The organism is Rhodococcus sp. NPDC056516 (genome assembly GCF_042794655.1).
Classification (GTDB): domain Bacteria; phylum Actinomycetota; class Actinomycetes; order Mycobacteriales; family Mycobacteriaceae; genus Rhodococcus_F.
Genome location: NZ_JBHTTG010000002.1, coordinates 458,436 through 513,518, shown reverse-complemented (window position 1 = coordinate 513,518; position 55,083 = coordinate 458,436). Strand labels below are relative to the sequence as shown.

Annotated in this window: 55 protein-coding genes (2 of these 55 running past the window's edge); 24 read left to right on the top strand and 31 right to left on the bottom strand. The window is 63.0% G+C overall.

What is annotated here, in order from left to right; all coding sequences use genetic code 11:
* Positions 1-68: the 3' end of a hypothetical protein gene (locus tag ACFQ6Y_RS07420; protein WP_378545462.1), read on the top strand. It extends 631 nt beyond the left edge of the window; 68 of the gene's 699 nt are visible here — the last part of the coding sequence; its start codon lies off the left edge, out of view; it ends in the stop codon at positions 66-68.
* On the opposite strand, the gene ACFQ6Y_RS07415 is transcribed toward ACFQ6Y_RS07420, so the two are convergent.
* The 3 genes from ACFQ6Y_RS07415 to ACFQ6Y_RS07405 form a co-directional block, all read right to left on the bottom strand.
* Complete coding sequence (locus tag ACFQ6Y_RS07415) at positions 54-734, bottom strand: PhzF family phenazine biosynthesis protein (RefSeq protein ID WP_378630631.1); 681 nt, start codon at positions 732-734, stop codon at positions 54-56. The genes ACFQ6Y_RS07420 and ACFQ6Y_RS07415 overlap by 15 nt on opposite strands.
* 79 nt (positions 735-813) lie before the next feature.
* Positions 814-1,353, bottom strand: a complete 540-nt coding sequence (locus ACFQ6Y_RS07410; protein ID WP_003942122.1) for a carboxymuconolactone decarboxylase family protein — start codon at positions 1,351-1,353, stop codon at positions 814-816.
* Between the two features lie 2 nt (positions 1,354-1,355).
* The gene (locus ACFQ6Y_RS07405; protein ID WP_003942119.1) at positions 1,356-1,943 is read right to left on the bottom strand and encodes a peroxiredoxin; all 588 of its coding nucleotides are present in this window, start codon (positions 1,941-1,943) and stop codon (positions 1,356-1,358) included.
* Between the two features lie 228 nt (positions 1,944-2,171).
* On the opposite strand from ACFQ6Y_RS07405, the gene ACFQ6Y_RS07400 reads away from it, so the two are divergent.
* The gene (locus ACFQ6Y_RS07400) at positions 2,172-3,131 is read left to right on the top strand and encodes a hydrogen peroxide-inducible genes activator (RefSeq protein WP_378445800.1); all 960 of its coding nucleotides are present in this window, start codon (positions 2,172-2,174) and stop codon (positions 3,129-3,131) included.
* Between the two features lie 49 nt (positions 3,132-3,180).
* Here ACFQ6Y_RS07400 and ACFQ6Y_RS07395 read toward each other — a convergent pair whose 3' ends face one another.
* Complete coding sequence (locus ACFQ6Y_RS07395) at positions 3,181-4,023, bottom strand: NAD-dependent epimerase/dehydratase family protein (protein ID WP_378630629.1); 843 nt, start codon at positions 4,021-4,023, stop codon at positions 3,181-3,183.
* An 86-nt stretch (positions 4,024-4,109) separates the two neighbouring features.
* Here ACFQ6Y_RS07395 and ACFQ6Y_RS07390 point away from each other — a divergent pair, with 86 nt between their 5' ends.
* On the top strand, positions 4,110-4,754 hold the full coding sequence (locus tag ACFQ6Y_RS07390; protein ID WP_378446112.1) for a ScbR family autoregulator-binding transcription factor: 645 nt from the start codon (positions 4,110-4,112) through the stop codon (positions 4,752-4,754).
* Between the two features lie 56 nt (positions 4,755-4,810).
* Here ACFQ6Y_RS07390 and ACFQ6Y_RS07385 read toward each other — a convergent pair whose 3' ends face one another.
* From ACFQ6Y_RS07385 to ACFQ6Y_RS07355, 7 genes are all read right to left on the bottom strand, one after another.
* Positions 4,811-5,695, bottom strand: a complete 885-nt coding sequence (locus tag ACFQ6Y_RS07385; RefSeq protein WP_378630627.1) for a ScbA/BarX family gamma-butyrolactone biosynthesis protein — start codon at positions 5,693-5,695, stop codon at positions 4,811-4,813.
* A 181-nt stretch (positions 5,696-5,876) separates the two neighbouring features.
* Complete coding sequence (locus ACFQ6Y_RS07380) at positions 5,877-6,536, bottom strand: response regulator transcription factor (protein WP_378630625.1); 660 nt, start codon at positions 6,534-6,536, stop codon at positions 5,877-5,879.
* A gap of 273 nt (positions 6,537-6,809) precedes the next feature.
* Positions 6,810-8,195 carry an FAD-binding oxidoreductase gene (locus ACFQ6Y_RS07375; protein WP_378630623.1) on the bottom strand — a complete coding sequence of 462 codons (1,386 nt, stop codon included), beginning with the start codon at positions 8,193-8,195 and terminating at the stop codon, positions 6,810-6,812.
* 77 nt (positions 8,196-8,272) lie between these two features.
* Positions 8,273-8,917, bottom strand: a complete 645-nt coding sequence (locus ACFQ6Y_RS07370) for a hypothetical protein (RefSeq protein ID WP_378630621.1) — start codon at positions 8,915-8,917, stop codon at positions 8,273-8,275.
* A gap of 163 nt (positions 8,918-9,080) precedes the next feature.
* A complete protein-coding gene (locus tag ACFQ6Y_RS07365; protein ID WP_378630619.1) occupies positions 9,081-11,441 on the bottom strand; it encodes a hypothetical protein in 2,361 nt (786 codons plus the stop codon).
* Complete coding sequence (locus ACFQ6Y_RS07360; protein WP_378533395.1) at positions 11,438-11,746, bottom strand: hypothetical protein; 309 nt, start codon at positions 11,744-11,746, stop codon at positions 11,438-11,440. The genes ACFQ6Y_RS07365 and ACFQ6Y_RS07360 overlap by 4 nt, the downstream gene beginning before the upstream one ends.
* A gap of 120 nt (positions 11,747-11,866) precedes the next feature.
* A complete protein-coding gene (locus ACFQ6Y_RS07355) occupies positions 11,867-12,715 on the bottom strand; it encodes a LysR substrate-binding domain-containing protein (protein ID WP_378630617.1) in 849 nt (282 codons plus the stop codon).
* Between the two features lie 56 nt (positions 12,716-12,771).
* On the opposite strand from ACFQ6Y_RS07355, the gene ACFQ6Y_RS07350 reads away from it, so the two are divergent.
* Positions 12,772-13,179, top strand: a complete 408-nt coding sequence (locus ACFQ6Y_RS07350) for a DUF5997 family protein (RefSeq protein WP_317553060.1) — start codon at positions 12,772-12,774, stop codon at positions 13,177-13,179.
* A gap of 52 nt (positions 13,180-13,231) precedes the next feature.
* On the opposite strand, the gene ACFQ6Y_RS07345 is transcribed toward ACFQ6Y_RS07350, so the two are convergent.
* The 3 genes from ACFQ6Y_RS07345 to ACFQ6Y_RS07335 all read right to left on the bottom strand — a co-directional run bounded on the left by ACFQ6Y_RS07345 (position 13,232) and on the right by ACFQ6Y_RS07335 (position 17,941).
* Complete coding sequence (locus ACFQ6Y_RS07345; RefSeq protein ID WP_124569740.1) at positions 13,232-15,736, bottom strand: RNA helicase; 2,505 nt, start codon at positions 15,734-15,736, stop codon at positions 13,232-13,234.
* Positions 15,737-15,762: 26 nt separating this feature from the next.
* Entirely contained in the window at positions 15,763-16,800 is a 1,038-nt protein-coding gene (locus tag ACFQ6Y_RS07340; RefSeq protein ID WP_019748230.1) for an alpha/beta fold hydrolase, read from the bottom strand.
* Positions 16,801-16,981: 181 nt separating this feature from the next.
* Positions 16,982-17,941 carry a proteasome assembly chaperone family protein gene (locus ACFQ6Y_RS07335; protein ID WP_378445810.1) on the bottom strand — a complete coding sequence of 320 codons (960 nt, stop codon included), beginning with the start codon at positions 17,939-17,941 and terminating at the stop codon, positions 16,982-16,984.
* 361 nt (positions 17,942-18,302) lie between these two features.
* On the opposite strand from ACFQ6Y_RS07335, the gene ACFQ6Y_RS07330 reads away from it, so the two are divergent.
* On the top strand, positions 18,303-19,058 hold the full coding sequence (locus ACFQ6Y_RS07330) for a sensor domain-containing protein (RefSeq protein WP_378630614.1): 756 nt from the start codon (positions 18,303-18,305) through the stop codon (positions 19,056-19,058).
* Positions 19,059-19,213: 155 nt separating this feature from the next.
* The gene (locus tag ACFQ6Y_RS07325; protein ID WP_378630612.1) at positions 19,214-20,344 is read left to right on the top strand and encodes a DUF4192 domain-containing protein; all 1,131 of its coding nucleotides are present in this window, start codon (positions 19,214-19,216) and stop codon (positions 20,342-20,344) included.
* On the opposite strand, the gene galE is transcribed toward ACFQ6Y_RS07325, so the two are convergent.
* Positions 20,341-21,330 (bottom strand): UDP-glucose 4-epimerase GalE, encoded by a 990-nt coding sequence (gene galE / locus ACFQ6Y_RS07320; protein ID WP_378630610.1) that lies wholly within the window; start codon positions 21,328-21,330, stop codon positions 20,341-20,343. The two genes, ACFQ6Y_RS07325 and galE, sit on opposite strands and share 4 nt — an antisense overlap.
* Positions 21,331-21,341: 11 nt before the next feature.
* Positions 21,342-22,028 carry a metal-dependent transcriptional regulator gene (locus ACFQ6Y_RS07315; RefSeq protein ID WP_003942150.1) on the bottom strand — a complete coding sequence of 229 codons (687 nt, stop codon included), beginning with the start codon at positions 22,026-22,028 and terminating at the stop codon, positions 21,342-21,344.
* Between the two features lie 176 nt (positions 22,029-22,204).
* Here ACFQ6Y_RS07315 and ACFQ6Y_RS07310 point away from each other — a divergent pair, with 176 nt between their 5' ends.
* Positions 22,205-23,476: an acetoin utilization protein AcuC gene (locus ACFQ6Y_RS07310; protein WP_378630608.1), complete on the top strand. Its 1,272-nt coding sequence runs from the start codon at positions 22,205-22,207 to the stop codon at positions 23,474-23,476.
* Positions 23,469-26,180: a GNAT family N-acetyltransferase gene (locus tag ACFQ6Y_RS07305; protein WP_378630606.1), complete on the top strand. Its 2,712-nt coding sequence runs from the start codon at positions 23,469-23,471 to the stop codon at positions 26,178-26,180. The genes ACFQ6Y_RS07310 and ACFQ6Y_RS07305 overlap by 8 nt, the downstream gene beginning before the upstream one ends.
* Before the next feature lie 140 nt (positions 26,181-26,320).
* On the opposite strand, the gene ACFQ6Y_RS07300 is transcribed toward ACFQ6Y_RS07305, so the two are convergent.
* From ACFQ6Y_RS07300 to ACFQ6Y_RS07290, 3 genes are all read right to left on the bottom strand, one after another.
* The gene (locus ACFQ6Y_RS07300) at positions 26,321-27,292 is read right to left on the bottom strand and encodes a sigma-70 family RNA polymerase sigma factor (protein WP_003942639.1); all 972 of its coding nucleotides are present in this window, start codon (positions 27,290-27,292) and stop codon (positions 26,321-26,323) included.
* A gap of 159 nt (positions 27,293-27,451) precedes the next feature.
* Positions 27,452-28,951 carry a methyltransferase gene (locus ACFQ6Y_RS07295; protein WP_378630604.1) on the bottom strand — a complete coding sequence of 500 codons (1,500 nt, stop codon included), beginning with the start codon at positions 28,949-28,951 and terminating at the stop codon, positions 27,452-27,454.
* A 26-nt stretch (positions 28,952-28,977) separates the two neighbouring features.
* The gene (locus tag ACFQ6Y_RS07290) at positions 28,978-29,337 is read right to left on the bottom strand and encodes a DUF3099 domain-containing protein (protein ID WP_019748237.1); all 360 of its coding nucleotides are present in this window, start codon (positions 29,335-29,337) and stop codon (positions 28,978-28,980) included.
* A gap of 83 nt (positions 29,338-29,420) precedes the next feature.
* On the opposite strand from ACFQ6Y_RS07290, the gene ACFQ6Y_RS07285 reads away from it, so the two are divergent.
* Complete coding sequence (locus ACFQ6Y_RS07285; protein ID WP_003942602.1) at positions 29,421-29,657, top strand: DUF3039 domain-containing protein; 237 nt, start codon at positions 29,421-29,423, stop codon at positions 29,655-29,657.
* Here the strand turns inward: ACFQ6Y_RS07285 and ACFQ6Y_RS07280 are convergent.
* The gene (locus tag ACFQ6Y_RS07280; RefSeq protein WP_378630602.1) at positions 29,630-30,892 is read right to left on the bottom strand and encodes a YhjD/YihY/BrkB family envelope integrity protein; all 1,263 of its coding nucleotides are present in this window, start codon (positions 30,890-30,892) and stop codon (positions 29,630-29,632) included. The two genes, ACFQ6Y_RS07285 and ACFQ6Y_RS07280, sit on opposite strands and share 28 nt — an antisense overlap.
* A 256-nt stretch (positions 30,893-31,148) precedes the next feature.
* On the opposite strand from ACFQ6Y_RS07280, the gene ACFQ6Y_RS07275 reads away from it, so the two are divergent.
* Entirely contained in the window at positions 31,149-32,927 is a 1,779-nt protein-coding gene (locus ACFQ6Y_RS07275) for a DEAD/DEAH box helicase (RefSeq protein WP_378630600.1), read from the top strand.
* Positions 32,928-33,035: 108 nt separating this feature from the next.
* On the opposite strand, the gene ACFQ6Y_RS07270 is transcribed toward ACFQ6Y_RS07275, so the two are convergent.
* On the bottom strand, positions 33,036-33,227 hold the full coding sequence (locus ACFQ6Y_RS07270; RefSeq protein ID WP_003942643.1) for a hypothetical protein: 192 nt from the start codon (positions 33,225-33,227) through the stop codon (positions 33,036-33,038).
* A 234-nt stretch (positions 33,228-33,461) separates the two neighbouring features.
* On the opposite strand from ACFQ6Y_RS07270, the gene ACFQ6Y_RS07265 reads away from it, so the two are divergent.
* The 4 genes from ACFQ6Y_RS07265 (at position 33,462) to ACFQ6Y_RS07250 (ending at position 36,419) form a co-directional block, all read left to right on the top strand.
* Positions 33,462-33,839, top strand: coding sequence for a DUF952 domain-containing protein (locus ACFQ6Y_RS07265; RefSeq protein WP_378630598.1), 378 nt, complete (start codon positions 33,462-33,464; stop codon positions 33,837-33,839).
* A gap of 86 nt (positions 33,840-33,925) precedes the next feature.
* The gene (locus ACFQ6Y_RS07260; RefSeq protein WP_021344116.1) at positions 33,926-34,408 is read left to right on the top strand and encodes a cation:proton antiporter regulatory subunit; all 483 of its coding nucleotides are present in this window, start codon (positions 33,926-33,928) and stop codon (positions 34,406-34,408) included.
* A gap of 7 nt (positions 34,409-34,415) precedes the next feature.
* On the top strand, positions 34,416-35,588 hold the full coding sequence (locus ACFQ6Y_RS07255; protein WP_378445818.1) for a cation:proton antiporter: 1,173 nt from the start codon (positions 34,416-34,418) through the stop codon (positions 35,586-35,588).
* Positions 35,589-35,609: 21 nt separating this feature from the next.
* A complete protein-coding gene (locus tag ACFQ6Y_RS07250; protein ID WP_378630596.1) occupies positions 35,610-36,419 on the top strand; it encodes a tyrosine-protein phosphatase in 810 nt (269 codons plus the stop codon).
* Positions 36,420-36,487: 68 nt separating this feature from the next.
* Here the strand turns inward: ACFQ6Y_RS07250 and ACFQ6Y_RS07245 are convergent, their stop codons facing one another.
* A complete protein-coding gene (locus ACFQ6Y_RS07245) occupies positions 36,488-37,912 on the bottom strand; it encodes an RNA polymerase sigma factor (RefSeq protein ID WP_370333980.1) in 1,425 nt (474 codons plus the stop codon).
* A 112-nt stretch (positions 37,913-38,024) separates the two neighbouring features.
* The gene (gene ppgK / locus ACFQ6Y_RS07240) at positions 38,025-38,792 is read right to left on the bottom strand and encodes a polyphosphate--glucose phosphotransferase (protein ID WP_378630594.1); all 768 of its coding nucleotides are present in this window, start codon (positions 38,790-38,792) and stop codon (positions 38,025-38,027) included.
* Positions 38,793-38,962: 170 nt separating this feature from the next.
* Between ppgK and ACFQ6Y_RS07235 the strand changes: the two genes are divergently transcribed.
* Complete coding sequence (locus tag ACFQ6Y_RS07235; RefSeq protein WP_378630592.1) at positions 38,963-39,841, top strand: inositol monophosphatase family protein; 879 nt, start codon at positions 38,963-38,965, stop codon at positions 39,839-39,841.
* Between the two features lie 17 nt (positions 39,842-39,858).
* Here ACFQ6Y_RS07235 and cei read toward each other — a convergent pair whose 3' ends face one another.
* Complete coding sequence (gene cei, locus ACFQ6Y_RS07230) at positions 39,859-40,542, bottom strand: envelope integrity protein Cei (protein ID WP_378445822.1); 684 nt, start codon at positions 40,540-40,542, stop codon at positions 39,859-39,861.
* A gap of 533 nt (positions 40,543-41,075) precedes the next feature.
* Between cei and ACFQ6Y_RS07225 the strand changes: the two genes are divergently transcribed.
* The gene (locus tag ACFQ6Y_RS07225) at positions 41,076-41,378 is read left to right on the top strand and encodes a DUF4193 domain-containing protein (RefSeq protein WP_003942593.1); all 303 of its coding nucleotides are present in this window, start codon (positions 41,076-41,078) and stop codon (positions 41,376-41,378) included.
* Positions 41,379-41,458: 80 nt separating this feature from the next.
* Here the strand turns inward: ACFQ6Y_RS07225 and ACFQ6Y_RS07220 are convergent, their stop codons facing one another.
* The gene (locus ACFQ6Y_RS07220; protein WP_075833062.1) at positions 41,459-41,956 is read right to left on the bottom strand and encodes a DUF3093 domain-containing protein; all 498 of its coding nucleotides are present in this window, start codon (positions 41,954-41,956) and stop codon (positions 41,459-41,461) included.
* 41 nt (positions 41,957-41,997) lie between these two features.
* Between ACFQ6Y_RS07220 and dut the strand changes: the two genes are divergently transcribed.
* Positions 41,998-42,492 (top strand): dUTP diphosphatase, encoded by a 495-nt coding sequence (dut, locus tag ACFQ6Y_RS07215; protein ID WP_378630590.1) that lies wholly within the window; start codon positions 41,998-42,000, stop codon positions 42,490-42,492.
* A 3-nt stretch (positions 42,493-42,495) separates the two neighbouring features.
* Positions 42,496-43,332: a DUF3710 domain-containing protein gene (locus tag ACFQ6Y_RS07210; RefSeq protein WP_378630588.1), complete on the top strand. Its 837-nt coding sequence runs from the start codon at positions 42,496-42,498 to the stop codon at positions 43,330-43,332.
* Between the two features lie 21 nt (positions 43,333-43,353).
* Here ACFQ6Y_RS07210 and ACFQ6Y_RS07205 read toward each other — a convergent pair whose 3' ends face one another.
* Positions 43,354-44,079 carry an alpha/beta hydrolase gene (locus ACFQ6Y_RS07205; protein ID WP_378630586.1) on the bottom strand — a complete coding sequence of 242 codons (726 nt, stop codon included), beginning with the start codon at positions 44,077-44,079 and terminating at the stop codon, positions 43,354-43,356.
* A 138-nt stretch (positions 44,080-44,217) separates the two neighbouring features.
* Between ACFQ6Y_RS07205 and ACFQ6Y_RS07200 the strand changes: the two genes are divergently transcribed.
* On the top strand, positions 44,218-44,592 hold the full coding sequence (locus ACFQ6Y_RS07200; RefSeq protein ID WP_003942613.1) for an OB-fold nucleic acid binding domain-containing protein: 375 nt from the start codon (positions 44,218-44,220) through the stop codon (positions 44,590-44,592).
* Between the two features lie 52 nt (positions 44,593-44,644).
* Positions 44,645-45,358 carry a DUF3159 domain-containing protein gene (locus ACFQ6Y_RS07195; RefSeq protein ID WP_378533358.1) on the top strand — a complete coding sequence of 238 codons (714 nt, stop codon included), beginning with the start codon at positions 44,645-44,647 and terminating at the stop codon, positions 45,356-45,358.
* Here the strand turns inward: ACFQ6Y_RS07195 and ACFQ6Y_RS07190 are convergent.
* The 3 genes from ACFQ6Y_RS07190 to ACFQ6Y_RS07180 all read right to left on the bottom strand — a co-directional run bounded on the left by ACFQ6Y_RS07190 (position 45,351) and on the right by ACFQ6Y_RS07180 (position 47,089).
* On the bottom strand, positions 45,351-45,644 hold the full coding sequence (locus tag ACFQ6Y_RS07190) for a GNAT family N-acetyltransferase (RefSeq protein WP_378630584.1): 294 nt from the start codon (positions 45,642-45,644) through the stop codon (positions 45,351-45,353). The two genes, ACFQ6Y_RS07195 and ACFQ6Y_RS07190, sit on opposite strands and share 8 nt — an antisense overlap.
* A gap of 30 nt (positions 45,645-45,674) precedes the next feature.
* Entirely contained in the window at positions 45,675-46,337 is a 663-nt protein-coding gene (locus tag ACFQ6Y_RS07185; protein ID WP_003942632.1) for a TrkA family potassium uptake protein, read from the bottom strand.
* Between the two features lie 86 nt (positions 46,338-46,423).
* Positions 46,424-47,089: a TrkA family potassium uptake protein gene (locus ACFQ6Y_RS07180; RefSeq protein WP_283304515.1), complete on the bottom strand. Its 666-nt coding sequence runs from the start codon at positions 47,087-47,089 to the stop codon at positions 46,424-46,426.
* A 171-nt stretch (positions 47,090-47,260) separates the two neighbouring features.
* On the opposite strand from ACFQ6Y_RS07180, the gene ACFQ6Y_RS07175 reads away from it, so the two are divergent.
* The 4 genes from ACFQ6Y_RS07175 (at position 47,261) to ACFQ6Y_RS07160 (ending at position 52,883) form a co-directional block, all read left to right on the top strand.
* Positions 47,261-49,255 (top strand): APC family permease, encoded by a 1,995-nt coding sequence (locus ACFQ6Y_RS07175; protein ID WP_378630582.1) that lies wholly within the window; start codon positions 47,261-47,263, stop codon positions 49,253-49,255.
* A 65-nt stretch (positions 49,256-49,320) separates the two neighbouring features.
* On the top strand, positions 49,321-50,589 hold the full coding sequence (locus ACFQ6Y_RS07170) for a class I SAM-dependent RNA methyltransferase (RefSeq protein ID WP_378630579.1): 1,269 nt from the start codon (positions 49,321-49,323) through the stop codon (positions 50,587-50,589).
* Between the two features lie 153 nt (positions 50,590-50,742).
* On the top strand, positions 50,743-51,231 hold the full coding sequence (locus ACFQ6Y_RS07165) for a MarR family winged helix-turn-helix transcriptional regulator (RefSeq protein ID WP_378533350.1): 489 nt from the start codon (positions 50,743-50,745) through the stop codon (positions 51,229-51,231).
* Between the two features lie 5 nt (positions 51,232-51,236).
* Complete coding sequence (locus tag ACFQ6Y_RS07160) at positions 51,237-52,883, top strand: MDR family MFS transporter (RefSeq protein ID WP_378630576.1); 1,647 nt, start codon at positions 51,237-51,239, stop codon at positions 52,881-52,883.
* A 50-nt stretch (positions 52,884-52,933) separates the two neighbouring features.
* Here ACFQ6Y_RS07160 and ACFQ6Y_RS07155 read toward each other — a convergent pair whose 3' ends face one another.
* Entirely contained in the window at positions 52,934-53,599 is a 666-nt protein-coding gene (locus ACFQ6Y_RS07155; protein WP_378630573.1) for an SIMPL domain-containing protein, read from the bottom strand.
* 9 nt (positions 53,600-53,608) lie between these two features.
* Positions 53,609-55,083, bottom strand: the 3' portion of a protein-coding gene (glsA, locus tag ACFQ6Y_RS07150) for a glutaminase A (RefSeq protein ID WP_378630570.1). Its footprint extends 352 nt past the window's final position; the window shows 1,475 of its 1,827 coding nt (coding positions 353-1,827); its start codon lies off the right edge, out of view; its stop codon occupies positions 53,609-53,611.

Here is a 55,083-nt window from a genome sequence, read left to right as displayed (position 1 = left end):
CGGTGTCGCTCAGCGCAGGCGATCTCGAAGCCGGACGTAATCCGGCCGGGTACTCACAAGGTTCGTGACGGCTCGGCAACCACACGTCCGCCGACTTCGAGCCACCCTTCCGGGGAGAACGTGGTGTGCAGTACCGATCCGCGTCCCTGGGTGATGAGGAGCGATTTCCTCAGTCGGTCCGTGATGCGCAACGCTGCCGATCCGGTTGCCTCGTCCTCGGCGATTCCCATCACGGGTGCGAACATACGTGCGCGGATCGCAGCTTCGAGCTTGTCCTGCCAGGCCCACAGATACGAATGATCCGCCTCGTAGTCAGACGGATCGGCGCCGATGACCTCGTCGACCGTGTCCATCGGGTAGATCGCGAATTCCGGTGCCCATTCGGCACGGGCGCGTACCCACGTGAGAGCGCCGGATTGGCGGACGTCGACCCTGCCGGCTGGAACGTCGAGGGCGCTCACGCGACGGCCCTGCTCGCTCAGCCACCACGTCGCACCGACGGTGGGGTGCCCGGCGAAGGGGAGTTCTGCTGCCGGAGTGAAGATCTGAGCCCGGGCACGCGAGGCGCCGTCTTCCGGGACGTCGATGAAGATGGTCTCGCTGTAGTCGAGTTCCTTCGCAACGGCTTGTCGATCCGATTCTGCAACCGTGGATGCGTCGACGATTCCCAGCGGATTGCCGTGCTTGCCGTTTTCGTCCGCGAAGACCCGGACCACACTCACCTCGATACCCATCGGTCCACCCTAGCGCGCGAAAAGCCCTCCCCACCGTCACGGTGGGGAGGGCTCGTCGAACTGCAGTCAGGTACGAGGATCAGACCTGTGCGGCAGAGAGGATTTCGTTGGCTTCGACAGCCTGTGCGACGCCCGCGACGATGGAACCGGCGCGGATTGCTTCGAAGATGACCTCGCGGTCGACACCTTCCTGGCGGAGGGTGTTCTCGTGAGCTTCGAGGCAGTGGTTGCAGCCGTTGATCGCGGACACTGCAAGCGACCACAATTCGAAGTCGGCCTTGTCGACGCCCGGGTTGCCGATGATGTTCATCCGCAGGCCGGCACGAAGATCGTCGTACTTACCGTCGAGGTAGCCCTTGGTGCGGTAGAAGACGTTGTTCATGCCCATGATCGACGCTGCGCCGAGAGCGGCGTTGTACGCCTCTGCCGACAGGTTGTCGGCAGCCTCGGATGCAATCTCCTTGAGCGTGGACGCAGACTTGGTGGCTGCGGCCGTTGCGAGGAGTGTTCCCCACAACTGCTGCTCGTTCAGGACCGTCGTGCGCGCAATGGAACTCAGGTTGAGCTTGAGGTCCTTCGCGTACTCGGGAAGCGAGTTCTTGAGGTTCTCGACGCTCATACTCAGACGCTCGCAGTCAGGAGCTCGCCGGCGTTGATGGTCGGGTCGCCCTTCTTCCAGTTGCATGCGCACAGCTCGTCGCTCTGGAGAGCGTCGAGGACGCGGAGAACCTCGTCGACGTTACGGCCGACGGAACCGGCTGTGACGGAGACGAACTGGATCTCGTTGTTGGGGTCGACGATGAACGTCGCGCGGTCTGCAACGCCGTCAGCGTTGAGGACGCCGGTGGCCTCGGCAAGCTCGCGCTTGAGGTCCGAGAGCATCGGGAAGGGGAGGGTCTTGAGCTCCTCGTGCTGTGCGCGCCACTGGAAGTGCACGAACTCGTTGTCGACGGAAGCGCCGAGGACCTGAGCGTCACGGTCTGCGAACTCTTCGTTGAGCTTGCCGAATGCAGCAATCTCGGTGGGGCACACGAAGGTGAAGTCCTTGGGCCAGAAGAAGACGATGCGCCACTTGCCTGCGTAGTCGTCACTGGTGACGGTGGTGAAGTAGTCATCGGGCTGCTGGGCATCGACCTTGGACAGGTCGCCGCCGATGACAGCCGTGAGGTTGTAAGCGGGGAACTGGTCGCCGATTGTGAGCAGAGCCATGTGTCTCATTCTCCTACGTGTCTCGTGAACAGGAATTTCTTCGCACACGATCTGGCTGTTCGGATTGTGACGGCCGAACGTGCTGGATCGAGAGGGTTTGTCACCGTCAGCGGGTCGGACGGTTTCGACTGAAATGTCGAGGTTGTGACCGGCGCTTTTTGGTATGAGTCCATTCTGCATCAAACCGTTCAAAAGGTAAAGGTGATGGGTGGCACTACACTGATAGGCATGTCTGATCAGACTTATCAACCTTCCTTGTCACAGCTGCGTGCCTTTGTGTCGGTGGCGGAGTATCGGCACTTCGGTACTGCCGCAGCACGTTCCGGTGTGAGCCAACCCACACTGTCGCAGGCGCTGGCGGCTCTCGAGGCGGGGTTGGGAGTCAAACTGATCGAGCGCAGTACCCGACGCGTGCTCGTGACCGCGGACGGCCAGCGCCTACTCGGTCAGGCCAAGCAGATTCTCGAAGCTGCCGATGGATTTGTCGCGAGCGCCGCCGGCTCCGGCGACTCTCTGACCGGTCCGCTACGCATCGGGCTGATCCCCACCGTTGCGCCCTACATCCTTCCGGGGTTGCTGCCCGAGCTACGCGAGAAGTTGCCGTCGTTGGCGCCGCAAATAGTCGAGGATCAAACGGCGCGCTTGCTTGATGCACTGCGATCGGGAGCGCTCGATGTCGCTGTGTTGGCGTTACCCGCCGGAACACCCGGCCTGGTGGAAGTTCCTGTGTACGAAGAGGATTTTGTGATGGTCGTGCCGAACGATCATTCCTTGGCCGGACGCGTCGATCTCACGGCGGACGTGCTCGACGCGCTGCCGTTGCTCTTGCTCGACGACGGCCACTGCCTGCGTGATCAGACGTTGGATCTGTGCCGTTCCGTGGACGCTCATCCTCTTGCCGGTGACACGCGGGCGACCTCCCTCGCAACGGTCGTGCAGTGTGTGGCCGGGGGACTCGGGGTGACTTTGGTCCCGGAATCTGCTGTTGCAGTGGAGGTTCGACGCGGGGATTTGTCGACGGCGCGCTTCGCGTCGCCGGCTCCAGGTCGCACGATCGGCGTCGTGTTCCGCTCTTCGAGTGGTCGAGCAGAGGGATTCCGCCAGCTGGCTGAGCTGGTGAAATCTGTTGCGCCGGGTAAGAAGTGCCTCGATCGCACCGCGATTGTCGCCGGGGCAGATTCTGTTTGATCCAGTCGGATCGACATTTTCCAGGTTGGGCTCCGGAGACGCCGCAGGATCAATACAGTCTCGACCGGAACCAGTGATCGAGGCTGATCATGTCTATCTGGTGCATGTCGAGACCCAGCTGGGCAGCTGCGTTCACTGCGTCGGCGCGGGGGATAGAGTTCTGAGGCAGAGTCCAGTTGGTCTCCCGCGCATGGTGCTCGAGAACGTCGATGACTGTCCGTGGGGCAGGTTCGTTGACGTGAAGTGTTGAGCCGTAGCGAAATTGCTGTTCTGTCGACAGTGCGTGGATAGATCGCGCGAGTAGGTCTACGTCGACTACTGACAGGACCGCATTACCGTCGTCGATGATCGAGTCGAGTCGAGAGACAATTCGCGTCAGAGTCGGCAGAAACCATCTGTCACCGGTTCCGTACACAAGATGGGGCCGGATGACCAGGCCTCCGGCGTCGCGTACGAACTTCTCGGCGAGAGCGCGCGTGCGACTGGCAGGTGAGTGTGGTTTGAGAGGTGCGCCGTCGACCGGCAAGTCTCGAAAGGGGCCTGGCCCGTAGACGGCCGCGGTGCTGACGTAGAGCAGCCGTTCGACGCCGACGGCGGCGGAGACCGACGCAACCTTCCGTATGCCGTGTTGGTTGACGTGAACGCACTGTTGTTCGTCGTCGCCCACGTACGACACGCAACAGATGACGGTAGACGCCTGACTCATTGCACCTCGTAGAGAAGCGCTGTCGTTGATATCGCCGATCGCGGCGGCAATACCGTAGCGGCTGAGTTGTTCGGCTGCGTTGTCCGTGCGAACGAAACCGATTGCAACGTTTCCGTCCCGGGAAATTAGCTGGTTCATCACCGCCGAGCCGATGAAACCAGTGGCCCCGAGTACCAAAGTCGTCACGGTGTGTCCGTGTCGAGAGCGTTGCTGCCGGGCCTTTCGACGTATCGTTGAGATACATTCCGTTGGCAACGAGAGCTGGGTTGATCATGCAGGAGCGTGCGGTCCTCACGCGCCAGGCCGTAATTTTGGGTGCTGCGAAGAGCTTCGAGAAGTTCGGGTACTCCGCCAGTCTGGGCACGATCTTGCAGCATGGGGGTGTGTCCAAAGGCGCGATGTATTTTCATTTCGCGTCGAAGGAGGAGCTTGCGCACGCGGTCATCGCTGCCCAGCACGGTATGGCGATGGAGGGTACCCGGCGGGTTGCTGCGCATTCCGACATCGCGGTCGAAACCTTGGTGCTCGTCTCGCAGGAGATGGCTCGGCAGCTTGTGACCGAGCCCATCGCGCGAGGTGGCATGCGTTTGACGATGGAGATCGGCAGTATTCAGGGTCCCATCGAACAGCCGTACCTCGACTGGATCGAGGCTATCAAGCAGGTGGCAACCCAAGCGGCCGAAGCCGGCGATATCGTCCCGGGCACCGACATCGACGCGTTGGCTCGGTTTGTCGTGGGATCGTTCACCGGAGTGCAGATTCTCTCGGAAATGCTGACGGGCCGAACCGACCTGTACGAGCGGTTGAGTCAGATGTGGAACTTGGTGTTGCCAACTATCGTCCGCGAGGACAAGTTGGCGCATGTCATGCAGCTGGCGTCGCTTGCACCGCGAGAGTGGGAAGCTCCGAGCGTGTGACGTGGACGACGCGACGAGAAGAACCGCGACGAAAAGAACGTGTTCACCCTCTCTCATCATTGGTTCGCAACTGTAAGTTCAAGTTCCGCGGTGGTTTCCCGTTCTTGAGTGAACCGAACGCGGTGCACATGGCCTGAGGTGTCAAGGGGGGTCGTTGACACCTCGCACGGCGTTTCCCATTCGGTGAACCTTGGAAAGACCGCCGAGAGTGAGGCGATACTTGTTGCTGGGTTGCCGATGCGGTATCGCACGGCTTGTCGAGCGGCCTCGAAAAGGATCATTCCTGGGATGTGGTCGACGGGGTGGTCGAAAAGGGAGTGGTTGCGCGGATCTGGAGCGCAGAACATCGTGTCCCGAGCAGGATCAGTGCTGATGAGCACATCTCCATCGGTTAAGCGTCCGACTCGGTCCGACCCGACCACCGCGGTTCCGGTGGGAAGGATGCGTTGGCTTTGGCGGTGATCTTCGCGTCCCCGCCGAATGCGGCGGTATCCCTCGGGGGTGACTCCTCGCGCGACAGCGTTGCACTTGGCGACATGCCGAGCGCCTTCTCGGAGGATTCCGGATACATCGACGCCCGAGACCGCTCCGTCGCGGTGGGTGAGGTTGTCCACTGTCATCGAGAAACTCAACGGCTCCGCTACGGGTTGCACGTCGAGTGCATCCAACATCTCGAAGCGGAATGTTTCCATGAGGAACTTGTAGTGCAGTGGAATGTCGTATCGGGTGTGGCAGAGAAGCACCACTGCCTGTCGAAATGCTTCTGCCACCCCGAGCGGATCGTGTTGCTCGCTCGATGCGTCGAATATCCGGTGCGAGACCGGGAGTTGAACAGCAACCTGGTACCCCGAGTTCGATTCGGGCCGGTAGTCCGTCAAGAAAACCTCGGCAACAGCATGTCTGTGGACGAGATGGCGCGGCACTGTGCGTGTGTATTCCATTGATTGAATGCACCTTTCGATGTTCACTCGAGGCTTCGGTGTCGTGGTGGACCTAATGTTCGACGTTCGGGGACGTCGTCGAATCGTCAAAATTGACGATCTTTGCGAAGGTCGAACTCGATCGGGGTGAGCGTCCGTCTCAATGAGCGCCCGTCTCGATGAGTGGCTGGGGCACTTCCTGCTAGAAGCGTCCGATCCGAAGTTCCAGTGGTGGTCTGCGTGCGTCGTGACCGGAGCGGTGGAGCATCCCGCAGGCCTCTATCTGGGAGTGCGCCCCCAGCTTCTGCAAGATGCTTCGGATGTGGGCGCGAACCGTGGTCGGGGCAATGTGGGCGGTTCGGGCAATCGAGTCGACATTCGAACCGCCGTGGAGGAGTCCCACGATTTCGAACTCGCGATCGGTGAGACTGCCGATTCGTGCGGTTTCTTCGGTGCGCAACCGGATGCGTTGTACGAGAGCGGACTTGTCGTGTGCAGTCTGAGTGGAATTGGTGTCGAGAGCGGCCTGCAGCTCATCGAGCAGCGATGCGAACGGTAGTCGAGAGTTGAGCGCGGTGTGGGCGCCCGCCGCGAGCCCCCGAACCATGGAGTGGCCGCCACTGAGATCGCCGACCAGGATCGATCCCTCGAGTGCGGCGAGCTCCTTCACCTGCCAATCGACGCCCCCGAATGGTAGGAGAACAAGCGCTCTACCGTGATCGCTGGTGTGGTGCTCTAGCAGACTCATGTCTGCGGTGTGTGGCCCGTAATCAGTCCTGGCGCTGATTCCGGCAGCGATTGCACTGGCGAACCCTCGATCGCTGTGAGTGGTGTACACGGTGACTGTGTTGGTGTGCGTCATAGCGACTACACCACCGGTGGAAGTACAGTCCGCTCCGCTCTCGTCACGGCGCAACCAAAACTGTTGGTTTCAGCGTGGTTTCGTCGGCGGGCTACCCCTGCGCGACGCCGGTAACAGCGATATCGGACGTGCCCGTCCGCCCAGAGAAACTTGCGCGTTCGACGGAGTGCAGGCCTGGGCCTTGGGCGGATTTCACGAGTCGTTGCACCACAGGGCTTCTGAGTCGCGGCGAATTGATTCCGCGGCGTCCCGGAATTTGGAATCGAGGAGTTGTTACTTTGCGGCGATCACTGCTCCGGGATTGAGTATTCCCAGCGGGTCGAGGGCATCCTTGACCTTGCGATTGAGGGCCATGACGTCTTCACCCAACTGGGACGGCAGCCAGTCGCGCTTGAGCCGGCCGACCCCGTGTTCGCCGGTGATCGTGCCACCGAGGGCAATGGCGAGATCCATCACCCGTCCGAAAGCGATCTGTGCGCGTTCGGTCATATCCGGGTCAGCGGGGTCGAACACGATGAGCGGGTGTGTGTTTCCGTCCCCGGCATGCGCGACTGTGCAGATCAGGACGTCGAGGTCGTCGGCGATGGCTTCGACGCCGGTCACCAACTGGGGGAGTGCGCGCATGGGAACGCCCACATCTTCGAGAAGCAGACTCCCCATCGCGAGCACTGCGGGGAACACAGCTCGCCGAGCCGCCGCAAACGCGTCACCTTCGGCTTGGTCGTCGGTCGCGAATACCTCGGTGGCTCCGTTGTTTTCGCATGCCTGAACGATGGTCTCGATTTCCAGCACGCCTGCCGCGCCGGGTGCGTCGGACTGCGCGAGCAGCAATGCGTGAGCCTTGCGGTTCAGACCCATGCGCACCGAATCCTCGACGGCATTGATGCTGGCATGATCCATTAACTCGAGCATCGCCGGACGCATGTTGCTGGTGATCGCCAAGACTGCGTCGGCAGCTTCTTGCACCGAGTCGAACGAGGCCACGACGGTCGATGCGGGCGGCTGTGCCGGAATCAGACGCAACGTGATTTCCGTGATGATGCCGAGAGTGCCCTCACTGCCCACGAACAGTTTGGTGAGTGAGAGTCCGGCAACGTCTTTGAGAAGTGGGCCACCGAGGCTGACCGCTGTCCCGTCTGCCAGGACGACCCGAAGCCCGAGAACGTAGTCGGTGGTAACTCCGTACTTGACGCAGCAGAGCCCGCCGGCGTTGGTAGCTGCATTGCCCCCGATGGAACAGATTTCGAAGGATGACGGGTCGGGTGGGTACCAGAGTCCGTGCTCTGCGGCGGCTTTCTTGACCTCGGCGTTCATCAAGCCGGGCTGAGTAACCGCCACCCGGGCGACCGGGTCGATCGTGATCTTTCGCATTCGCTCGGTGCTGACCACGATGCAACCGTCGACGGCGCTGGATCCACCGGACAGGCCCGAGCCTGCGCCTCTGGGAACCACCGGAACGCGGTGGGCGGTTGCCCATCGCATCACGGTTTGGATGTCTTCGGTGCACGTTGCGCGAACCACGGCAGCGGGGTGGCCCGCGGCCGGGTCGGCGGCCCAGTCCTGGCGGTAGCCCGCGGTCACGTCCGGATCCAGCAGGACGGCTCCCTCGGGGAGCGCTGCTACAAGTTCGTCCATGGCGTGGGAATTTTCAACCGTCATCACTCCATCATGCGTCCCGCAGCGCCGCTGAGGTCCTGACTTGGTCAGATTTGGGCGCGGCACCGTTGCCCTGGCCCCTACCGGGCCGCACCTTCCGGCCAGCCGGGGTAGTTGGGGAGGACGAGGGGTGAGGTGAAGTCGGTGCTCATCCGGAGTCGATTCCCGTCGTGACGCGATTTGAACCAGTCAGAGCAAGTCTCCTGTTGCACACGGTCGCTGGTGGAGCTGGTGAATTTGTCGACGATCCAGCCGCCGAAGACGTCCCCTTCCGGTGCATTCCGGGTCCCTTCGAATCGAGGGTAGGGGGTAGCCGTAGAAGCGGTGTTGTGCATCCAGATCTCGTAACTACTGCTCGGGAGTCGCGACGAATCCGGTTTGCGGCCGTCGTAATCGGTATCGTAGGCGTCGGAGCAGGCGTAAGCGACGACGGTCGAATCGCCAGGGTATCCGGCGGGAATTGTTTGAATACTCAAGATCCGGTTGATGCTGGTACCTCGGTAGACGCGTGGTGGTGTGTCTGCGGGTTCTCCGTAGCGGCGATCGCTCGAGACCGTTCCACGAGTGTTCGCAGTGATTCTCGAGAACCCGTGGTAGGCGTCGCTGCGATCGCCACTACTGTCAACGATGTAGTCGGATTCTATGAATGCTCGGATTATGGTGGCCTCTTCGCTGAAGAGGTCGATGCCGGGGTCTGCGAGCCATTGGTTGTGATAGTCGGTCATGTAGCTCGGTAGTACATAGACGTTTGACGCGGCGGGCGTGGTTGTGGCGCTGATGTTTTCGGTTGAGTTGGGTGCCGCGCAACCCGCGATACATGATCCCATGCTGAATGCCAGTGCAAGAGCGGTTGCGGCGCGGTGGTTTCGCCTTGTAAACGCAGGAAATCTATCCGACATCGTCGAGTCCGTCTCTCATGTTGGTCATGAACGTATCGCGATTGAATCCCCGAAATGTCAAATAGTCCTGCAGCGTACTGTCGAATTTGCCGTTTAGACCCAGGGTCTCCAGATCGACTGGTCTGAGGGATTCGCTCGGATCGCCATTGACTCGAAAACCGTTCAGTTGCTCGAAGTCTTCTCTTCCGTAGGCGTTGTCGAGTGCCTGAACCAATCGGTAATCGAGAAGGGTCGTCGAAGCCGAACTCTGGTCTGTGAAGTTGAGTTGTGCCGGAGGAACTTCGACCGGGGAGCCCAGGACGTGATCTTTGAGTTCGACTCCCAGCATGCTGAATGCAACGCTGGTGGGTGGTCCGAAGCCTGGGATCATGGCGGCACCGCCGGAAATCAGCCAACCGAGTTCGTCGTATGTTTTCCCACGTCTGCTGATGATGTCCTGTTGCGCCGCCGCAGCGTCACCGGTTCGGTTGAGGGCTTCTTCCTCGAGAGCACCGTCCATCAGTGCCTGGACGCGTCCCGCATATATTGCATATTGCGAAGAACCCGCGGCGATGTCTCCGCTCATACTGGTTTCGACGAAGGTCCCTTGGAGTTGGCCCGCGGCTCCGAGCATGTTCGCATTGAAACTTGCGGCTGCGTGGGGGTCGCTGTCGATGATCGCGATCACCGATTTTGCATTGGCGAATCTGTCGTCGTAGGCATCGAGATTTTCGAAACCGAGGGTACCGGTTTGATCGGGTTCCAATCCGACGAGATTCCCGATGTACGGGGTCACCGCGGAACCGATGGATTGCGTCAACGCGGGATTCACTTCTCCGACGGATCTGTTGTCCAGGCCGGCGATGTCGAGGTAGGCACCTTTGTTGTCGGCGAGATTGTGGGCGAGTGCAAGGGCAGAGGCGCCGGCCCGTTCGGCAACAGCTGGGTTGGAGTTGGTGGCGTCGGGTCCGATCCAATCGGTGAGGCCGCTGACGGCTCGTCCGTCATCGTTCCATTCGCGGGTGAACAGATTCACCACGTCGTCCTGATGAGCGGGGGTGGTGAGGAAGTCGGCGTTCGAAGGTATGTCCCGAGTGGCAACGTCGAGGGCTTTGGTGAGGCTGGAGTCGAGCTCATCGTTGCTGACGGGCTGGTCGTCGTCGCCGAAGACCAATCGCATCGGGGCGCTCGATGAAGTTTGCGATTGGAGAGGGGCGAGATCTGCGCTGCGATCGAGCAGTGCAGAACTCAAAGCGCTGCCGGATTGTGTCGCCGGGTCTGCATTTCGAAGTATGTCCGTGAGGGCATTCGAATCGTCGAAATGGTTGACGTTCACGGTGGTGGAGTACCCGCCGGGTTGGAGTTGCGAGCTGTACGCGGGGTCGCTGAAGATTTTGCGGACGTCTGGCGGAAGGTTGTCGAGGCTGCCCCCGTTGCCGATGTTGCCGTTGCCGTCGGTGACGTTCGGATTGGAGACGATGAACATGCCCGAGGCGAGAGCGCTGGTGATTCGCGCGTCGGCGGGGACATTCGCATCGGGGAAGTTGACCGTGCGGAATCCTTCGGCTCCTGCACCGATATCCTTCAGCTCGTCGAGGTCGGTATCGGCGTAGAACTCACGTAGGTAGGCGAGTTGTTCTGGGTCCACGACCACGGGCCCGCCGGCAGCAAGTTGCGCTTGTTGTTCCGGACTGAAAGTCGTCGCGGCGATCAACCGTTGCTTGGCCGCCTCGCTCTCGGGTGTTGCGCCTGGGGACTGCGCGAGAATGTCGGAGTCGTGGGCTCCCTGACCATCGAACCGAACGTGATGTGAAGGAGTGGTCGACGCTGCATCGGGGATCCCGAAATCGGCCTTGCGGTCGATGAGCGAGGTGCCTGCGGCGGTGATCTCCGTGAGGATTCTGGCGGCGCTCGCGTCGGTCTCGTCGACGTCCGTGAGTGCCGTGCCGATGCGCCACGAGTGATATTCGAGGCGGGCTTCTACCTTGCGCGGATCCGTGCTCGCCAGAGTTGCGGGCGTCGCGGTGATGGAACCGTCGTCAGAGACGGTGAAACCGTCGGCGCTCGCGTCGTCGACGCGGCTGACCAGTGTTTCGCGGGCGTACCGGAGGTTTGCCGATTGCGCTGCGACACAGCGCCCGGCGTCTCCGACTATCGCGACGGCGTCTTGCCCGAAGGCATGCTGCTGCGTTGCCGAATCCCACGCTGCGGTCGCCGCGCTGCCGCTCCAATTGCTGGTTGCGGTGTCCATGATTCGGTGCGCGATGTCGACGTTGCTGTCGAATACGTCATGCCCGCGGCCCAGGGAGCCGGCATAGTTGTCGAGGGCGTCCAGATTCCAGGATCGGATCTGCGAGATCGACAGTGTCATCGCACGTCTCCCGAATCCTCGATCCGTGCGCCGTTGGCGATGTCGACCCGGGCGAACTCTCGTGCGGAGTTTTCCAGTTTCGTGCGGGTAGCAGTGATCCCCGCTCCGATTGCGCGGCCGAGTTCGTCGACGGTGACGACGTTGTCGGCTATGGCTGCAGCGAACGCCGACCCGGCGGCTCCGGCCGATGCGGCGGTAGCGGCCTCCGAAGCCGAGAATCCACCGAGTTCCTCGGCAGGTGCCGTCAGCCCCTCCGCAGCACTTGCCAATTCGGCTGGATCAGCTGAAAAAGTATCCACACCCATGAACGAATCCCCCCGAATTCATCTGCGAGATCACAGTGAATCGAGGATAGAGCATGCCAGATGACCCGACCTCGAAGGGTGCGTCATCGTCCTCGCGGTCGAGGGGGTTGTGTGAAAGCCCTAACGGCCCTTCTGCTTTCCGGAGAACCGGCCACCCGAACTCTTGGTCCCGCCGGACTTGCCGCTGCCCGATTTGCCACCGGCCTTGGCTTTTCCGGAACCGGCGTTGCGGCCGGAAATGTTCTTTGCGGTGCCGGCGCCCTTTGCTTTCTGACCGTTCTTCGCAGCTTCTGCGCGACGCTCGCGGGCCGCGATCTTTGCTTTGACAGAGCCCTTGATCTTTTCGGCCGGCTCACCGTTCCGGCCGCGGGAACTCTGTGCCGTGCGCCCCCGCACGATGCCGATCAGTTCCTCCACCAGATCTGTGGTCTTGGACTCCAACCATGCCAAAGCCACAGGAGCTTCGGGTGCACCGTCCACCGGACGGAAGGTCAGGTCCTTGCGATGGTGGAACCGCGCCAGCGAATGGGGAACAACGACTACGCCGACGCCCGCGGCTACCAATTCGATGGCATCGGCGATACTCGCGGGTCTTTCGGCGGCGGCCTTGCCTGGACGTGTCGGCCAGTCGAGTCTGTCGTCGAGCGGATCGAGCACTATTTCGTCTGCCAAGTCGTCGACGGAGATTTGTTCGACAGCGGTGAATACGTGATCTTTCGGTACCACCACCACTGGGGTTTCCGCGTACAGGGAGATCGCGCTGATACCGGTCCGGTCGATCGGCAAGCGAACCAAACCTGCATCTGCTTCACCTGCGCGAAGCGCCGCTTCGAGTTCGAGAACGGGGAACTGAACAAGCTCCAGACGCACCTCGGGGAGTCGCTCGTGCCACACCCGGACCCACTTGGTGGGCGTCACCCCCGGGGCGTACGCGAGTCGAAAAATTGCCTGACTATCCGCGTCTGTCACCAGGCAAGGCTACCGCCTTGGTAAAAGCACCCGTATCGGCTGGTTACTCTTGTTGCATGACGTCGAACAAAACTCCCCAGACGATGAAGCCGACGACGGCTGCCAAGAAGCTGGGTGTGTACCTGGAAGCAACACCTGCGCAGTTCCAGGAAGGCGACGTGACTCGTGACGAGCTGACCGCTCTGCAGACCGATCCGCCGGAGTGGCTGCTGGAGCTGCGACGCACCGGACCACACCCGCGCCCGGTCATCGCCGCCAAGCTGGGCATTTCGATCGCCGGCCTCGCTCGCGGTGGCGTCGAAGAAGCACTCACCACGGATCAGATCGCCGCTCTCCTCGAAGAGAAGCCCGAGTGGCTCGAGAAGGAACGCGCTGTTCAGGCCGACGTGCGGGCCGAGAACGTTCGGATCAAGGAAAAGCACGCAGCCCGTCGCAACCAGCCGCGAAAAGCAAAGAGGGGCTGACGCCCCTGTGCGCCTTTTTGGTAGCGCCGACTACCGAAAAGGCGCACAGGCGCTAGCCTTCTACGACGCTGAGCTCGTCGAACACAATTTCGCCCGCAGCATCAGATTCGGGGATGTCGACAACGGCGAGCAGCGCCCAGCCGTGATCACCTTCCGGATCCTCGAGCACCTGCCGCACCCGCCAGAACTCGCCTTCTTCAGTGACCTGGAAGAGCGCGGGCCCGCGCGCTGACGGCCCGGTTCCGATAGTTGCGTACTCCTCGAAGTACGGAAGTAGTTGCTCTTCCCACTCGGCGGCGTCGATACCGTCTTCGAGGTTTTCGAGCTCGTTCCACTGCCGACGCGACGCGAGGTCGATGCGTCGGAACATCGCATTGCGCACCATGACGCGGAATGCGCGTGGGTTCGCCGAGATGGGACGGGGAATGTCGGCGCCGAACGCAACCTCTTCCGTGTCTGCCTCGGCTCCGGGGTCGGTGAGTGACTCCCATTCGTCGAGCAGGCTCGAGTCGACCTGGCGGATCAGCTCGCCCAACCACTCGATGATGTCTTCGAGTTCCTCGGTGCGCGCTTCCGTCGGGACGGTCTGTCGCAGCGCGCGGTAGGCGTCGGCGAGGTAGCGCAGGACGAGACCCTCGGACCGGGTGAGTCCGTAATGGCTGATCAACTCCGCGAACGTCATGGCGCGTTCGATCATGTCGCGAACCACGGACTTGGGCGAGAGGGCGAACTCGGTGATCCACGGATGGCCACCGCGGTACATCTCGAAAGCCGGGAACAGCAAGTCCGACAACGGTTTCGGCCAGGTCACCTCTTCGAGGAGTTCCATGCGCTCCTCGTACTCGATGCCGTCGGCCTTCATCTGTGCCACCGCTTCGCCGCGGGCGAAATGCTGCTGCGCCATCAGAACCTGACGCGGATCGTCGAGCGTCGACTCGATGATCGAGACGACATCGAGTGCGTAACTGTCGGATTCGACGTCGAGAAGCTCGAATGCCGCCAAAGCGAATGGTGAGAGCGGCTGGTTGAGCGCGAAGTCGCGCTGCAAGTCCATGGTCAACCGAGCCATCCGGCCGTACTCGTCGGGTTCGTCGAGGCGTTCCACGATGCCGGCACTGAGCAATCCGCGATACAGCGAGATCGCTTTGAGGATGTGCTTGCGTTGCGCCGGACGCGATTCGTGGTTGTCCTCCAACAGATGTCGCATCGCGTCGAAGCAGTTGCCCGGTCGGGCAATGACATTGAGCAACATCGAGTTGCTGACCGAGAATCGCGACACCAACGGCTCCGGCGATGCCGCGACCAATCGGTCGAACGTCGCCTCGCTCCAGGACACAAACCCCTCGGGAGCCTTCTTGCGTTGAATCTTCTTGATCTTCTTCGGATCGTCGCCGGCCTTGGCGACGGCCCGTAGATTCTCCACCTCGTGTTCGGGTGCCTGGACGACGACGGTGCCCATGGTGTCGTAGCCCGCGCGACCCGCACGGCCGGCGATCTGATGGAATTCGCGGGCTTTCAGATGGCGGGTGCGGACGCCGTCGTATTTGGCCAGGCCGGTGAGCAGGACCGTGCGGATCGGGACGTTGATGCCGACGCCGAGGGTGTCGGTACCGCAGATGACCTTGAGCAGTCCGTCCTGCGCGAGGACTTCGATGAGCCGTCGATACTTGGGCAACATGCCGGCATGGTGAACGCCGATGCCGTGCCGGACCAGGCGGGAGAGTGTCTTTCCGAAACCGGTGGTGAAGCGGAAACCACCCAGCGCCTCGGCGATCGCTTCCTTCTCTTCCTTGGAACAGAAGTTGACGCTCGTCAGTGCCTGGGCGCGTTCGAGCGCGGCGGCCTGCGTGAAATGCACGATGTAGACGGGGGACTGGTTGGTGGTGACCAGATCTTCGATGGTTTCGCCGACCGGTGTGGTCGCGTACGAGAACATCAGGGGCACGGGGCGTTCCGTACCGGAGACGACCGTGGTGGGCTTGCCGGTACGGCGCGTCAGATCCTCGGAGAAGAAGTCGACCTCGCCGAGAGTTGCCGACATCAACAGGAACTGCGCGTGCGGCAACTCGATGAGCGGAACCTGCCACGCCCAACCGCGATCGGGTTCGGAGTAGAAGTGGAACTCGTCCATCACGACCTGGCCGATATCGGAGTTCGGGCCCTCGCGCAGTGCAAGATTCGCGACGATCTCGGCCGTCGCACAAATGATCGGCGCCGACGAGTTCACGGCGGCGTCGCCGGTCATCATGCCGACGTTCTCGGCACCGAAGACCTCACAGAGCGCAAAGAACTTCTCGCTCACCAGCGCCTTGATCGGCGCCGTGTAATACGTACGCTTGCCGAGCGACATCGCGTAGAAATGCGCGCCGATCGCCACCATCGACTTGCCGGACCCGGTCGGCGTCGCGAGGATCACGTTTGCACCCGAGACCAACTCCATGACGGCCTCTTCCTGGGCAGGATAGAGCGTCAAACCTCGTTCGAGGGTCCACGAGGAGAAAGCGTCGAAAACGGAATCAGGATCCGCGTTGTCGGGGAGAAGTTCCGTCAGCAGCACTCGTACAGGCTAGCCGCAACCGCGGATCAGGTTGCGCTTCGCTCGTCCGAGCCCATGGCGTCGAGCACTGCCATGCGGGTGGACGACGTTCCGGTGATGGTGTTCTCGCCGACACCGGAGATCAGCATGTGACGCCAGCGGGCCTCGTCGAAAACGAGCGGCGCTGTGCTGGAAAGGAAATCTTCGACGATCTGCAGGAAACGCATCGGATCGTCGCGGAACGGGAAGTGTCCCGAGCCACGGAAGATTTCGAGACGTGAGTTCGGCATCGCCGCGTGCGCGAGGTGAGCGTGGGAGACGGGAATGACGGAGTCGTCGTCGCCCCAGATCAGTTGAACCGGCAGATTCTCGGTCAGGTAACAGCGGTCGAGCATCGTGACGACCTGTCCGCGCCAGTCCACGACTGCCCGCAGAGTACGAAGATAGGCCTCGTAGGCAGTGGGGTCGGGGAGATCAGCGAGCACTCGAATCAGGTCCGGAGTGTCGTGCAGCATGGTGCCGGGGCGCAGATTCGAACCGTGGACGACACCGGCAAGGTTTCCGGCCATCCGGACGAGCGGCATAGCACCGGGAATCCGAAGCAGTTTGACGACCTCGTTGACCACCGGAACCGACATGAGCCGCAGCAGCGGGTGAACATCCTTGGTGACACCACCGGCCGACACCAACACGAGGCGATCGACCATGTGCGGGAACTGGTACGAGAACTGCATCGCTACGCCGCCACCGAGCGAATGCCCGATGACGGTGACGTGCTCGATACCGAGCGTCGACAGAAGATCACGCATCCCGTTGGCGTACGCGGCTACCGAATAGTCGGCGCGCGGCTTGTCGGAGCGGCCGTGACCCAACAGGTCAGGCGCGATTACGGTGTACTTCTTGGCGAGGTGGGGAATGATCTCGGTCCACGTCGAGGAGTTGTCGCCGATTCCGTGCAGGAGCAGTACTGCCGGGCCCTCTCCGGCTATCCGAAATGCGCGTCGGTAACCGTGAATGGTCCGGAACATCATCCGCGGTTCCTCGTCGGGGACCGGTCGGAGCTGACGGTTCCGTGGTCTGCTCATGTCGCCTCCTGGCTCAGCGTGAAACCACGTTGACTGTCTGCTCCAGTTGTTGAGCCGTCAACGAAAATCCCACAGAGTTCGAGGCTATCCGACGGATGTGTCCTGAACAACAGCCCAGGTAACGGAGGGGTTGCGGAATGCGCACAATGTCGAATTATGCGCTCCACCCGTCACGTTTTGGTCAGTTGTCGCCCCGATCGGCGTCTCCAGCTGAGCCGAAATCGTCGTTTCCGGCCTGTTCGGCCAGGAACTTTTCGAACTCTGCGCCGATCTCGTCGCCGCTGGGCAGGTCGGCTTCGCCGGCCAGAAGTGACGACTGTTGTTCCTGAGCGGCGACAAAAGTGTCGTATTGCCGCTCCAAAGCGTGGACTACAGTCTGAACTTCTTCGTTCCCGGCTATGTGCTCGTTAACCTGTTCCCGAACGCGTGCCGCGGCCTCACCCAAAGCCGCCAGGGGAAGTTCCAGATCCGAAACCTCGGAAACGTTTTCGAGCAAAGTCTCTGCTGCGCCCGGGTAGTCGGTCTGCGCGAGGTAGTGGGGCACGTGAACCGAAAAGCCCATCGCCTCGTGGCCGTGCTGAGACATACGAAGCTCGAGCAGGGACGACGCACTACCTGGAACCTGCAGTTCACCGGACCAGCGCTGATGGTCCTGGATGAGGTCCTTGTTGGTCGAATGTGCTGTCACGCCCAGCGGCCGGGTGTGGGGAATCGCCATCGGAATGGCATTGAGGCCAATGGTTCGACGTACGCCGAGCTGTTCGGACAGCAAGCGAACGGCCGTGGTGAAGCGCTCCCACTTGAGGTCCGGTTCCATGCCGGCGAGCAGCAGAAACGGCGTGCCGGTCGTATCGCGCAATGCGTACAGATTGAGGGCCGGTGCGTCGTAGTCGGAGAAATGATCGGCCTTGAAAGTCATCGTCGGTCGACGCGAGCGGTAGTCGATCAGCTCGTCGACAGCAAACGACGCGACAAGTTCGGTTTCCAGGCTTTCCCGCAGATGAGTTGTTGCCAATTTCACGGCATGGCCTGCGTCGGAGTAACCCTCGAGTCCGTGAATCAGGATCGGTCCCTGGCCGTCGGCAGCCGCCAGTTGGGGCGCCGGGAATTCCAGCTCGTACATCCTCGACTGTTCGTCCATCGCAGTCCCCTTCGCTCTTCGGTCTTGATCTCAAGTGTCCACTATCGGCGCACGCTCGACAGCATCGGAGTCAGGTGCCCGACAGCACTGGATCAGACGTTCATCGGTAAGAACACCGAGTCGGTGACCGATCATTCCCGATCCGACGAGACGGGCGTTCGCCGAGAGCGAAGCTGAGCCGTATCTTTCGACACTTGGCCTGGGCGTTCGGCAGATGTCCGGTGCGCGGCTTCGGGCATGGCAGAGTGGAACACAAGGTCGGCGCGGCCGATTTGTCCGAAATGGACCGGTCGATTGTCCGGATCGGTCGAGGTCGAGTGCGGAGGCTTACATGCGAGTGTGTCCACGATCGTTCAGGCGAGTGGCAGCATGTTCGTTTGCGGCCGTGGCCGCCGCCGCACTGCTCGCGGGCTGCTCCGGATCGGTTCAAGGTGCACCCGTCCCGGACTCCGCGCCCGCAACAGCCGGTGCGACCGACAGCGGCTCCGAGGGGCCGAGTACGACGGCCGCGCCCAAGACATCGGCCCCCAAATCTTCTACTCCGAAAACAGCGGCATCGCTGTCGGAATTGCTTCTCACTCCGGCGGAATTTCCCACACCGTTCGATGCCGTCGTGCTGCCGCCGCAGGCCGTTCCGATGGCAGCGCCGGATCTTGTCGGCGTCCCGCGCGGTGCCACCGTCGATCCATCCGAATGTGAGCCACCGGAACAGGACTACGGCCCGAACGGGACCGTGATGGCGGTCGGGACCGACAACGCGACGAGGGCGACCATTTCGGTCGAACTCACGAAGGTCGACGCACCACTGGGCGAGTTGGAAGCGCAAACTCGGCAGTGCCCGTCCATGACAGTTACAGCGAATGGTGTCACCACAACTGTGACTACGGAAATTCTTCCGCCCTCGCCGATCGATGCCGACAAGACGATGTCACTTCGCCGCACAGTCGTTTCCCCCAAGGCCGCAGCCGGCGATCAGACGATGCTGACCTTGGTCGCGCAGGTCGGCGACGTACGGGTGGCGACAACACTGATGACGTTCGGTTCTGCGACACCGTCGACGGCACCGTTGGATCAAGCGTTCACGGCAGCGGTACAGAAGGTCAAAGCAGGTAAGTGATTTCGCAGCACACAGGTCCGACAAGGAGCGGAACTGTTCGGTGCGGCGCGGTACTCGGTCCCCAACAAAAGCGGTAATCCACAGATAACTTCGAGGCAGCTGTTTTCCCTGGTCGAGCAGAGCGCCGGGTCGGGGTGATCAGCGACGGTCTGTGCATGACAACATCACCTCTTCCGGGAGAATTCGAATTCTCCGACGACGATCTTGCCGCCCTTCTCGGACGCGTCGAACGCGTCTCCGATCCAGGGGAATTGATCGCGGCAATACCCGCACTCCTGGGATTTCATCCGTCCAACTCTGTTGTTGCGCTGTCGCTGATGGGCAGCTCCGCATCGACGCTCGGCCCGGTGATGCGACACGACTACTTTCCCAGCGCCGGGGGGAAGCCTGCGCGGCAGATGAGTGCGGCGCTGCGGCAGTTCGCCGCCGTGTGCGACGGGGAGGGCGCGCGCGCAGTCGTCCTCGTGGTGATCACCGATTGCTCGATCGGTGAAACTCTTCTCGACGAAACCATCGAGCTGGCCGAGGTATTCGAAGACATGCTCGCCGGAACCTGTGTCGAGCTGGCCGACGTATTATGCACGGCCGCAATAGAATCCGGTCGACCATGGGCGAGCGTCATGCGTTCGATTCACCGTGGCACCGTGCCTGACCCGGCATCCTCGCCGGTCGCGGCGGCGCAGGTGTTGGGAGGGAGGGTCATTCGCAGTTCGCGTGAGGAACTGGTCCACTGGGTACACGGTGCCGGCCGCAATCACGAGACGATTGCGCGACTGATCGCCGGCGGAAGAGAATCGAGTGCGTACGGCGGGGGATCAGGCGGTGATGCCGCAGTCCAGCGCCGGGTCGACCTGGTGTTGGAACATGTCCGCCGTGCGGAGGCAGGCTCTTACCCGGACCCGCAGGAATGCGCAGATCTGGTGGTCGCATTGACGGATGTTCACGTGCGTGACGTGGTGCTGGGATTGGCGATCACGTCAGTTGCGGCAGCCGCCGAGCAATTGTGGCTCGTACTCACTCATGAAGTGCCTTCTCCCGAACGAGCCTGGCCGGCAACACTTCTCGGGTTCTTCGCATACGTGCGCGGAGACGGTCCTCTGGCAGGTGTTGCACTGTCGGCCGCACTTTCGGCCGATTCGGAACACACCTTGGCCGGATTGCTGGATTTATCCCTTCAATCCGGCGTGCGCCCCGACGGGATCCGAGACCTCGCGGCCGTCGGATTGTCCATCGGGGAATCGCTCGGAATCGGCGGCTTACCGCCGGCACTGCCGAGTGGAGTCTAGCGAGCTGCGTGCGAACGGTCGCCCAGATCCTGGAGGAACTGCCATGCATCGGCGACGATGACATCGAGATCGGTACGCGTGGGCGTCCAACCCAACTCGGCAATCGCCTTGTCGCTCGACGCGATCAGTACGGCCGGATCACCCAGGCGTCGTGACGCGTCTTCGACGTTGATCGGCAGGCCGGTGACCCGCGCACAGGCAGCGATCACCTCGCGCACGCTGAAGCCCGCACCGCTTCCGAGGTTGTAGATGCGGTGCTCGCCGGGAATCGAGGATTCGAGAGCCAGGAGATGCGCTTCGGCAAGGTCCAGCACGTGGATGTAGTCGCGTACTGCGGTTCCGTCCGGCGTGGGCCAGTCGGTTCCGAAGACCGAGATCTTGTCTCGCTGCTCGAGCGCGACCTGCAGGACGAGCGGAATCAGGTGGGTTTCGATCACTCGGTTCTCGCCGGCGGACTTGTATGCGCCCGCGACGTTGAAGTAGCGCAAGCTGGTCGCGCCGAGGCCGTGAGCGATCGAGTACGAGGTGATCGCATGATCGATCGCGAGCTTTGTCGCGCCGTACGGATTGGTAGGGCGGGTCGGAGCGGTCTCCACGATCGGGGACTGCTCCGGTTCGCCGTACGTTGCGGCGGTGGAGGAGAACACGAGGCGGGGAGTACCTGAGATACGGATCGCCTCGAGCAACTCGATGGTCGTGACGACGTTTCCGCGCCAGTACTTTTCGGGGTGCAGCACCGATTCGCCGACCAGCGACTGCGCCGCGAAGTGAAGTACGCCGTCGAAAACCGGTGAACCCGCACTACCGAGGATCTCGGCAGCCAGAGCCCCCACGTCCCCTTCGATGAACTCGGCACCGGCAGGCACCGCGTCGACATTTCCGGTGGAGAGGTCGTCGATGACGACGACTTCGTGCCCACGCTCGAGCAACACAGTGCTGCACACACTGCCGACGTAACCGGCGCCGCCGGTGACCAGGAGTTTCATCTACTACTTCCTCAGACCTGCTTGACCTGAACGGCGTGAGCCATTTCCTCGGACAGGTCGAATCCGCTGTGACCCGGCACGATGATGGTCACCGAGCCCGGACGGGTTTCGACCGTCACCCTGGCGTCGGGAACGACGCCGGCGTCACGCAGCTGCGCGATCACTTCGGGATCGGACTGCACGTGCTCGGCGAGTCGCCGAACGACCACAGCTGTCTGTGCGCCGTGCGGAATATCGGTCAGGCGCACCAATGTTTCGGTGGTGGCAACCGGGCCGTCGAGTCCCAACTGGTCCAACCCCGGAATCGGGTTGCCGTAGGGCGACGTCGTGGGGTTGTTCAGAACGACGACGAGCCGACGCTCGACCTCCTCGCTCATCACGTGCTCCCAACGGCATGCCTCGGCATGTACGTCTTCCCATTTGAGACCGATGACGTCCACCAGCAGGCGCTCTGCCAGCCGGTGCTTACGCATGACAGAGATCGCGAGATCGCGACCCTTGTCGGTGAGTTCCAGATGTCGATCGCCGGCGACCATCAGCAAGCCGTCGCGCTCCATACGCGCAACTGTCTGGCTGACGGTGGGTCCGCTCTGTTCGAGCCGTTCGGCGATCCGCGCCCGGAGTGGGACTACGCCCTCTTCTTCCAAGTCGTAGATCGTCCGGAGATACATCTCCGTGGTGTCGACTAGATCCTTCACACTCAACCCCTTCGTCAGTTGATCATTCTACCGTTCAGTTCGTGGTTCCGGTGCCGCCTCCACTGCGGCGAGTCCAGCGCATGCCCGAAATGGATTCGTGTCACTCGATCTCGGTCTCCTTAGCGGGCCACGAGTGTGGTGTGCGGCACGAAACGAGAAGGAAGTAGCGTGATCCCATGACCGCGTCGATCAGATCTGACGGGGACCCCGCGGCGTCTCGAGCGAATCGAGTCGTGGTGTGGAGTCCGGAGTACCTGAGCTATCGGTGGAGCGCCGATCACCCGATGAATCCCACCCGTCTGGATCTCACGATGGCGCTCTCGCGAAGCCTCGGACTTCTCGAGGGCATCGAGTTTCTCGAACCGAGCGCCGCGTCCGATGCCGACCTCCTCCGAATCCACACACCGGCATATCTTGCAGCGGTCAAAGACGCGGGTAACTCTGCGAACAACGGTGTGAGCGGCCAGGATGTTCCCCACGGGTTGGGTACCGAGGACAACCCCGTGTTCCCGCACATGCACGAAGCGAGTGCGATCCTTGCCGGCGGATCGTTGGCCGCAGCGCAGGAAATCGCTTCGGGACGTACGCGCCGCGCGGTCAGCATCGGCGGCGGCATGCACCATGCGATGGCCGATTGGGCTTCGGGATTCTGCGTCTACAACGATGCGGCTGTGGCGATTTCGTGGCTGCTCGACAACGGTTACGACCGCATCGCCTACATCGACGTCGACGCTCACCACGGAGACGGTGTGCAACATGCGTTCCTCGGGGACCCCCGAGTACTCACGGTCTCGCTGCACCAGCATCCGGCAACGTTGTGGCCCAACACCGGGTGGTCGAGCGAAGTCGGCGACGGCGCGGCCGAAGGTACAGCGGTGAACATCCCGGTCCTGCCCGGGACCGTCGACGCGTTGTGGCTGCGCGCTTTTCACGCCGTCGTCCCGGGTGCCATTGCAGCCTTCCGCCCGCAGATCATCATCAGCCAGTGCGGGGTGGATTCGCATCGCGAGGACCCGCTCGCGGACCTCGCCCTCACCGTCGACGGTCAGCGTGCCGCGTTCCTGGCGATGCGCGACCTCGCCGACCGCTACTCCGAGGGACGGTGGCTGGCGGTCGGCGGCGGGGGATACGGACTGGTTCGTGTCGTGCCGAGAGCCTGGACCCACCTGATCGCGGCCGCGCTCGATCGCGAGATCGACGTCGACACAGCTGTCCCCGAAGACTGGAAGGACTCGACGAAACTTCGTGCGCCGAGCGTCGACCTCCCGCCGACCATGGGTGACGGCGGCAATGTCGCTTACACGCCGTGGGACGGCCCGGGTGGTACACCGGAGACAGGCGTCGCCTCGGTGGACCGTGCGCTCACCCGCATCGACTCGGCGATCATCGCGACGCGCCGCGCTTCGTTCCCGCTACTCGGACTCGACCCGGAGGATCCCCGTGACTGAACAGTCCGATACCGAAGCAGCCGGAGCCGGAACGAGCGGTGAGGTTCCCGCGACCGATCCCGCCCACACCTATCCGCATTCGTGGGTAGTCGACGTCCTCGCCTCCGACGGAGGTGCTGTGGCGCTGCGACCCATCGTTCCCGAGGATGCGGACAAGCTCGTCGAATTCCACGGCAAACTCTCCGAGCGCACGCGTTACCTGCGGTACTTCGGCCCGTACCCCACGATGTCGGCGCGCGACGTCAAGAATTTCACGACCGTCGACCACCACAATCGCGTCGCGTTCGTGATGATGCTCGGCGACGAGATCATCGCGGTGGGACGATACGAGCGACTCCTCGACGTAGGGGACGGCAAGTCTGCCGAGGTCGCCTTTGTCGTCGCCGACGCACACCAGGGGCGCGGCCTCGGACCGATCCTGCTCGAATACCTGGCTGCAGCAGCGGCCGAGAACGGTCTGACGATGTTCGTCGCCGAAGTCCTCTCCGAGAACCGCAACATGGTGACGGTCTTCCGTGAGGCCGGGTACCAGGTGAGTCGCTCGTTCGACGGCGGCGTACTGCGACTCGAATTTGCGATCGACCCGACGGAAGCGCTTGTTTCGGTACGTAATTCGCGGGAGCGGGCAGCCGAAGCACGCAGCATGGGTAACGTACTCAGCCCACGATCGGTGGCCGTGATCGGCGCATCGGCGGACCCTGCCAAGGTGGGCAACGCGGTGTTGACCAACCTGCTGCGCGGCGGATTCACCGGACCTGTTTACCCCGTCAATGCCGAGCATCGGTCGGTGCACGGGGTGCGGGCGTACCCGACGGTTCGCGACATCCCCGACGACGTCGACCTGGCTGTCGTGGCGGTTCCTGCGGAATCGATCAATTCGGTACTCGACGACTGCCTCGACAAGGGCGTCAAAGCGCTGGTGGTCGTCTCGTCCGGCTTCAGTGAGAGTGGTCCGGACGGGCGCTCGTCCGAACGCAAACTCGTTCACGCGGCCCGCGCCCACGGAATGCGGCTCATCGGCCCGAATGCGCTGGGCGTCGCGAACAACGACCCGGCGATTTCGTTGAATGCGACGCTCGCGCCGGTTTTGCCGGTGGCAGGCAACGTGGGCTTCTTCTGTCAGTCCGGCGCGCTCGGCATCGCCATTCTCGACGAAGCCGCGCGCAGCCGAATCGGATTGTCCGCCTTCGTTTCCGCCGGTAACCGTGCGGATGTCTCGGGCAACGACCTTCTGCAGTACTGGGATTCCGACCAGTCCACCGAAGTGGTACTTCTCTACCTGGAGAGCTTCGGCAACCCCCGAAAGTTCTCCCGCATCGCCCGTCGAGTTGCGCGGAAGAAGCCGATCGTCGCGGTCAAGAGCGGTCGGCACGCGGTTCCGCCAGTGCTTGCGGCCACCGGAGTCGAGATCGACGATTCGATCGTCCGCGCCCTCTTCGAACAGGCCGGCGTCATCCAGGTCGGCTCCATCTCACAGTTGTTCGACTGTGCGCTGCTCTTCGGATATCAGCCGTTGCCGGCCGGTCCACGGCTTGCCGTCATCGGCAACTCGACCGCGCTCGGTGTCCTTGCTGCGGACGCCGCCCGCAGTGAAGGTTTGCAAGTCAGCGACCCCGTCGACCTCGGCGCACAGGCGAGCCCGGAACTGTTCGCCACGGCCGTGCGCGACGCGTTGGCGTCGTTCGACGTCGATGCCGTCATCGCCGTCTTCGTTCCCCCCGTTGCCATACCGGTCGAGCCGTTCGCGAAAGCGCTCAAAGACGCGGTGGCCGGGTCGGACAAGCCGATTCTCACGACGTTCCTCGCGGCCGAGGGTGTGCCGGACGTCCTGGCGGTTCGTGACGAAGTCGGTAACCCGACCCGCGGTTCGGTGCCTTCCTACCCGGGGCCGGAGCGTGCCGCACTGGCGTTGGCGAGGGCTTGGCGTTACGCGGAGTGGCGCAGCAAGCCTGCGTCGAAGGTTGTTCGCCCTGTGGGAATCGACTCCGAACGAGCCCAGAAGATGGTGGCCGATTGGCTCGAAAACTCGCCTGGGCGTTGGCTTTCGGACGTGGAAGCGGCGGCTCTCCTCGAGTGCTACGGCGTCGCCGTCGTCGAATTCCGTTCGGTCCTGAGCGAAGACGAAGCTGTAGAGGCAGCGGATGCGGTCGGCTATCCGGTCGCGGTCAAGGCAACCGGCGAAATGTGGCGTCACCGACCGGATCTGGGCGGCGTCAGGCTGGATCTGAGTGGACCGGAATCGGTGCGCCTCGCATACCGCGACCTTGCGGCCGCGTCCGGTGAACCGCTGCTGCACGTGCAGAAAATGGCGACCAAGGGCATCGGATGTGTGGTCGGTGTCCAGGACGACCCGTCCTTCGGCTCGCTGATCTCGTTCGGGCTCGCCGGTGTGATCTCGGACCTCCTCGGCGACCGTGCCTATCGCGTGCTGCCACTCACCGAGGACGCGGCAACCGAATTGATCGACGCACCCAAGGCGGCACCGCTTCTGTCCGGATATCGCAACGCCGTTCCGGTCAACAAGGGTGCGTTGGTGGATCTGGTTCAGCGCATCTCGGCGCTGGCCGACGACCTTCCCGAAGTCCGCGAACTGGCCTGCGAGCCGGTACTCGCTTCGGCCACGGGAGCAGAGATCACCGATTCACGCGTCCGAATCGGACCTGAACCGAGCGCAATCGACCTTGGGCCCAGGCGGTTGCGGTAGATACAGCGGTTGGGGTGGATACAGCGAACAACACCGGCCACCGCACATTTCCCGAGGGGGAGGGAAATAGCGGTGGCCGGTGCTCTGTGCGGTGCGTCAGCGCGAGTGGTGTGGCGCGCCGACGCACGTGCTGTGTTCGATCAGCTGGCGTATGACCGCAGTTTCTCGGCGCGATCACCGACACGGAGCTTGCCCATGACCTCACGCTCGATCTGACGAACCCGCTCGCGCGAGAGACCGAAGAGCTTACCGATCTGATCGAGGGTGCGGGGCTGGCCGTCGTCGAGACCGTAGCGGAGCCGGATGACCTGCTGTTCACGCTCGTCGAGAGTCCCGAGCACGCTGCGCACATCGCTGTGCAGCAGACCGGCGATGACGGCGTTCTCAGCCGAGGTCGCCTCGGAATCTTCGATGAAATCGCCCAAGGGCGCTTCTTCGTCGTTGCCGACAGGCATGTCGAGGCTTACCGGGTCGCGGCTGTGGTCGAGCAGATCGGCGATCTTGTGCGCCGGGATGCCCGACTCTTCGGCCAACTCGTCGTCCGTCGCTTCGCGCCCGAGCTGCTGGTGCAGTTCGCGCTTGATGCGGGCGAGCTTGTTGACCTGCTCCACGAGGTGGACTGGGAGCCGGATGGTGCGGCTCTGATCAGCCATTCCGCGGGTGATCGCCTGACGGATCCACCAGGTGGCGTACGTCGAGAACTTGAAGCCCTTGGCGTAGTCGAACTTCTCCATGGCACGGATGAGTCCGAGGTTGCCTTCTTGAATGAGATCGAGGAGCGGCATACCGCGACCGGTGTAGCGCTTGGCCAGCGAGACGACGAGTCGCAGGTTCGCTTCCAGGAGGTGGCTACGCGCCGACTGTCCCTCGCGAACGATCGTTGCGAGATCCCTCTTCTTGGCGACTGTCAGGCGCTTTCCCGTGGCAAGAACGTGGCTGGCGTACAGCCCCGCTTCGATTCGCTTCGCCAGTTCGACCTCGTCTGCGGCTGTCAGCAGTGCGGTACGACCGATCCCGTTCAGGTAGACGCGGACCAGGTCTGCGGCCGGGCTCTGGGCGTCCAGATCTGCGGCGCTCGGACGAATGCGAGTAGTGGTGCTGGGGCTTGTCATGACTTGCCTCCCTATCGGCGGTCTCTCACACAGTTCAACGTGTGAGAGTTCCGGGAAAGTTCCCGTGCCGATTTCCGCTAAATCGTCGTGACCTGCAGTTATTTCCCGGTCGTCCTGAGAAGTTGCTGAGAACACAAAAATCTGCAACCCGCCGGGAACTCAATTCGTGACGGGAAGCACCAACCCGTGACGGACCAGCGAGACCAGCAGTGTGACGACGGCCTCACGTAGCTGGTCAGGGTCTTCGCCGTTCGCAGCGGCGAGAAGTTCCACCAGTTCGTCGACCACCAATCCGTCCGCTCGGAGCCCGGCGAGCAGCGCAGCACCGAGCTCGTCGATCTCGTGCTGCCAGTGCGGTCCGTTGCCACGGTGAACGCGCGTGACCACTTGCTGCCATCCCTCGTCACCGGGGAGGTAGACGCGTTCGAGAGCCGTGTCCGGATCGAGGACGAATCGTTCCTCGAGGACGTCGTGTTCACGCAACCAGGCAAGACGATCGAAGTACGCCGACGACTCGGCCCCGAGTGGGTCCGAGAAGCCGTGCATGAGGTCCTCGGCCATCAGATCGGTGGGGAAGTCGGTGCGGCGGAGGAAGACGAACCCGAATCCGACGCCTTCGACGTCGGCTTCTTCGAAGTGGTCAAGCCAGGCGTTCGCCCTGGACGCCGTTTCCGGGTCCCGTGGATCCTGCCCGCCGTCCTTGAGCCACGTTCCGACGTACAGAGCCGGATCCGCCACGTCGCGCTGCACGACCCAGGCATCGACTCCGTGCGCCGGCAGCCACGACGCGATCCGCGAACGCCAGTCCTGCCCTTCGATGTGCACCCACGACGCCAACAGTGCTGCCGTGCCGCCGGGGTTCAGGTAGTCGATCGAGCGCGAGATCATCAATTCGCTCGCACCGTCGAGATCGAGGCCGGAATCGCGGTACGTGTGATGGACGCGTGCCTCGCCGACGACAAACGGGGGATTGGCGACCACCTGGTCGAAGGTTCGACCCTCGACCGGTTCGAACCAGGACCCTTGAAGCAGTTCGACGTCGAGTCCGTTGAGCGCCATGGTCGCGGCCGTCAGATCGACCGCGCGTTGATTGATGTCGGTTGCGGTGACCGAATCGGCATACGTGTTCGCGTGCAGGGCTTGGATGCCGCATCCCGTGCCGAGGTCGAGCACGCTGCCGACCCTCGCGGTAGGCGTGGCCTGCAACAAGGACAGCGATGCATGGCCGACACCGAGCACGTGATCGGCTGTGGCCTTCTTCGGGCGGATTCCGCCGTCGAGATCCGAGATCACCCAACGATCGCCGTCGCCGACGTCGATGGGGCGAAGATCGACCGCGGCCCGCACCAGCGGGTTCTCACTGTCGAAGTTCTCACCTTCGAGCAGACCGGCATCGACGCACTGCGCCATTGTCAACGGAGCCAGCGCCGCAGCGACATCGGCCGCGGGGCAGTCATCGGCGAGAAGGAACAGTCTGATGAGAACGCCCAGATCCCCGTGGTCGAGGCTGGCGCGGCGGACAGGTACCGGCTCACTACGGCCGAGAGCGGCGTGAACTTCGGGCCCCAATGCGTCGAGCATGGTTCCGGTGTCGAATCGATTGCGAAGCAGAGCCTCACGCAGCGCAGGGGTGATGGACAGGAGCGTTTCGCTTCTCACCCGGTCATTCTCGCAGGCGGAACTTGTCAGCCTTCGATGGTGTGGTGCGTCGCGGATTCGATCTCGCCTGCGGTCTTCTTTCGCCCGTCGTATCGACTCGGCTCGTCCTTGGTGCGCGGTGGTCGGTCGTTGGCGATCAGGACGGCGATCCAGGGAAGCGGAATGGATGCACCGATGATGAGCATCGAGATCCAGGCGTTGGCCCAGATGCCGTACGCGATCGCCGCGAGGATCAACGCCGGGAACCGGAAGGACATGATGATCATGTACTTGCGCACTCGGGCTTTGTGCTGTTCTTCGACGGACTTCTGCGCTTCGGTGATCAGTACGGGATTGTCGGGAGTCCCGGCCTCGTCGGACCTGCCGAACGCGCCATTTCGTGCCATGACTCCACTGTTCCACTCTCGGCCGACAATTGCACACGACCCGTAGGTCGCACCGCTGTGACGGAGACGGCATTATTGGAGGGGTGAGCACTCAAACCAAGGAACGTCCCGACGTCTCCACCGACGAAACGACCGACGACGACACCCCGAAGTTCTTCCACTACGTGAAGAAGAACAAGATCGCCGAGAGCGCAGTCATGGGCACCCATGTCGTCGCGCTGTGCGGCGAGGTGTTTCCCGTGACGAAGTCCGCCAAGCCCGGATCACCGGTGTGCCCGGACTGCAAGAAGATTTACGAAGGACTCCGTAAGGGCGACTGACCTCGGGTCACGCGAGCGGCAGTACTTCCAGAGCTCGGCGGATCGACAGCCTCGACGCTGTCGGTCGCCGGGCTCTTCGCGTCTGTCTCCGGCTTGCCGACAGGATCTTGGTCGTTGCAGGAGTTCCGGCGCGACTCCGTTTGGTTGCTCGCCGTTTGTCTGCTGCGCGGCCGTCCGTACGAGGGAACCGCGGCTGGATCCGCTTTGTCGCCCGAGATGCGGATCGGGCTGGTGGCCAGGTGCCAGGTCAGGTTGGTGACCGGGCCCGTGGCGTCGTCGGTGTTCTGAGAAGCGAGCCACTCTCGCATCTGCTCCATCCGGGTGGCACGAGCCGGCCAGAATTCCTGCACCGTCGCGTTGAACTCGGCGCCGAGCACGACGGCAAAACCGAGGAAGAAGGTGAAGAGCAGAAATGCGATCGGCGTTGCCAGCGCGCCGTACGTGTAGCCGGTGCTGGTGACAAATCCCAGGTACCAGCGTAATCCGGTGCTGGCGGCCATGAAGAACACACCGGCGACCAGAGCGCCGGCGAGGAGTCGATGCCACGGCAGCGACTTCGGCAGAGCGACCTTGTAGAGCGTCGTGAGGCCGATGATCACCAGTAGGCCGACCGCGGGGTAGTAGAAGGTGTCGACCAGATTCGATCCCACTTCGTACCAGGAGGCGGGCAGTGCTCGCCCGACGAGCGTCGGTCCGAGAGCCACCAACGGTAGGATGAACACCGCCATCACCAGGAACATCACGTAGAGCAGCAGGGCGAAGATGCGCTGCCAGATGGGATTGCGTGCGTCTTGCTGACCGTGTGCTTCCACGATCGAGTCGACGAACGTACTGATCGCCGACGATCCCGCCCACAGGGAGAGCAGGAAGCCGACCGAGATGATTTCCGGCCGTCCGCGCTGCAAAACGTCCGTGACGGTCGGACGGATGATCTGGTCGACGACGCTTTCGCTGAAGATCGTTCCGCTGAACGTGACGATCTTGGATTCGATGATCTCGACGGTGTTGGGTCCGAACCATCCACCGATGTAGCCGATCATCCCGAGAAGGCCGAGCAGCAGGGGAGCGAGTGACAGCGTTTGCCAGAACGCGGCCGTAGCCGCCTTTCCGAAGATGGAATCGTCCCAGGCCTTGCTCAGCGTGCGACCGATCAACTGCCCGGTGCGGCGTAGCGGATGCCATCTGCGGTGGTGCAGATCACTTCCGCTCGACTTCTCGCCTCGCGCTTCACTCATGATGTCTCCAGCATCCCTGACGACACACCCGGTTGCCCAACCATGGCGCCGACGTGTCGCACATTTCTGAGACAATTCGCGTGCAGGTCGGCAGGATGCGAGGGCAGTGAAAGCTCGCCGGCCGGAGTGAGAACGGCCATGAGTACGCGCTTCGAGTGCGGCTTTCGTCGGTGGCGGCGGCTAGGCTCGTCGCCGGACATTGATGAAAATTCGAGGAGCGCGAGACAACAGTGCGATTCCAGTGGAGGCGCGGCCTATGACGTCTGAGACCGTGGCAGCCGAACTCGGCAATTCGACCGAACCCGCCGGAGCCCAATCCGCGGGAACCCAGCCTGGCGCCCCTACCGGTTCCCTTCGTGCATGGCAGCGCCGTGCACTGACCAAATACCTTTCCAGCAGTCCCCGTGACTTCCTGGCGGTCGCAACGCCAGGAGCAGGCAAGACGACCTTCGCTCTGCGAGTAGCTTCGGAATTGCTCCGCGACCGGACGGTCGACCAGATCACCGTCGTTGCTCCGACCGAGCACCTCAAGCACCAGTGGGCCGAGTCCGCTCAGCGCTCCGGCCTGGCATTGGACTCGCGGTTCTCCAACTCGACCGGCCAGACCTCGAGTGACTATCACGGAGTCGTGCTGACCTACGCTCAGGTTGCTTCGCACCCGTCGAAGCACCGTGTGCGCACAGAAGGCCGCAAGACGCTGGTCATCCTCGACGAGATCCACCACGGCGGCGACGCGAAAAGCTGGGGCGACGCCATTCGTGAGGCTTTCGGCGACGCGACCAGGCGGCTCGCGCTGACCGGAACGCCGTTCCGCAGTGACGACAGCGCCATTCCTTTCGTCGAGTACGAGCCGGACAAGGAAGGTCTGCTCCGCTCGAAAGCCGATCACTCCTACGGATATTCGGATGCGCTCAAGGACGGCGTGGTGCGACCCGTCGTGTTTCTCGCCTACTCGGGCGAAGCGCGGTGGCGCAACAACGCGGGTGAGGAATTCACCGCCAGGCTCGGCGAGCCGCTGAGCGCCGAGCAGACGACTCGGGCCTGGCGGACGGCCTTGGACCCTGCCGGGGACTGGATTCCTGCCGTGCTGCACGCAGCAGACACCCGTTTGGCGCAGCTGCGCAGTACCGGTATGCCCGATGCGGGTGGACTTGTCATCGCGACCGACCAGACAGTGGCCCGCGAGTATGCGAAGGCGCTCGCCGCGATCACCGGCGAACAGCCGGCCGTCGTGCTGTCCGACGACCCCACCGCTTCCAAGCGAATCGCCGAATTCGGTGCAAGCGACCAGAAATGGATGGTCGCGGTCCGGATGGTGTCCGAGGGCGTCGACGTTCCCCGTCTGGCTGTCGGTGTGTACGCGACAAGCGCGTCGACCCCGCTGTACTTCGCTCAGGCGATCGGGCGCTTCGTGCGTTCGCGTCGCAAGGGCGAGACTGCCAGCGTCTTCCTGCCTTCGGTACCGGTGCTCCTCGACCTTGCCGCACAGCTCGAGGCTCAGCGGGATCACGTACTCGGGAAGCCTCATCGTGAGAAGGACGGCCTCGAAGACGACCTGCTCGCCGATGCGAACAAGCAGAAGGACGAACTGGGCGAGGAGGAGAAGGCGTTCACGTCCCTGGGTGCCGACGCCGAGCTCGACCAGGTGATCTACGACGGATCATCCTTCGGCACCGCGACATTCGCCGGAAGTGACGAGGAAGCCGACTATCTCGGACTCCCCGGCCTACTCGACGCCGATCAGATGCGGGCGCTGCTGCGTCAACGTCAGCAGACGCAGGTCGAGGCCAACTCGGCCAAGGCCTCCGCCCCGCAACCCACTGCGGCAGTGGTATCCGATCGAGCGGCGACGGCAGATCAACTCGGTGCGCTCCGCAAGGAGTTGAACGGGTTGGTAGCGATGAACGTTCACCGCACCGGTAAGCCCCACGGCATCATTCACGCGGAACTGCGCCGGGTGTGCGGCGGCCCGCCGACGGCCATCGCGACCGTCGATCAGCTGACCGAGCGCATCGCGATCCTACGCAGCTGGTAGCAGCTGATACCGGCCCCGGAACGGCAGAACGGGCGATCACAGTGATTGTGATCGCCCGTTCTGGCGTTCATGGCGCGCCTCGTGAAGAGGCCACCCCCGGCTGACAGGTCAGATTGCGGGTTCGCTTTCGGAGACGACGGCATTCATCTCGCGAAGTCGATCCGCGTGTTCGGTTGCGTGGTGTCCGCAGAAGAGAAGCTCGCCGCCGGTGGGAAGCACGGCGCGTACGCGTGCTCCGGCACCGCACCGGTCGCACCGGTCGGCAGCGGTCAACTGTGGGCTGGTCAGTGTTCCGGGCATGACTCCTCCGTACTGGCTTTGCGGCATTCGGGCCGCGTGCCTGGGGCCTGGTCCGCCGCGTCGGAATGGCGCGGTAGATCCACTCTTACAGACGTTTGGGGTTTACGGGTTGTTCCCGAACCCGTTTCTTAGTGTTGTGTCTCACTGGAAATGCGCTGGGCAGGCATTCTTCGGTGAAGATTGTTCGCTGACAGCTGATTCGAATCGTCGACGTCAGCCCGATATTCTGGGCTGATGAACCCGGGATGCGAACCACGTATCGACGCGAGCGTCGAGTTGCTCCACATGTGCACGCGCGAGGAATGGGCGCGGGCACAACAGCTCGGTGAACGCATCCCCGACGGATTCGAGGCCGAGGGATTTGTTCACATGTCGACTCCGGCGCAGGTTCATCTCCCGGCGAATCGGATCTTCGCCGGCCGCGACGATATTGTCCTTCTCGCGATCGATCCGGCCTTGCTCGTTGGTCAGGTGAAGTACGAACCCGGTGTTCCCTCGGACCCGGAATCGATGCGTTTCCCGCATCTGTACGCCCCGATTCCGGTCGCTGCCGTCACCGCTGTCGTCGAGTATTTTCCGGACGAGAACGGCGTATTTTCACCGGTTCGGTAGGTCGCCGGTACGCCCACTGCGAACGGCGCCAAGCGGATTACGGCCCTCACGCGATGCAGGTCGCCGATCGGCGCTACCGTTGGTATATGAACGTAGAAGTCACCCCACTACCGGGGATCGGGACGCGCAAGGATTTTGTTCTGTCTTCCGGTCGTCGCGTGGGTGTCGTCACCCATCGGGACGGTCATACCGATCTCATCGTGTCCAAGGCAGATGACCCTGACGCGTGTGCTGCCTCGCTGCCTCTGACCACCGAGGAAGCGGCAGCGCTCAGCAATCTCCTGGGTGCCCCACAGCTCGTTGCCCAGCTCGAAGAAGAGCACCGCGACCTTCCGGGAATTCGAACCAAACAGCTCTACATCAAGGACGGCTCGCGCTACGACGGCCAGACCCTCGGGGACACCGGCATGCGCACGCGTACCGGCGTCTCCATCGTCGCTGTCATGCGCGCAGGCCAGGTTAGCCCGTCCCCGAACCCCGACTTCACCTTCACCGGGGGAGATCTACTCGTAGCAGTCGGAACGCCGGACGGTTTGGCCGCAGCGGCAAAAATCTTGGCCAACGGCTGACTGGCGCGTGGACACAACCACCCTTGCACTGATCGAACTCGGCGCGGTCTTCTTCGCGCTCGGACTGCTCGGACGGCTGGCTGCTCGCGTCGGGATGTCGCCGATCCCGTTCTACCTGATCGGCGGACTGTGCTTCGGGCAGGGCGGTTTCATCCAGCTCGGGGACATCGGCGAGTTCTCTCATCTGGCCAGTGAGATCGGGATCGTCCTGCTCTTGTTGCTGTTGGGGCTCGAATACACCGCGGCCGAACTCGTGACCGGTCTCAAACGCTCGCGAGTAGCGGGCATCGTCGACATCGTTCTCAACGCAACTCCCGGCGCGGTCGTCGGCTTGATTCTCGGCTGGGGCATTGTGGGGGCGACGGTCATGGCCGGCGTCACCTACATCTCGTCTTCGGGCATCATCGCCAAGGTGCTCAGCGACCTGGGGCGCCTCGGTAACCGCGAAACGCCGGTCGTCCTGTCGATTCTGGTGTTCGAAGATCTGGCAATGGCGCTGTACTTGCCGATTCTGACCGCAATGCTCGCGGGCGTCAGCTTCCTGGGTGGACTCGAAGCGGTCGGCATCTCGTTGTTGGTCATCACCGTGGTTCTGGTTGTGGCACTGCGATACGGACGGTACGTTTCGGCGCTCCTCGACAGCCCGGACAGTGAGACGCTGCTGCTCAAACTGCTCGGTGCCGCGCTGTTGGTTGCCGGTATCAGCTCGGCGATGCAGGTGTCGGCCGCTGTGGGTGCGTTCCTCCTCGGAATCGCGATCTCCGGTTCGACCGCACACAACGCCAGTCGCGTGCTCGAGCCACTGCGGGATCTGTTCGCCGCGATGTTCTTCGTGGTCTTCGGTCTCAACACCGATCCCAGTTCCATTCCGCCGGTTCTCGGGTGGGCCGCGATCCTTGCCGTCGTCACCGCGATCACGAAGCTGATCACCGGGGCATGGGCAGCCAGACGTCAGGGTGTCGCGCGAATGGGCCAGGCGCGCGCCGGTGCTGCTCTGATCGCCCGCGGTGAGTTCTCCATCATCATCGCCGGGCTCGCAGTGTCCGCCGGGGCTGTCGACGCCGAATTGGCGGCATTGGCAACGGCTTACGTACTCCTGATGGCAGTGATCGGTCCGGTGGCGGCAAGAGTTATCGAACCGGTTGCCTCGTTGTACATCAAGGTTCGTACGAAGTCCTGATTGCGGTCCTATTCTGTCCGGATGTCGAACAGAATCTCCCGCCCGGCCGCGACACTCCTGTGTGCGGCGATCCTCGCGTGTGCTCCGGTCCCGGCGCTCGCCGGTGGAATTTCCGCACTCGAACAGGCCGGACCCGCAGCTGCGCAGGCTACCGCGGACCGATCACTGCACCTCGAGGGAGCGTCGAACGCGCGGGACATCGGCGGCTACGTCACCGAGGACGGGCACACGGTTCGGTGGGGGAAAGTGTTTCGCTCGAACGCCCTCGACAAGCTGACACCGTCGGATCTGTCGTCGTTGAGCGAACGCGGAGTGGAATCGGTGGACGACTTCCGCACCGTCGTCGAACGTACGCTCTCGCAGGACCGCATTCCGGAGGGGGCACGAAGCAACTGGTTCGACGTCATCGGAACCAATCCGGCCAACCTCCCGGCTCTGGTGGACATGCCCACGATGTACGCGTTGATGGTGACCGATCCGGGGGCGAGCCGCGCATTCCACGACGCTCTCGCGAACGTCGCGAACACCGACGGTGCAGTCCTCTACCACTGCTCGGCGGGCAAGGACCGGACCGGCTGGATGACCGCGGTACTCCTGACACTCCTCGGTGTGAGCCGCACGGACGTGAACGCCGACTACATGCTCAGCAACCAGTACCTCACCGGACCTCGAACGGGGAGCGCGTTCATCGACGGCGTCGAACAGTCTTGGCTGGACACCTCTTTCGCCACGGTGGATCGGGTGTACGGCAACTTCGACAACTACGTCCGGGACGGCTTGCAACTGAGTGAGGGCGATATCGCACAACTCAGGGGCACACTCTTGGCCTGAGGCGGGGCGCGCAAAAGAGCCGTTCTCCGGAAACCCGGAGAACGGCTCTTTTCTCTTGACCGGTGTGACTAGTCGAGGTAGTCGCGCAGAACCTGCGAACGCGACGGGTGGCGCAGCTTCGACATCGTCTTCGATTCGATCTGGCGGATACGCTCACGCGTGACGCCGTAGACCTGTCCGATTTCGTCTAAAGTCCTCGGCTGACCGTCGGTGAGGCCGAAGCGCAGGCGAACCACGCCTGCTTCACGCTCGGACAGCGTCTCGAGGACCGACTGCAGCTGATCCTGCAGCAAGGTGAACGAGACGGCGTCGACTGCGACAACAGCTTCGGAGTCTTCGATGAAGTCACCGAGCTGGCTGTCGCCCTCGTCGCCGATGGTCTGGTCGAGCGAGATGGGCTCACGCGCGTACTGCTGGATTTCCAGCACCTTCTCCGGCGTGATGTCCATTTCCTTGGCGAGTTCCTCGGGCGTGGGCTCGCGGCCCAGGTCCTGGAGCAGCTCACGCTGGATACGGCCGAGCTTGTTGATGACCTCGACCATGTGCACCGGGATACGGATGGTGCGGGCCTGGTCGGCCATGGCGCGGGTAATGGCCTGACGGATCCACCACGTGGCGTAGGTCGAGAACTTGTAGCCCTTGGTGTAGTCGAACTTCTCGACTGCACGGATCAGGCCCAAATTGCCTTCCTGGATGAGGTCGAGGAAGGCCATGCCGCGGCCCGTGTATCGCTTTGCGAGCGAGACGACGAGTCGGAGGTTGGCTTCGAGGAGGTGGTTCTTGGCGCGGTTTCCGTCGCGGCAGATCCAGCTCATGTCGCGTCGCTGAGCCGCAGGCAGCTTCTCACCCTTGTCGGCAAGATCCTGCATGATCTGGACGGCGTAGAGGCCGGCCTCGATGCGCTTGGCCAGTTCGACTTCCTCTTCGGCGTTGAGGAGTGCGACCTTGCCGATCTGCTTGAGGTAGGCGCGAACCGAGTCGGCGGACGCCGTCAGTTCGGCGTCCTTGCGTGCCTGACGGAGGGCCTCGGACTCTTCTTCGTCCCAGACGAAGTCGCCGGAAGCCTTGTCCTTCTCGGACGGTTCCGCAGCGGTTTCTTCGTCTTCGCCGACTGCTACGACCTCGACGACATCGGACTCGACCTCAGCGAGGTCGCCGTCCGTGATGTCGATGTCTTCCAACTCGACATCGCCGTCTTCGGCGTCAGGATCGCCGGCCTTCTTGGGGCTGGCCTTCTTTGCTGCTGCCTTCTTGGCGGGAGCTTTCTTGGCCGGAGCCTTCTTTGCTGCTGCCTTCTTGGCGGGGGCCTTTTTCGCCGGAGCCTTCTTGGCTGCCGGAGCGGTGACGGTGGCCGCCTCCACGGCTGGAGATTGTGGCTCTGACTCTGATGGAGAATCAGCAGTCTGACGTGTATCGGTGGCTGCCACGTACGCCCTTTCGTGACGGTGTCGTGCGGCGTCACGCCAGAGTGGTGATCCGGCGGAGAGGTCAATGGTTGTTGGCCGGCGCGCAGCCGGACTTCACCATTGTAACGACTCTCAGGAAACTCTTACGTCACGGCGGGCCGTAACAGGTAGATTTTCACCTTTTCACGTGCGGGTTTTCTCATCCGGGGACGGGCGCCGGCCTGGTCAGTCCGACCGACGCGAGCGCAGCTCCGGCAATTCCCGCAGTGTTGAGAAGGGTGGCAGGAACGACCTTCGTGCGGTTGGTCAGATGCGGAATCCACTTCTCGTGCTTGCGGCTGATTCCGCCGCCGGCGATGAAGAGGTCGGGCCAGAGCAGGTTCTCGAAGGTGGTCAGAACTCGCGAGACCTCGACGGCCCACTCCTTGTAGCTCCAGTCCTTCTTTTCCTTCACCGACGACGCCGCTCGGTGCTCGGCTTCCTTGCCGTCGACTTCGAGGTGACCGAACTCCGTGTTGGGCAACAGAACTCCGTTGTGCAGCACGGCCGATCCGATCCCGGTGCCGAAGGTCAACAAGATCACGACGCCGGAGGTATCCTTGCCCGCTCCGAACGAGTCCTCGGCGATTCCGGCAGCGTCGGCGTCGTTGAGGACGGTGACCTCGCGCCCACCCAGTGCCTTGCCGAAGAGCGCTGCCGCGTCTGTGTCGATCCACGACTTGTCGATGTTCGCAGCGCTGCGCGCGACGCCGGCGGTCACAACCGCGGGCAAGGTGATGCCGACCGGACCGGTCCACTTGGCCTGCTCGACGATTTCGGCGACAGTGCCCGCGATCGCGTCGGGCGTCGAAGGCTGCGGGGTCAGGATCTTGATGCGGTCACCGATCATTTCCCCGGTGCTCAGGTCGATCGTGCCGCCCTTGACGCCGCTGCCGCCGACATCGATCCCGAAACCTGTGGTTGTCATCGTCCTGCGCTCCTGAGTGTCGAATTCGAGGTCACGATCTACCGCTGCAAACACTAACCCGAACGGGCACCCGGGCGCGTGCTCTCGAACCTGTCCGACTCGAGGCGTTCGAGTGGTGCCCCTCGGTGCAGATGTGTTGCGATGGTCCGGTGCGCCCTTCAGAAAGAACGTTGCCCGACTTTTCCGCCGATTCGCTGGACCCCGCACAATTGCGGGCAGTTGCCGTAGCCGTCGCCGAACGCGCGGCCGAACACGTCCGCTTGCGTCGGCCCGAGGTATTCGGCCTGGTGGGTTCCGGTGCCGCCGAAGGTGGTTCGGTTGCTGCGAAGAGCACGCCCACCGATCCCGTCACGGTGGTCGATACCGAGACCGAACAGGTGATTCGCGACCTTTTGGCGCAATTGCGGCCTGCAGATTCGATCTTGGGTGAGGAAGGTGGGGGAGACACCGACGATGCCGCGGGAGTTCGATGGGTTGTCGACCCCATCGACGGCACCGTCAATTTTCTCTACGGAATCCCCGCGTTCGCAATCTCGGTGGCCGTACAGATCGACGGGGTCTCGGTAGCCGGCGCTGTCGTCGACGTGTCGTTGGAAACCACGTACGCCGCGCATCGTGGCGGCGGCGCAAGCATGACCACGGCCGACGGCGTCGTCAGCGACCTGCAGGCCAATGCGGTGACCGAACTGTCAATGGCGCTGTTGGCCACCGGCTTCGGATACGGAGCGGATCGCCGGAAGGTGCAGGGCACGTTGATCGGGCAGATCTTGCCGCAGGTCCGCGACATCCGACGTATCGGTTCGGCTGCGTTGGATCTGTGCATGGTTGCCACCGGCCGGGTGGACGCTCACTTCGAACACGGACTGAGTCCGTGGGACTGGGCAGCGGGCTCCCTGATCGCTTCCGAAGCGGGCGCCGTGATCAACGTCCCGTCGCCCAATTCCACTTCGGCTGACGGCGAGGTCGTCTACGCCGTCGCTCCGGCAATCGCGGATCAGTTCGCGCAGATGCTCAGCGTGAGTGGCGCGGATCAGCCGATTCCGAGCTGAGGTCGAACCAGGATTTGTCAGCAGCGCGCGGTGCGGGCTGCTTTGAGCAGTGCGATGTCCATCGGGGCGACTTCGGCGTTCGCGGGTTGCTCGGCCAGAGCGTGCAGGATCGCGGTGGCGTCGGTGTTGGGCGTCAGGGCGCCCTTGTTGTAGGTGCCCAGAGCCAAGTCGACGGTGTCGTCGCCGCGGCCGTCCTGGACCAGTTCGGCACAGGGGGCGACCAGCCACACGGAACTGGCGGCGGCGAGGCCGTTCGCTCCGAAGCGGATCTGACCCTGGCACTCCATGTTCTGGTCGACGTAGACAGGGTCGTTTCCGACCTGGACGTCCGGCGCGCTGGCGAAGCCGAACTCGCTCAGTTGCGCTGCCACCTGGGCGGCCTGCCCGTGCTCACCGTTGGCGTTGAACACGCGAACCTTGGTGGCGGCCAGGGGAGCGGGATCGACGTCGAGCAGCTTCGACCGGTCCACGACGGTTCCCAGCGGTAGCGGCGCCGCTGCCGAAGGATCGGAGGAAGGCTGCGGAAGATTGCACGCCACGGTGTCACTGACTTCGGCCTCGGCGCTCAGGATTCGGACCCACAAGACACTGCCGATCAATGCGAGTACCGCGAACACGGCGATCACCGGCCACGCGCGCCGACGGCGGAACGGACGTCCCTGGTCGTCGGTAGAGCTGCCTTCGGTGATCAGAGAAACCACGGTATCCCTCGACTTTCTTGACGAAACTTGTACTTCGCCATCGGGCCGAGCGGTGCCGGCATGACGTTCGGTGCCTACCTTAGAGGGCCAGTGTGACGAGACAGCCGAAGCGAGGCTCGACGCGTCGAGTCCTTGTCGATTGCGAAACGGCAGTTGGTCGATTACCGGCCTGTTTCTACCCGGATTCGGCCCGAAAACATCGCCGAAAGGTCACAGCTTGCTCTTGCCTTGGTGACAATTCGTAGTCATTTTTCGGAAATTTCCGATTCGGTTACTACTTTCGTGCTCGCGTCGGCTACTGTCTGGCGGCCCAGGTCGTTCAACTGGGCATCGGCAGGACGCCGAAATGACAACCAAATGAGGCGCAGATCACGTTCTCGGAAGGAACTTCCGGGCACTAATTCCAGTCCTGCAGCGTTATGCAGCGACAGGGAATGATCTGGATGCCACGGCGGTTTCCATGCGCATCAAGGATCTACCGGATTCTCGGCGCACACGGGACCGGGATACACGAAGAGGATGGGGTAGACGAGATGGCAACTGACTACGACGCACCGAGGCGTACAGAGTCCGACGAGGTTTCGGAGGACTCGCTCGAAGAGCTGAAGGCGCGACGCAACGAAGCGCAGTCAGCCGTCGTCGACATCGACGAGACGGACACGGCGGAGTCCTTCGAGCTGCCGGGTGCCGACCTTTCCGGCGAGGAACTCTCGGTTCGAGTGGTTCCGAAGCAGGCAGACGAGTTCACATGTTCGAGCTGCTTCCTGGTCCATCACCGCAGCCGCCTGGCCAGTGATGCCAACGGACAGCTCGTATGCATGGACTGCGCTGCCTGATCTCCCTTCCCGGTGGTCGACCCGTCATCTCGAGGGTCGACCAAGGGTCGGGGAGTACTGCTTTGCTGTGACCGCGCTGGTCAGCGATCCAGCGCAGCCAGCAGATCAGCGGGACGACGTGTGCTCACCAACCAGTACGGTGTGGGATCCTCCGGATCGTCGAGCACGATCAACACCATTGTCTTGACCCATGGGCGATGTTGGACGAACGCCGACGGATCGAGTTGGCGCCCCATCGCCGCGCTCTTCGCGGATGCCGGCACTGCTGCCGCCCGTGAAATCAGTTCGACCGGCAGGTGGGCTCTACCCACGTGCAGTTCTTTCACCCCTGCTGTCTCCACCACCTCGACGCGCATCCGGCTGAGCCAGAACGCGGCCCAGATCGGGATGGGGAGCAGTACGACGTACGCCAGGTACGAGAGAAGCCCTGGGCGGCCCATGTGGACCTCGGCCGCGAGGAGTCCGGCTACGGCCAGTCCGGCGATCCACCACCAGATCGGCACCCACAGGCGCTCGGAGTACAGCGTCGTGGACGGGGGCGTTGTGGTGGCGACGTCAGGTCGAGATGTTTCGGGCACCTGTCAAGGATAGTCCGTCGCTACGAGTAGTCTTGGCCCACGTGAGCGACCATCTCTCCATCGCCTTGAAGCGACTGGATCCAGACCTGCCCGTTCCACAGCGTGCACATCCCGGAGATGCGGGTGTGGATCTGTGCTCCACCAGCGACTTCACCATCGAACCCGGCCACCGAACACTGGTCGGAACGGGGATCGCGATCGCTTTGCCGGTGGGCACCGTCGGGTTGATCCATCCGCGTTCCGGACTCGCCGCCAAATCGGGACTGTCGATCGTGAATGCGCCCGGAACCGTGGACGCGGGATACCGGGGCGAGCTCAAGGTGTGCTTGATCAATCTCGATCCGGCCACAGCCATCGACATCCGCCGCGGTGACCGAATCGCTCAGCTCGTGGTTCAACGAGTCGAACTTCCGGTTTTCGAGGAAGTCGAATCGCTGGACGACACGACCAGAGGAACCGGAGGCTACGGTTCCAGCGGCGGTCACGCGATACTCGATACCGATGCGCCTGGCGCGGTAGTTGGAGAGGGAGTCTGAATCATGTTCGGACGCAAGAAGAAGACAGACGTCGACGAGGAAGCCACCAGCTTCTTCGGTGACGAGAACGACGAGTCGGTGGAGATCGACGAGGCCGAAGACGATCTCGAAGTCACCGGTGACGAATTCGGCGACGAGTCCGAGGGCCCCTACGACATCACGGAGATCGATTCCGACGATCCGACGGCAGGCCGCGACGGTCAGCGTCTTGATCTCGGATCCGTTCTGGTGCCGATGCCGACCGGCGGACAGTTGCAGGTCGAGATGGCGCCCAACGGTTCGCCGCAGGCCGTACATCTGGTCACCGAGCACGGCCGCATCACCGTTGCCGCCTACGCCGCCCCGAAATCGCCCGGTCAGTGGCGTGAGGTCGTTGCCGAGCTCGCGCAGTCGCTTCGCGACGACAATTCCGCGGTGAGCGTGGAGAACGGTCCGTGGGGCCGTGAACTGGCTGCCGTGACGGCCAACATGGACCTGCGGTTCATCGGCGTCGACGGTCCGCGGTGGATGGTGCGTTGCGTGGTCGCGGGTCCGAGTGGATCCACCGCCGCGAACGCCCCTTTGGTGGCAATCGCACGGGACATCTTGCGCGACACCGTCGTCAACCGAGGATCAGAGCCGCATCCGGTGCGGACACCGCTGCCCGTCGTGCTCCCGCAGGTACTTGCCGAGCAGTTGGCGGCCGCGCACGAGCAGCAGTTGGCGGCAGCGCAGCAGCAACAGGTCGCCGCCCAACAGCAGCAGTCAGCTCCTCCTGCTCCGCCGGCACCTCCGGCGCGGCCGACCCCGCCGCCGCGTAGCGGCGAATCCGGTTCTGCCATGCAGCAATTGGGTCAGTAACAGAGTTCTTCAGGGTTTCTGTCAAGCGCTCGCGGTGGTATCGGAATCGATCGCCGCGAGCGCTTTGATGCAGGTGGACCCGAGAACGGCGGGGTCGCGCCCGATCATGTCGAGCGTCGTCGTGGCGACTGCGCCGCGGGGGAGTGCATCCGCCCAGGCCTGCGCGACCGCCGCCGGATGAACCGGGTCGTCCACTGCCGAAGCGATGCCGACCGGAACGCTCACCGCCCGTAACGCGCTCTCGCTGAGCGAGTGGTACGACGCCGCCTCGTCGAGCGCGGCCGGGAGATCGGGCCACTGCGAGCGCCAGGAGCGCTCGAGTTCGGCTCCGAGCCACGCCGGACTCGACGCGAGCATCGCCGCGATCACCGCCTCCAGACCTTCGGAGCGCAGTTGCCCTGCGGTGAACTTCGCGCTCGCCGCTGCGGGTGCGTCGTCCGCCGACCCGATCCAGGCCGGAAGCGCTGCCAACACACTCACTGTTCGATCGAGGTTGGCGGCGGCCCACTGGAGCGCCACGGCTGCCCCGATCGAGACCCCTCCGACGATGATTCGGCCGTACCTGTCCGCGGCTCTGTCCATCGCGTCCAGATAGCCGTCCACGACACGCCGAGGGTCCGGTTCAATTGCGACGATGCGCACACCCAGAGCCGCTAGCGGCGCCCGGAATGCGAGGTCTGCGAAGTGGGCGTCAGAGCCTGTACCTGGGAGAACGACGGCCACGGTCGCCGATTCTGAGATCTGCATCTTTTGATCTTGCCCGGTGCCCCCGAGGCGCGGACTGACCGGTGTGGTTACACGCTCGTAATGGGTCTACAGTGGCGATCACACAGCCCTTCACGTGACGCGAAACCCTTGCGTCACACATGTTCGCAGGAGCGCGCAATGGCACCCGCCGCCGCAGGATATTTTCGTCGACTGACCCAGCGTCTGACCGAGGACGTCGACCAGTTGGACGCCCAGGAAATGGCCGAGTCCAACAAGGCTTCCGGAGGTCAGAAGGCCTGCGATTGTCGTCGCGGTGAAGAGGTCACGATGGTGGGCCGACTCCGTAGCGTCGACGCGTGTCCCAAGTCCGGAAATGCAAGCATCGAGGCCGAATTCTTCGACGGCACCGAGGTGATCAATCTCGTCTGGATCGGGCGTCGCCGGATCCCGGGAATCGAGACCGGTAAGACCCTGCTGATCCGCGGTCGTGTGGGCGAGCGGGACGGTCGCAAGGCGATCTTCAACCCTTACTACGAACTGCGCGGCGAATAGGCGCGTTTCCCGCATTTACCGTGCAACTCGGTGACTGTGGCACCCTCGACAGGTGACTGAAACAGAACAGCGATCGGTAATCGACCAACTCGGCGGGCTGAGTGGTCTGATCTATTCGTCTTTACCGATTCTGATTTTTGTCCCGGTCAACAGCATCTGGAACCTCACCGCGGCAATCTGGGCCGCGTTGGGCGTCGCAGTCGCGATCGCGGCCTGGCGACTCTTCCGCAAGGATTCCCTCCAACCCGCCATTTCCGGGTTTCTCGGAGTCGGAGTATCCGCGTTCATTGCCTACCGCACCGGCGACGCCAAAGGATATTTCCTCTTCGGTATCTACACGAGCCTCGCTTACGGCGCTGTCTTCCTGATTTCCATCCTCGTCCGCTGGCCTCTCGTCGGTATCATCTGGGGCTACCTCAACGGGCACGGCAATCTTTGGCGCAAGCATCGCTCTGCCGTCCGCCTCTACGACATCGCGACGGCAGCATGGGCTCTGGTCTTCGGTGCGCGCTATCTCGTTCAGTCACAGCTCTACGACACCGACCACACCGGATGGCTCGCAGTCGCCCGCATCGGCATGGGGTGGCCACTGACGGGTCTGGTCCTGCTGGTGACCATCTGGGCCGTGCGCAGGGCCGATCGGATCGTCGAGCCGGAACCGGTTGTGGGACCTGAAAGCAGCGAGCCCACCGCAACGGACACGGGGTCCGAAGAGGTGGGCTCGGTGAATCTGACGAAGCCGCGCGAAGACCGCGATCTCAGCTGATCAGGTCCTGGTACTCAGGGTGCTTGTCGAGGAACTTCACGACGTACGGGCACACCGGGTGAACCTTGAGGCCGCGTGCTCGTAGGTCGTCCAGAGCCTGGCGAACGAGAACCCCGGCCTGCCCGAAACCTTCGAAGGCAGGGTAGATCTCGGTGTGGTTGAACGAGACGACGTCACCGGAGGTGGTGTAGTCCTCGATCCCGGCAAGGTCGCCGTCGGCATGGATCTCGTAGCGGCTCTGGCCTGGATTGTCGGTGACTACGGTGTTTTCGGGTGCCTGTGCCATGAGTTTCCCTTTCGTGTCAGTTTGCTCGTGTCAGTTTTCTAAACGGAGTGCTACGCGCAACTGATCCTCGGCGTCGACGGCCGCGACGAACAGGAGTTCGTCACCACCTTCGATGGGATCGTCCATCTGCGGAACGATCACACGACCCCCACGCAAGATGGTGACCAACGCGCAGTCTCGCGGTAGTTCGAGCTTCTTGACGGCTTTTCCGGCAAGAGGTGTGTTGTCGGGCAACGTGATTTCGACGAGGTTGGCCTGTCCCTGCCGCAGTGTCATCAGTTTGACCAGGTCACCGACGGAGACGGCCTCTTCGACGAGCGAAGCGAGCATCCGCGGTGTCGAGACGGCGACGTCGACGCCCCACGACTCATCGAAGAGCCATTCGTTGCGGGGATCGTTGACGCGGGCGACAACTCGGCGAACTCCGAACTCGGTTTTCGCGAGCAGGCTGAGTACCAGGTTTGCCTTGTCGTCTCCGGTCGCGGCAATCACGACCTCGTACGACTCCATCGACGCGTCCTCGAGTCGGCTGAGTTCGCAGGCGTCCGCGTGTACCCACTTCGCCTCGGGTACCGACTCCGGTTCGATGTGATCGAGTTTGCGTTCGATCAGCATGACGTCATGTGAGCTTCGAATCAGCTCTCGCGCAATGGAGCGGCCTACGGCGCCGGCTCCGGCGATGGCGACCTTCATCGAGAACTTCCAATCACGGTGTAGTGCAACACAGTCGCAGGTTTGTTGTGAGGGACGGCGTTCGGATCAGTCATCTGCAGCCTTCCTCAGTCGTCGCTCGGCGGCGGGTTGCCGGCCAGTGCGATCGCCTCGGCGACGGTTCCCGACACGGCGGCGATGTAGACCTGATCGTCGGCCTGGATGACGGTCTTGCGGTCGGGGAGGATGCCGGTCCCGAAGCGGATGATGAAGGCGACTCTCGAACTGGTCGCGCCCTCGAGGAGTGCGATCGGCTTGCCCGCCCAATCCTCGTGCAGGGCAAGTTCGGTGATGGCAACAGTGCCCGAAGGATCGCGCCACTTCGCTGTCTGACTTTCCTTGGTCAGCGTGTGCAGGAAACGATCGGTCGACCACGGCACGGTGGCGACGGTGGGAATGCCGAGCCGCTCGTAGACGGCGGCACGCTTGGCATCGTAAATACGTGCGACGACGCGTTCGACGCCGAAAGTCTCGCGTGCGACGCGTGCTGCGATGATGTTGGAATTGTCTCCCGAGGACACCGCGGCAAAGGCGTCGGCGCGCTCGATGCCGGCCCGGACCAGCACGTCACGGTCGAACCCCATTCCCAGAACCTTGGTTCCCGGGAAGTCGAGATCGAGACGCAGAAACGCACTCTGATCGCGGTCGATGACGGCGACCTCGTGTCCGATCCTGGTCAGAGACGCGGCGAGGGACGAACCCACCCGACCGCACCCCATGATGACGACATACACGCCCTACTCCGTTCATGGACCCTCGTGGCGCGATTGCACGCCGAATCGAACGGTACAGCCCCTCACGGGAAGAGCAAGTACAACGGTCGCCTGCGTGCCGGTTGTCACGACAAAACGTGAAGTTGGGGCGCTGATGACTCCGAATCGGGTGCGACGGCTTACGCTTTGCACGTGTCTAAGCTCTCGACCGCTACCAAGCGGCTCCTGCTCGGTCGGCCGTTCCGAAGCGACAAACTCGGGCACACGCTGCTACCCAAGCGAATTGCACTACCGGTCTTCGCGTCCGACGCGATGTCGTCCGTCGCGTATGCCCCCGAAGAAATCTTCCTGGTCCTCTCTGTCGCCGGAATTTCCGCGTATGCGTACACGCCCTGGATCGGTTTGTCCGTGGCCATCGTCATGGCTGTGGTGGTGGCGAGTTACCGCCAGAACGTGCACGCTTACCCGTCCGGTGGCGGCGACTACGAGGTAGCAACGGTCAACTTGGGCCCGACCGCCGGTCTGACCGTCGGTAGCGCGCTGATGGTCGACTACGTGCTGACCGTCGCGGTGTCGATTTCGTCGGCGGCGTCGAACATCGGCTCGGCTCTGCCGTTCGTCGCGCAGCACAAGGTGTTGTTCGCGGTCGCGGCGATCGTGTTGCTGACGGCGGTCAACCTTCGCGGTATCCGTGAATCCGGCACCGCGTTCGCAATTCCGACGTACGCATTCATCGTCGGTATGTTCCTGATGCTCGGGTGGGGATTCTTCCGGATCTACGTCCTCGGTGAGGATGTGCACGCGGAATCGTCGTCGTTCACGCTGAACGCCGAGGATTCGCATCTGTACGGAATCGCCTTCGCGTTCCTGATCGCCCGCGCATTTTCCTCGGGCTGTGCGGCACTGACCGGCGTCGAGGCCATCAGCAACGGCGTACCGGCGTTCCAGAAGCCGAAGTCGCGCAACGCTGCCACTACCTTGCTGCTGCTCGGATCGATCGCCATCGTCTTGCTGATGGGCATCATCATCCTGGCTCAGAAGATCGGCATCGTCTACGCGCACAATCCGCAGGAACAGCTGGTCGGAGCGCCGGAGGGGTACCACCAGAAGACCCTGATCGCGCAGATCGCTGAAGCCGTGTTCAGTGGTTTCCCGATCGGATTCTTCTTCATGGCGATCGTCACGGCACTGATCTTGGTTCTGGCCGCGAACACCGCCTTCAACGGATTCCCGGTACTCGGGTCGATCCTGGCGCAGGACCGGTACCTACCGCGTCAGCTGCACACGCGCGGCGACCGACTGGCTTTCAGCAACGGAATCCTCTTCCTGTCCGGTGCTGCCATCGCCTTCGTGGTGGTGTTCGGCGCCGAGGTCACCAAGCTCATTCAGCTGTACATCGTCGGCGTCTTCGTCTCGTTCGTGCTCAGTCAGACGGGCATGATCAAGCACTGGACTCGGCATTTGAAGTCCGAGACCGACAAGGCACAGCGGGCCCGCATGCAGCGCTCGCGAGTGATCAATTCGATCGGTCTGGCCATGACCGCCACCGTCTTGATCATCGTTCTGATCACCAAGTTCGCCGCCGGCGCGTGGATCGCCATCGTCGCGATGGTCGCGATCTTCATCGTGATGAAGATGATCCGCAAGCACTACGACAGCGTGGCGGCCGAGCTCGAAGAGCACGAGTGGGACGGCGTGCTGCCCAGTCGCACGCACTCGATCGTGCTCGTCTCGAAGCTGCACATGCCGACCATGCGGGCTCTCGCCTACGCGCGAGCCACGCGACCGGACACTCTTGAAGCCATCACGGTCAACGTGGACGAGCCCGACACGCGTGCACTCGTGCGTGAGTGGGAGAAGAGCGACGTGACGGTTCCGCTCAAGGTGATCGAGTCGCCGTACCGCGAAATCACCAAGCCGGTTCTCGACTACGTCAAGCGTGTACGACGCGACGCTCCGCGTGACGTCGTCACCGTGTTCATCCCCGAGTACGTCGTCGGACACTGGTGGGAGCAGATCCTGCACAACCAAAGCGCACTTCGCCTCAAGAGTCGCCTGCTCTTCCAGCCAGGGGTGATGGTGACGAGCGTTCCGTGGCAGTTGAGTTCGTCGGCAAAGGCGAAGCCGCTCGACATCGAGAAGGCCGCAGGTGCGATACGTCGTGGGTACGACACCGGCGAGAAATGACCAGCGGCGAGAAGTGATCAGCGGCGAAAAATGATCGGCAACATCGAAATGGCAGGCGTAGTTCGTTGAGTGAGAATTGGACCGGGCAGAGCTTCGAGGTCGATCTGGGCAACCCCGGCCACGGCGGGTTCGTCGTTGCCCGGCACGAGGGGCGCGTCGTCTTCGTCCGTCACGGTTTGCCGGGGGAGCGGGTGCTCGTCCGGGTGACCGAGGACAAAGGTGGGTCCTTCTGCCGCGCCGACACGATCTCCGTTCTCGACGCATCTCCGCATCGCATCGATCCGACGTGCCCTATCTCCGGGCCGGGCGGGGCAGGTTGCTGCGACTACTCGCATGCGGACCTGAGCGTCCAACGTGAGATGAAGACCTCGGTCGTGCGGGAACAGCTTCTACGACTCGCTCGCGTCGAATCGGATGTCGAGGTGGAGGAGCTGCCCGGAACCGGAGACGGAACGGGCTGGCGCACGCGAGTTCGGCTGGCAGTGGACGGGCACGGCGTCGCGGGATATCACGCCTACCGCAGCAACCGGATTGTGACCGATCTGCGGTGCACCCAGATCGATCAGAGCGCATACGACGGCCTGGGCGGCCCGCAATGGCAGCCTGGCAGTGAGCTGCAAGTCGTTCTCGACGCTGCCGGTGAGCGGCACGTCGTGGAAATCGCCGCACCCGCGGTGTCCAAGACGGGTCGACGCACTCCGGGCCGTCGCGGCGCGATGGCACGCCGAGCGGCGAGCGGCGGTCCGCGAAAGACCCGCGTTGCCATCGGGTCGGAGTCGGTGATCGAGCGCGTCGACAATCGGGAATGGGCGTTGTCCGCGACCGGTTTCTGGCAGGCTCATCGCGGCGCTGCGGCCGCGTACTCACAGGTGGTCGGTGACTGGGCCGGAGCCGCTTCCGGCGACACGGCCTGGGATCTCTACGGCGGCGTCGGCGTCTTCGCAGCTGTGCTCGCCGACCTTGTCGGTCCTTCCGGGGTCGTGGAGTCCGTGGAATCGTCGGCGCGCGCGGTTGCTGACGGGCGGGCAGCGCTCGCGGATCTGGGTCAGGTCCGCTTCCACAGTGCCCGGGTCGAGAACGTTCTCGCGGATCTGGAGCGTTCGCCTGCCGTCATCGTGCTGGATCCGCCACGGGCGGGGGCGGGCCGTCCAGTCGTGGAAGCGCTCGCCGCAACGGGCGCCCAACGGATCGTCCATATCGGGTGCGACCCGGCGTCTTTCGGTCGCGATATCGGTCTCTACCTGGAGCAGGGCTTCGCAGTCGGTGGACTTCGGGCGTTCGACGCCTTCCCGCAGACTCACCACATGGAGTGCATCGCCCTGCTCGAACGCTGACGCGTCCCTAAATCTTTCCCTGAACCGGTGTGACGCTTCTCGCGTTCCCAACAGTTGCTTGCAGTACGCAACTAATCGTATAGTTTCGTTCTGCAAGTAGTTTTCCGTTTTCAAGTCACGGCTCATCGGGCCACTCGAATTCAGGGGTAGGCAATGTCGGTACAGCCGGAGACGGCCCAGGCGCTCGTCGACACGATCTTCATGTTCGGCAGATCGCTGCGAGCCGCGGTCACCACCGGCGCAGACAGTCTGCTGCCGCCCGCGCTGGTCAGCGTGTTGTTCATGCTGGCAGTGCGGGGGGAGTGCCGACAGAACGAATTGGCCGTCGATCTGTGTGTCAGTCAGTCGTCGCTGAGCCGGCAAATGTCGGATCTGGTCGACGCGGGGTATGTCGAGAGAAATCCCGATCCGGCTGACAAACGGGCGTTCCGCATCCGAGTATCGGAAGAGGGGCACGAAGTTTTACGGAAAACCACGCAACGGCGTGCGGCGCGTTTGCGCAACATGCTCGAAGACTGGAGCCAGGAAGAGGCCATGGCCGCAGTGACATCGCTGCAACGTCTCAACGAGACGTTCGGCGCAACGAATCGCCAGGCCTCACCGGCAGTTCCGCACACGGGCGTAGAAAGTATTGGGAGATAAGGCACATGGCAGCAACAGTAGGAGAAACCCGGGCAAGTACCGGAGGTGACGGATCGGCTCGCGAAGCGGGCGCGATGACTCACCGCGAAATTCTCGAAGCACTCACCGGACTCATCGCAGCGCTGTTCACCGCGTTGCTCAGCAGCACCATTGTTTCGACCGCGCTTCCCACCATCATCGGTGAACTGCACGGAACGCAGACGCAGTACGCCTGGATCATCACCACGGCACTGCTCGCCACTGCGGCATCGACGCCGATCTGGGGCAAGCTGGCCGACCTTTACAACAAGAAGGTCCTGGTCCAGACCGCGATCGTCATCTTCGTGATCGGCTCGGTCATCGCCGGCGCCGCACACAACGTTCCTTTGCTGCTCGGTGCTCGCGTCATCCAGGGCATTGGTATGGGCGGCCTGACCGCTCTCGTCGTAGCCATCATCGGCACGATCATCCCGCCGCGTGATCGCGGTCGTTACTCCGGATACATGGGTGCGGCCATGGCCGTCTCGATGTCCGGCGGACCGATCCTCGGCGGCGTCCTCGTGGACACTGCCGGCTGGCGCTGGTGCTTCTACGTGTGCGTTCCGTTGGCAGTCATCGCACTGTTCCTGCTTCAGCGCACCCTGCACGTCGAGACCGTGAAGAAGGACAACGTCTCCATCGACTGGATGGGCGCCACCCTGCTCACCGCCGGTGTCAGCGTCCTGCTGATCTGGGTTTCGTTTGCCGGCCAGGACGACTACTACGCCTGGTTCTCGAAAGAGTCGGCCTACTTCGTCGTCGGTGGTCTGGCCCTGCTCGGCCTGACGATGTTCGTCGAATCCAAGGTCAAGGACCCCATTCTGCCGATCAAGATCATCACCGAGCGCACCACTGCTCTCGCGATCATCGCCTCGATTGCCGTTGGTGTCGGCCTCTTCGGTGCAACGACCTTCCTGACGCAGTACTTCCAGACCGCCCGTGGATTCGATCCCACCGAAGCCGGATTGCTCACCATCCCGATGGTGGCAGGCATGCTCGTCGCGTCCGTCGGCTCGGGACAGCTGATCACCAAGTTCGGTCAGTGGAAGCCCTTCATTGTCGCCGGCGCTGTTCTCCTGCTGGTCGGTTTCGGTCTGCTGTCGACGATCGACCACGCCACCAGCCTCTGGACCATCGGAGTCTTCATCGCCATCGTCGGTCTGGGTACCGGTATGTTGATGCAGAACATCGTTCTTGCGGTGCAGAACACGGTCAGTGTCGAGAACATCGGCGCGGCCAGCAGTATCGTGGCGTTCTTCCGCACCTTCGGCGGCGCGATCGGTGTTTCGGTGCTCGGTTCGATTCTCGCGACCCGGGTCAAGACACTGACAGTCGATTCGGTCTCCACCTTGCCGCCCGAGCAGCAGGCGGTAGCCGGAAAGAGCCTGCAGGACGGACTCGACCTGAGCAACATGCCTGACTTCGTCTCGCAGATCGTCCGGTTCGCTTACGGCGACGCAACAGGACGGATCTTCCTGGTCGCAGCTGTCGTCGCGGTGGTCACGCTCGTATCGGTCATCTTCATCCCGAACCGTCCGCTGCGTACCACGATCGACATCGCGACTCCCGATGCAGAGCAGAAGTTCGAGGAAGAGCGCGAAGAGAAGAACGAGGAGAAGAACCTCACTCGCTGATCCTCACGCCCGGCTGATCTATCTTCAGGCCCCGTCTTCTGAAAGTTCGCTCACGCCATAGCCCATCGAACGCGGACCGAGATCGATTCCTCGATCTCTCCGCGTTCGACGGGTATCGGGGCCGAATCCGCTTTCATTGCCGCGACACGTCCGCGCGTCGGCACGACCTGGTCGAAGTCCTCGAGCACCTCGAGGACTTCGACCAGATCTTTGTCTGCCAGGTCTGCGAACTGCCTCGCCTTCGATTCGGCTGCCGTCCATGCCAACTCGCGTGCCTTTGTCGCCAGATCGCTGCGGTCGTCGAGATCGAACTCCAGTCCGTCGAGTCGGATGGCATCGCCGCCCACGGATACACACGCCGCGATGACGGCGGAGGGCGAGTTGGCCGCGTCCGGCTCCAGCTCGCGCAGTACGACGCGAAAAGTTGTCGATGCGGTGAAACCTGTTGTCTCCTGCCGACCTCCGTCACTCCAATGGATTTGTGGATGCACGCTCAGTCCGGCGGTGGTGAGGTCCGCTCCGTGTACACCGCGCGCGTGCAGGGTCTCGGTCAGAGCAGTGGACAGGCGGGCGACGGCATCGAATGCGTCGGAAACGGCTGTCTGCGTCACCGATACTCCGATCGTCAACCGAACGATGTCGGGAACAGCTGTTGCAGTGGCGGTTCCGGTCACCGTGACAGTGGACGACTCCGAGGTGAGGGCGGTGGTCGGCATGTGTACTTCCTATCCGATTCGTCCGGCGGAGATGACACTCCGCAACATCAGGTCCAATTGCTCGTAGGCTCCCGCTGCAAGACGTTCGAGAAGCGCAAGTTTCAACTCGGGCGCCTGCGCGGTCAGTTCTGCATATCGCTCCGGTGTCAGGACGGCCACGGTGACCGTCGAATCGGCGCGAATGTCGTTGAGGAACGGGGTGTCGAGGAACATCGTCATCTCGCCGAACGTCATTCCGGCGGAAAGCGTAGTGATGCGATGCTCGACCCCGTGTGCGTCGGTGAACATGGTGCTGACCTGGCCACTGAGAATCAGATAGAACCCCGAGGCCGCTTCACCTCGGCGGGCGATCTTCTCGCCGCGGGCATACGTTCGCGTCTCCAATTCCGCCGAGAATCCCTCGATCTGTGCCGCGGAGAGAGCATCGAGAACGGGATGATCCTCGATCGAGATCGTCGATGCCTGTCGATCTGCCTCACAGTGCACCGCAAGCAACGTGTCCTCGCACCACTGCATCGCGGAATCGAGGTCTGCAAAAACTCGACCACTTCTTCTGGCGGGGTCGACGCTCGAACTTCGTTGTCCCAGTAGTCCTTGCGGATCGACGACCGCCACTGCGCAGGCTTGTTCGGCCAGTTGCACTTGAAGTGCAGTGATCATGCGGACCGCGACGTCACTGGCGTCGTCGACGCGGCGCACGTCGATGACGACAACTTCGAGGCCCTCGTCCACCGAGCCGATTTCGCGCACCGCCGATTCGGCGCCGGTGAAGAGGAGATCCCCGTGCAGTTCGTAGACCCGGCTGCGTTTGCCGACGTCGTCGAGCACAGCTTGTTCGGTTGGGGTGCGTCGCACTCGCGACGGCGCTTCGATGACGCTGTACCTTGCCCGGATCGAGGAGCGTGACGCCCGCGTCACGTGGAGGAAGTGCAGTTCGAGTTCCTTCGACAGCGCCCGGGCGGCAGCAACTCCACGAACGCTGTTTCCGTGAACGTCGAGTCTGGGGGAGTACACCGCGATGCCGATCTGGCCAGGCAGAACGGCCAGGACCCCGCCGCCGACGCCGCTCTTGGCCGGCAATCCGACTTCTACCAGCCACTTGCCTGCGCCGTCGTACATCCCGCAGGTGGCCATGACGCTGAGGACCTGCTCGACGCCCGCGGGAGCCAGCGCACGCTCGCGCGTGACGGGATTCAGGCCGTTGTTCGCGAGCGTCGCGGCCATCAGACTCAGATCACGGCAGGTCACGTCGATCGAGCATTGACGGAAGTACAGGTCGACGGCCTCGTCGGGATTGCCGGTGATGACGTCGAAGGATCGCAGCATGTGGCCGATCGCGCGGTTGCGGTGACCGGTACGGGCTTCCGAGGTGTAGACCGACTCGTTGAAGCTCAGCTCCCGGCCCGCATATCGCGAGTACGCCGAGCGAATCCGCTCGAAGCGGACCTCGGCATTGACGCCGGCGACCAGGGATGCAGCCGTGA

What these genes read in the sequence shown, in the direction of transcription:
- ACFQ6Y_RS07415 (WP_378630631.1), bottom strand. Translation starts at nt 734, where the DNA reads ATGGGTATCGAGGTGAGTGTGGTCCGGGTCTTCGCGGACGAAAACGGC.
- ACFQ6Y_RS07410 (WP_003942122.1), bottom strand. Translation starts at nt 1,353, where the DNA reads ATGAGCGTCGAGAACCTCAAGAACTCGCTTCCCGAGTACGCGAAGGAC.
- ACFQ6Y_RS07405 (WP_003942119.1), bottom strand. Translation starts at nt 1,943, where the DNA reads ATGGCTCTGCTCACAATCGGCGACCAGTTCCCCGCTTACAACCTCACG.
- ACFQ6Y_RS07400 (WP_378445800.1), top strand. Translation starts at nt 2,172, where the DNA reads ATGTCTGATCAGACTTATCAACCTTCCTTGTCACAGCTGCGTGCCTTT.
- ACFQ6Y_RS07390 (WP_378446112.1), top strand. Translation starts at nt 4,110, where the DNA reads ATGCAGGAGCGTGCGGTCCTCACGCGCCAGGCCGTAATTTTGGGTGCT.
- ACFQ6Y_RS07385 (WP_378630627.1), bottom strand. Translation starts at nt 5,695, where the DNA reads ATGGAATACACACGCACAGTGCCGCGCCATCTCGTCCACAGACATGCT.
- ACFQ6Y_RS07380 (WP_378630625.1), bottom strand. Translation starts at nt 6,536, where the DNA reads ATGACGCACACCAACACAGTCACCGTGTACACCACTCACAGCGATCGA.
- ACFQ6Y_RS07375 (WP_378630623.1), bottom strand. Translation starts at nt 8,195, where the DNA reads ATGACGGTTGAAAATTCCCACGCCATGGACGAACTTGTAGCAGCGCTC.
- ACFQ6Y_RS07370 (WP_378630621.1), bottom strand. Translation starts at nt 8,917, where the DNA reads ATGACCGACTATCACAACCAATGGCTCGCAGACCCCGGCATCGACCTC.
- ACFQ6Y_RS07365 (WP_378630619.1), bottom strand. Translation starts at nt 11,441, where the DNA reads ATGACACTGTCGATCTCGCAGATCCGATCCTGGAATCTGGACGCCCTC.
- ACFQ6Y_RS07360 (WP_378533395.1), bottom strand. Translation starts at nt 11,746, where the DNA reads ATGGGTGTGGATACTTTTTCAGCTGATCCAGCCGAATTGGCAAGTGCT.
- ACFQ6Y_RS07350 (WP_317553060.1), top strand. Translation starts at nt 12,772, where the DNA reads ATGACGTCGAACAAAACTCCCCAGACGATGAAGCCGACGACGGCTGCC.
- ACFQ6Y_RS07340 (WP_019748230.1), bottom strand. Translation starts at nt 16,800, where the DNA reads ATGAGCAGACCACGGAACCGTCAGCTCCGACCGGTCCCCGACGAGGAA.
- ACFQ6Y_RS07335 (WP_378445810.1), bottom strand. Translation starts at nt 17,941, where the DNA reads ATGGACGAACAGTCGAGGATGTACGAGCTGGAATTCCCGGCGCCCCAA.
- ACFQ6Y_RS07325 (WP_378630612.1), top strand. Translation starts at nt 19,214, where the DNA reads ATGACAACATCACCTCTTCCGGGAGAATTCGAATTCTCCGACGACGAT.
- galE (WP_378630610.1), bottom strand. Translation starts at nt 21,330, where the DNA reads ATGAAACTCCTGGTCACCGGCGGCGCCGGTTACGTCGGCAGTGTGTGC.
- ACFQ6Y_RS07310 (WP_378630608.1), top strand. Translation starts at nt 22,205, where the DNA reads ATGACCGCGTCGATCAGATCTGACGGGGACCCCGCGGCGTCTCGAGCG.
- ACFQ6Y_RS07300 (WP_003942639.1), bottom strand. Translation starts at nt 27,292, where the DNA reads ATGACAAGCCCCAGCACCACTACTCGCATTCGTCCGAGCGCCGCAGAT.
- ACFQ6Y_RS07290 (WP_019748237.1), bottom strand. Translation starts at nt 29,337, where the DNA reads ATGGCACGAAATGGCGCGTTCGGCAGGTCCGACGAGGCCGGGACTCCC.
- ACFQ6Y_RS07280 (WP_378630602.1), bottom strand. Translation starts at nt 30,892, where the DNA reads ATGAGTGAAGCGCGAGGCGAGAAGTCGAGCGGAAGTGATCTGCACCAC.
- ACFQ6Y_RS07275 (WP_378630600.1), top strand. Translation starts at nt 31,149, where the DNA reads ATGACGTCTGAGACCGTGGCAGCCGAACTCGGCAATTCGACCGAACCC.
- ACFQ6Y_RS07270 (WP_003942643.1), bottom strand. Translation starts at nt 33,227, where the DNA reads ATGCCCGGAACACTGACCAGCCCACAGTTGACCGCTGCCGACCGGTGC.
- ACFQ6Y_RS07265 (WP_378630598.1), top strand. Translation starts at nt 33,462, where the DNA reads ATGAACCCGGGATGCGAACCACGTATCGACGCGAGCGTCGAGTTGCTC.
- ACFQ6Y_RS07260 (WP_021344116.1), top strand. Translation starts at nt 33,926, where the DNA reads ATGAACGTAGAAGTCACCCCACTACCGGGGATCGGGACGCGCAAGGAT.
- ACFQ6Y_RS07250 (WP_378630596.1), top strand. Translation starts at nt 35,610, where the DNA reads ATGTCGAACAGAATCTCCCGCCCGGCCGCGACACTCCTGTGTGCGGCG.
- ppgK (WP_378630594.1), bottom strand. Translation starts at nt 38,792, where the DNA reads ATGACAACCACAGGTTTCGGGATCGATGTCGGCGGCAGCGGCGTCAAG.
- ACFQ6Y_RS07225 (WP_003942593.1), top strand. Translation starts at nt 41,076, where the DNA reads ATGGCAACTGACTACGACGCACCGAGGCGTACAGAGTCCGACGAGGTT.
- ACFQ6Y_RS07210 (WP_378630588.1), top strand. Translation starts at nt 42,496, where the DNA reads ATGTTCGGACGCAAGAAGAAGACAGACGTCGACGAGGAAGCCACCAGC.
- ACFQ6Y_RS07205 (WP_378630586.1), bottom strand. Translation starts at nt 44,079, where the DNA reads ATGCAGATCTCAGAATCGGCGACCGTGGCCGTCGTTCTCCCAGGTACA.
- ACFQ6Y_RS07200 (WP_003942613.1), top strand. Translation starts at nt 44,218, where the DNA reads ATGGCACCCGCCGCCGCAGGATATTTTCGTCGACTGACCCAGCGTCTG.
- ACFQ6Y_RS07190 (WP_378630584.1), bottom strand. Translation starts at nt 45,644, where the DNA reads ATGGCACAGGCACCCGAAAACACCGTAGTCACCGACAATCCAGGCCAG.
- ACFQ6Y_RS07185 (WP_003942632.1), bottom strand. Translation starts at nt 46,337, where the DNA reads ATGAAGGTCGCCATCGCCGGAGCCGGCGCCGTAGGCCGCTCCATTGCG.
- ACFQ6Y_RS07165 (WP_378533350.1), top strand. Translation starts at nt 50,743, where the DNA reads ATGTCGGTACAGCCGGAGACGGCCCAGGCGCTCGTCGACACGATCTTC.
- ACFQ6Y_RS07160 (WP_378630576.1), top strand. Translation starts at nt 51,237, where the DNA reads ATGGCAGCAACAGTAGGAGAAACCCGGGCAAGTACCGGAGGTGACGGA.
- ACFQ6Y_RS07155 (WP_378630573.1), bottom strand. Translation starts at nt 53,599, where the DNA reads ATGCCGACCACCGCCCTCACCTCGGAGTCGTCCACTGTCACGGTGACC.